Genomic DNA, 54,370 nt, shown 5'->3' with positions numbered 1-54,370 from the left:
GCCCAGCACATGCACCCCCTCGACCAACGCCGAGGCAAAGCTGCCGCCCTTGACGGGTGCCCAGCCGCTGGCATCTGTCACCCCCGCCTGCGCCGCAATCAGCCCCGCCTGCTGGGGCGGGATGACGTTCAGCACATCGGCGCGGTGGACGGTGCCGAAGGCGGTCTCGACCTCTTTCGCGCGCGCGTCGACACGCACCACCTGCCCGTCACCGGACAGGCCCACCCATTCGATCATCTCGCCGTAAAGCGCCTTCCAGCCCTGCTGGAACAGACCCTGTTTCGAGAACTGATCCTTGCCGTCCAACAACAGGATCTTGCTGGCGGGCTTATGCGTCTTGAAATAATGCGCGACCATCGCGGCGCGCTCATAGGGGCCGGGCGGGCAGCGATAGGCCCCCTCGGGGATGACCATGACGAAGGTGCCGCCGTCCGGCATCTCGGCCAGCTGGCGCTGCAGAAGCTGCGTCTGCGGCCCCGCCTTCCAGGCATGCGGGGTCAGCTCGGCCGCCGCCTCGTCATAGCCCTCCAGCGTGCCCCAGCGGATGTCGATGCCGGGCGACAGGATCAGCCGGTCCCAATTGATGCGCGTACCATCCGACAGCGCCGCCTGCCGCTTTTCTGCGTCGATGGCCTCGACCCGGTCATGCACCACCCGCACGCCCAGGGCGCGCAGATCGTCAAACCCATGCGCAAGGCTGTCCCAATCCCGCAGCCCGCCCAGATAGAGGTTCGAGAACGGGCAGGTCACATAGCTTTGCGACGGCTCGACCAGCGTGACCTCCAGCGAGGGGTCGCGCTTCAGCAGATAGCGCGCCGCCGTGGCCCCGCCGAACCCGCCTCCGACGACCAGAATCCGGTGCCGGGCAGGTTGCGCGCGCAATGCCGGGGCGGCCAGTGCTGCCCCATTCCCGCCAGCAGAAGGCGGCGCGTCAGTCCCTGCCCGGTCATGACTTCACCTCGGCGAACCATTTGGCCAGCATGTCGATCTGCGCCTCATCATAGCCCTTCATTAGCCGGGGCATCACCGTCGCCCCCTGCACCTCATCCGCGCGAAAAGCCCGCAACAGCGCCGCCGTCTCTGCCTCAGGCAGACCCGCGATCGAGGGGATCGCCCCCGCCGAATGCCCGTCCGGGCCGTGGCAATTCGCGCAAGGACCGGCCAGAACCGCAGGATCGACCGGCCCCTCGGCCAGCGCGCCAGAGCCCGTCATCAGAAATGCAATCAGAAGTCTGGTCACTGTCGGCATATCCGCCCCTCCCGCGGCCTGAACGGCACGCGCCTGATCCGGTGATTTCCTGAAAGGACCGCGCATCCGGGACCTGAGCGCCGCAAGGGCATCGTCTCGGCCCGCACCGGGCACGATCACGTCAGTCGCAACCTGTTCTCAACTTTCTGGGCCATTCGCCCTGATGCGTCAACCGGCCAGTGGCTGCGGCAGCACCGGCTCGCGCCCAGCATCCGTCAACTGGTGGATCCGGTCGCCCTCCAGCACGACGGCGGCCAGCGGCCCGCCATAGGCCGCACCGGTGTCGATGGCCAGCCGGTTGCCCAGATGGCTGACATGGTCGACCGTGGTGTGCCCATGCACAACCAGAACGCCGTGATCGGTCGCCTGATCCAGAAAGCCCGCGCGGATCCAGACCATGTCCTGCTCGGTCTGCCGGGACAGATCGACGCCCGCCCGGATGCCCGCATGCACGAAAAGGGCCTGCGGCGTCAGGTGGTAAAGCGGCAAAGCGGACAGCCAGCGCACATGGCTTTCAGGTACGGCACGCATCACGTCGCGGTGGATGTCGTCATGGCTCCGCCCCTCGGTCGCGATGCCGTAAGAGGCCAGCGTCTCGGGCGCGCCCAAAGCCGGATGGTCGATCCAGTGCCGCCCCGAGGTCAGCCCGGGGTCAATCCATGTCGGGTTCAGCGCGAATTTAGGCAGGAAGCGGTCGTGATTGCCCTTCAGGATCATCCAGGGTTGCCCCTCGGCCTGCCCCTGCATCAGATAATCGACCACCTGCCGCGACTTGGGCCCGCGATCCAGCAGATCGCCGACATGGACAACCAGCCCCTCGCCACCCTGACGGCGGCGGTCCTCTTCGATACGCGCATGGGCCTCTTGCAGCAGGTCAAGATGCCCATGAATGTCGCCAATCGCATAGATGCGCATGTCGGCCCCCTTAGATCGTCCCCCCGGACCCTAATCCGGGGGGAGCAAGGGTTAAACCTCGAATTGCAGCGGACGCACCTGCAGGAATTTGCCGGTGTCGCGCAAAATCCCCAGCGTCTTCGCAGTCAGCGCCTCGTCCAGATACAGGATCGCGATGGCGTCATCGCCGGATTTGGTCCGGCCCAGAGTGAAGTTTGCGATGTTCACCCCCAGATCGCCCAGCGTCATCCCCAGCGTGCCGATCACGCCCGGAACGTCCTTGTTGCGGGTGTAAAGCATATGCTCGCCGATCTCGGCATCGACGTTGATCCCGCGGATCTGGATGAATCGCGGCTTGCCATCGCTGAAGACCGTGCCCGCAATCGACCGCTCGCGGTCATCGGTCACCACCGTCACCTTGATATAGCCGTCAAAGACGCCGGTCTTGCTTTGATGCGTGGTGGCCAGCTGCACCCCGCGCTCCTGCGCCATGACCGGGGCCGAGACCATGTTCACATCCGGGTTCGTCGCCTTCATCACGCCCGCGATCACGGCCGCATTCAGCGCCTTCAGGTTCATCTCGGCCGCAACGCCGTCGTAAAGCACGTTGATCGCCTTGATCGGCTCATCGGTCATCTGGCCGATGAAGCTGCCCAGATGCTGCGCCAGCTTCAGCCAGGGGCCCATGATCGCGGCCTCTTCGGCAGTGACCGAGGGCATGTTCAACGCGTTCTGCACTGCGCCGGTCAGCAGGTAATCCGACATCTGCTCGGCCACCTGCAGCGCCACATTCTCCTGTGCCTCGGTGGTCGAGGCGCCCAGATGCGGCGTCACGACCACATTCGGCAGGTTGAAAAGCGGGCTCTCGGTCGCGGGCTCGACGGCAAAGACGTCCAGCGCCGCACCGGCCACATGGCCCGACTTCAACAGCTCGGCCAGCGCCTCCTCATCAATCAGCCCGCCCCGCGCGGCGTTGACGATGCGCACACCCTTCTTGGTCTTGGCCAGATTCTCGCGCGACAGGATGTTGCGGGTCTTGTCGGTCAGCGGCACATGCATGGTGATGAAATCGGCGCGCGCCAACAGCTCGTCCAGCTCGACCTTCTTCACGCCCAGTTCCTTCGCCCGCTCCTCCGACAGGAAGGGATCATAGGCGATGACCTTCATCCGCAGTCCCAGCGCCCGGTCGATCACGATCGAACCGATGTTGCCAGCCCCGATCACCCCCAGGATCTTGTTGAAGACCTCGACCCCCATGAAGCGGTTCTTCTCCCACTTCCCCTCATGGGTCGAGACCGAGGCCTCCGGCAGCTGCCGCGCCACGGCAAACATCAGGGCAATCGCATGCTCGGCTGTGGTGACCGAGTTGCCGAAAGGCGTGTTCATCACGATCACGCCCTTTTTCGAGGCGGCCGGAATGTCGACATTGTCGACCCCGATCCCGGCGCGGCCGATGACCTTCAGATTGGTCGCGCTTTCCAGCAGCTTGGCCGTGGCCTTGGTGGCCGAGCGGATCGCCAGACCGTCATATTGACCGATGATCTCGGCCAGTTTCTCCTTGTCCTTGCCGATTTCCGGCAGGTAGTCGACCTCGACGCCGCGATCGCGAAAGATCTGAACGGCGGTTTCCGAAAGCTTGTCCGAAACAAGAACCTTGGGCATCTGTCTATCCTCTTGGATATGCGGGGACAGGCGCAGGATCATCCCTGCGTCACGATTTCTTCGTTGGGAAAGTACCCCGGGGGGTGCGGGGGGCAGCGCCCCCCGTTCTCTTAGGCCTGCGCGGCAATCTCGGTCTCGAACGCATGTTCGATCCAGGGCATCAGCGCTGCGACATCCGATGTCTCGACCGTCGCGCCACACCAGATCCGCAGACCCGCAGGCGCATCGCGGTAAGCCCCGGCATCCAGCGCCACGCCCTCTTTCTCCAGCCGCTTGGCCACGGCCTTGGCGAAAGCTGCGCCATCCTTGATGCGCGGATCGGTGAACTTCAGACAGACCGAGGTGGTCGAGGCCGTCGCCGGGTCCTGCGCCAGATCGGCGATCCAGTCCTTGCCCGCGATGAAATCCCGCACGGCGGCAGCATTGGCGTCACAGCGCGCGATCAGGCCCTTCAGCCCGCCCAGACCCAGCGCCCATTTCAGCGCGACCAGATAATCCTCGACGCACAGCATCGAGGGCGTGTTGATCGTCTCGCCCTTGAAAATGCCTTCGATCAGCTTGCCGCCCTTGGTCATGCGGAAGATCTTCGGCATCGGCCAGGCGGGGGTATAGCTTTCCAGCCGCTCGACCGCGCGGGGCGACAGGATCAGGATGCCATGCGCACCCTCGCCGCCCAGCACCTTCTGCCAGCTGAAGGTGACCACATCCAGCTTGTCGAAGGGCAGGTCCATGGCGAAAGCGGCCGAGGTCGCGTCGCAGATGGTCAGCCCCTCGCGATCCGCCGGGATCACGTCGCCATTCGGCACCCGCACGCCCGAGGTCGTGCCGTTCCAGGTGAAGACCACGTCATTGTTGAAATCGACCTGGGTGAAATCGACGATCTGGCCATAATCGGCCTTGCGGACCACCGCATCCAGCTTCAGCTGCTTGACGACATCGGTGACCCAGCCCTCGCCGAAGCTTTCCCAGGCCAGCATCTCGACCTTGCGGGCACCCAGCAGCGACCAGAGCGCCATCTCGACGGCGCCGGTGTCCGAGGCGGGGACGATACCGATGCGGTAATCTGCCGGAACGCCCAAAACCTCACGCGTGAGGTCGATGGCCTCGGCCAGCTTGGCCTTGCCAATGGCGGCACGATGCGAGCGGCCCAGCGGCGCGTCAGCAAGCATGTCCAGCGAAAAATGGGGGATCTTGGCACATGGGCCAGATGAAAAACGCGGATTGACCGGCCGCGTAGCCGGAGCAGTCGTGCTCATGATGTTAGCCTTCCAGCTATAAGCGCCGCGTTGGGGCGGCGTGTCCCACCGACGGGAATATGCCCGGCCTCGATTCGGAGCAAGTGCAGAAATCACCTCCCAAGGCGATTTTTCGCCAGCGCGGAAAATCCGCGTGGCAACGCCTTCCGGGCCATGGCAGGCTTTCCGCTAAAGTTGCCTTTGATTTCAATGAGTAACAGGCAACCACCAGTTGTAATCAGTTCTCAAGCTTGCAGGTACAGCATGTCGATCGAACCGACAAAAAGACCCCGGACCGAAACCCCTCCTGCCCCTCCTCCAACCAAGCCTGTACCGCCTCCTGCACAGGACACCCCCACTCAGGGCCCCGGCGCACCGGCCCCGACGACGCCACCACCTGCGGGCGATCCGACCCCGGCACCCGGCGTTCCGACGGAAAAGCCCGCGCCCGATGTCACGCCCGAGCGCAAGGCCGAAATCGACAAATATGTCACCGAAAATGCCGGCAAGCGCGAATCAAGCTGGATCTTCTGGAAGGATGAAAAGGGCGGCGAGGCCATCGGCGATGCGCTGACCGGCAAATCTCCGCTGGGCAAGATGACCCCGGCCGAACAGGCCTATATGTCCCAGCAGGCGGTGAACGCCTGGGGTGCGCAGGACCCCGGCCAGATGCGGGAAAACATCAAGGAGGCGTCCGAGCGGGTCAAGAACGACCCGCAGGCCCGCGCCGCCCTTGCGACGGCCATGGCCGCACCCGCGCTCAGCGACGATGATGCGGTCCGCCGTGTAGGCGCGATCCTCACGACCAGTGAAATCTCGCAGAGGAATCACGAGCTGTTCCAGGCCGCCGCCAAGCTCGATCTGGGCGCAGTCATCAAATCCTATGAGGGCAATGAGACCGGGCTGGCCCAGCGCATCGCCTCGGCGGATGAGCCGACCCGCAAGGCCATGTGGGATGCTCTGGGCGACCCCGGCCGGATGCCGCAGGAACAGCAGCAGAAGATGACGGCCCTTCTGTTCTTCTCGGATCAGAAGGCCAAGGACGCGGGCCCGGAATACCGCCAGAGCATGGCCAATGCCATCGCGCTGGCGCGCAGGCCCGGCGGCACGCCTCAGGACAAGCTGGCCCGCCAGACCATTGCGTCGAACCTGACGGCGGTGATGAACACCGACAAAGGCCGTGACATGCTGCTGAACCCCGAAAATACGGCGGGTTCACGGCTTTGGGCGATGAATGAGATCGCCAATCAGACTGGCTGCATCAACGCCGCCAGCTTCGCAGGCTTTGATGCGGCGGCCCTGAAGGACCGCCCGGGCAACCCCGGCACGGGCAAGCCGCCCAGCGGCGACAAGCCCGATGAGGGCGAGGTCATGGCCGATATGGCGCAGATGGCGCTGGACCTGACCGGGCTGGTCGACCCGACGCCGATCTCGGACGGGGCGAACACGCTGGTGTCGCTGTTCCGGGGCGATGTTGGCGGCGCGCTGATCTCGGCCGCGGGGATGTTGCCCTATGCCGGCGATCTGGCCAAGGTCGGCAAGCTGGGGAAATGGGCCAAGACCATCGACAATGCCGTCGAACTGGCCGCGCGCGACTCGAAATTCCTGGAAAAAGCCAAGCCCGCGCTCGAGACCATTCGCGGCGCGATCAACAAGATCCCGGAAAGCGTCATGAATGCGCTGCCGGAAAGCGCGCAGAAAACCTTGCGCGGCATCGCAAAGAAGATCGACGACGCCCTTGGTGCAGCAGCCCGGCGCGCGCCCCTTGTCGTGGATGATGCTGTTGGCTCCAGCGCGCGGGTCAACGGCCGGGATGTCACCGTCGGTGAGTTGCCGACGGTCAACACCCGGCCCGACGGCAAGCTTGAGGTTACGACCGTTGATGGTAGGACTGTCAAAGTCAACGAACCGCAGAAATATGACACCCGAGTGGAAAACCCCGATGGCTCGGTTACCTATACCAAAAAGGGCCACACGATGACCTATGACAAGAACGGCTTCCCGCAATTCGATTCGAAGGCCGACATCTATCTGGACCCCAAGCACATCAATTCGAAAAACGAAGCGGAGCATTTCCGCGAGGCCAACGAACAGGTGGCAAAGGCGCTTGAAAATGACCCCTCACTCGCCGACAGAATGGGGCTTACCCCTGAACAGGTCCAGTTCTTCAAAGATGGCAAGAACTTCAACCAGTCCCCGCCCGACCTTACCTGGAACCACCATCAGGATGCGGGCAAGATGGAGCTTGTCGACCGCGAGATCCATAGCACTTTCCCTCATACTGGTGGCATGGCCATTTGGGGCGGCGGCCGAAGCTGAGCCACCCCAGCCCGCATCTACACCCGGCAGTTACGTCAAGACGGAGAACAGCATGGCCAGCATCACTTGGTCCCCTTACAAGTCCGGCCTTCCGGAAGTCACCGATGCCGATCTGAACGAGGTCGAGGCCGCGCGTGGCGTGAAGCTTCCCGCCGACTACCGCGAGACGGTGAAAGCCCATCGCGGCGACATTCCGACGCCCGGCGTTGCGAATGTGGGCGAGGCGCAGATCCCCGTGAACGCGCTGTTCTTCGTGAAAAAGGACGCGACGGAAAACAACAGCTACAACATGTGGTCCTATATCGAGGATATGGACGGAGAGCTGGGCGATCTGGCCGCGCGGCTGGTGCCCTTCACCTCGGACAGCAGCCACGGGATCTTTGTCTTCGACTATCGCAACGGCGACACGCCCTCGGTCTCGCTGGTCGATATGGACCTGACCGAAGAGGAAGATGGTCTCATCACCCCGGTCGCAGGCAGTTTCGCGGATTTCCTGAACGGGCTGCACGACTAGGCCTGTCGCACCACGGCACGAGATCCGAAGGCCCCGCCGCAACCGGCGGGGCCTTTTTGCTGCGCGCCATCACGATCGCGAAACCGCCGCAGATGCGGCGCGAAAAGGCGGCAATCCTCTGATCCCATGGGTAGAAAAAGGCGGGTTTTTGCCCTGTCCCGGCGCCCCCGTGGGCAAGGCATCTGCGCGATGCTAGCATGCTTTATAGACGCTTAAACAATGAGTTGAACATCAACCCGCGATTGTAACGAGTTCATTTTACAGGTGCCAATATGCCCGCACTTCGTCCTCTTTCCGGAAGACAAACCCGCCTTCAGAACAACCCCTATATGTCCGTTTCCGCCCAGCAAGCCCTGACCGGAAACAAGCCCGCCCCGCTGATTGTCGACGGGAACAAGGGCAAGACCACCATGGTCGGTAACAATATGATCACCATCGGTGACCCGCCGAAAACGTGGCGGCGTCAGAAGGACGACCAACCGCAGGCCCAAAGGGTCGACGGCACGACGGTGACGGTCAATCAGCCCAAAAGCAATGTGACCTGGGTGATGAACCCTGATGGCTCGAAGGTCGGCACCAGCTCGAACATCTCCGAGAAGGTGACCTACGACCCGAATGGTTTCCCGGTGTTTCAATCGAAGGCGGACGTTTATCTCGATCCCAAACACATCAACACCAAGGATTCAGTCGGGCATTTCAAAGCCGCGAATGAAGCCGTGCAAACTGCGCTAAAGGGTGATCCACGCCTTGCCGGACGCATGGGCCTGAGCCAACAACAGAGGGACGATTTCCTCCAGGGCAGAAACTTCAATAGCTCGCCCGCCGACCTGACCTGGCACCATCATCAGAATATGGGCCTGATGAAACTGGTCGACCGAGCCCCCCACGCCGCCTTCAAACACACCGGCGGTATGGCGACCTGGGGCGGCGGGCGCAGCTAGCCGCCCGTGACCGCATCCCAATTCTGTTCTAAGCGAGGACCGACATGGCCGAGATTGAATGGCACGACTACAAATCCGGCCTGCCCCCGGTGACTGACGCGGATCTGGACATTCTGGAAGAGGTGCGCGGCGTCGCCCTGCCCCCGGATTACCGCAGCACCGTCAAGGCGCATTTCGGGCAGATCCCCGAACCCTCGGTCGCGGATGTGGGCGAGGCGCGGATCCCCGTCAACGCGCTGTTCTTCGTCAAGCAGCATTTCGAGGGCGACGATTTCAGCTATAACACATGGCACTATATCGAGGCGCTGGAGGAAGATCTGCCACCGGATGTTGCGGGAAAACTGGTGCCCTTCACCTCGGACAGCAGTCAGGGCATTTTTGTCTTCGACTATCGCCTGGGCCCCGACCCCTCGGTCGCGCTGGTGGATCTGGACGTCACCGAAGACGAAGGCGCTGGTGCCATCACCCAGGTCGCGGGCAGCTTTGCCGCCTTCCTTGACGGTCTTCACGACTGATCCATGATCCGTGGCGCGGGTCTCTGACCACTCGCGCCGCGCGCTTCGCGATTGAAGCTGCGGTTCTTCTTGGCTAGTCCTGCGCCAAGCATCAGCCCGGAGGCTTCATGTTCACGCTTACGCTTCTTGCCGCACCCGACCGCGCCGACCTGCCCTCATCCCTGGTCGAGGAGTTGCGCAAGCGCTGGAACGGCGGCCCGGCCCGCTGGCTGGAACGCGAGGTCGCCGCCGAATTCCCGCTTGAGGACCAGCCCGCCGGTTTCTGGGACCGCTGGGAGATGCTGCAGGAACTGGGCTTCGACATGGCGCTGCAGCCCTCGCAGGACCGACGCAAATCCATCCTGCTGGCCGATATGGATTCGACCATGATCCAGCAGGAATGCATCGATGAGCTGGCCGATTTCGCCGGAGTAGGCGAACGCGTCGCCGCCATCACCGCCCGCGCCATGAACGGAGAGCTGAATTTCCACGAAGCTCTGGTCGAGCGTGTGGGCCTGCTGGCAGGGCTTCAGGAAAGCGTCATCGAGCAGGTACTGGACAGCCGCATCACCCTGATGCCCGGCGGTCGCACGCTGATCGCGACGATGAAGGCGCATGGCGCCTATACGGCGCTGGTCTCGGGCGGGTTCACCGTCTTCACCGAGCCGGTCGCCGCCGCCCTGGGCTTTGACGAACACCGCGCCAATACGCTGCTGTCCGAGGATGGCGTCCTGACCGGCCATGTCTCGCTGCCGGTGCTGGGCCGCGAAGCCAAGATCGAGGCGCTGGAACAGATCACCGCCCGCCACGGCCTGACCCCGGCCGCGGCCATCGCGGTCGGCGACGGCGCGAATGACCTTGGCATGCTGCACCTGGCCGGAACCGGCGTCGCGCTGCACGCCAAGCCCTCGGTCGCGGCGCAGGTCAGCGTCCGGGTCAACCACGGCGATCTGACCTCGCTTCTCTATCTGCAGGGCTATTCGCAGCCGGAATTCACGCTTTAAGCAGGCGGTCGGGCAGAAGCGCATCAGTCGCGTGCTCATGCGCGATAAGACTGCAAGCGAACTTGCGAAATTGACGAATTGGTGACAGAAGCGGGCGATGCAGCTTCGTTTCAAAGCCCTTTCCGTTCATCTGCTGACAGCAACCGGTGCCGTCCTGTCGATGCTGGCCCTTTTGGCCGCGGTCGAGGGGCAATGGCCGAACATGTTCTTCTGGCTGGTAATTGCGCTGATCGTCGACGGCGTTGATGGCCCGCTGGCCCGCCGGTACGAGGTCAAGTCCAACTGGCCGACCTATGACGGCGTGCTGATGGACCTGATCATCGACTACCTGACCTATGTGTTCATCCCGGCCTATGCGCTGTTCAAATCCGGCCTGCTGGAGGGCTGGACGGGCTGGATCGCGATCATCGCCATCGTCTATGGCAGCGTGATCTATTTCGCCGACACGCGGATGAAGACCAAGGACAATTCGTTCATGGGCTTCCCCGGCTGCTGGAACATGGTGGTGCTGGTGCTGTTCGCGCTGAAGCCGAACCACTGGATCATCCTGCTGATCGTGGTGGCGCTGACCGTCGGCATGTTCCTGAACGTCAAGTTCATCCACCCGGTGCGCACCGAGCGCTGGCGCTGGATCTCGCTTCCGATGACGGCGGGCTGGGTCTTCTTCGCCATCTGGGCGGTCGTGGTCAATTTCCACCCGCAAAGCTGGGCCAGCTGGGGTCTTGTCGTCACCTCGGCCTGGCTGATGTTCGCGGGCATCGCACAGCAACTGACCGAGCCTCGGACTTGATCACCGCCGAAATGCGCTGAATGATACCCCGACACCATGGGGGGATATCGGATGCTCAAGACACTCCTGCAGGCGGCCGCCATCTCGGCCCTGATCTCGATGCCGGCGCTGGCCCAGCAGGACCATATCACGCTCGGCATGGTGCTTGAGCCGCCGAACCTCGACCCCACCGGCGGGGCGGCAGCGGCCATCGACGAAATCGTCTACGCCAATATCTTCGAGGGGCTGACCCGCGCCGCCCCTGACGGCAGCACCATCCCCGGCCTCGCCGAAAGCTGGGATATCGAGGAGGGCGGCAAGACCTACGTCTTTCACCTCCACAAGGGCGTGAAATTCCACGACGGCAGCGATTTCGATGCGCAGGATGTGATCTTCTCGCTGGACCGCGCGCGCGCCGCCGACAGCACCAATGCGCAGAAATGGCTCTTCGAAGGCATCGAGAAAATCGAGGCCGTCGACCCCCAGACCGTCCGCATCACCCTGAAAGCGCCCGACGGCGCCTTCCCCTTCAAGATGGCCTGGGGCGATGCTGTCATGGTCGATGAGGCGAGCATCAAGGACATCGCCACCCATCCGGTCGGCACCGGCCCCTTCCAGTTCGGTGAATGGCGTCAGGGCGACCAGATCTCACTCACGGCCTTCGACGGCTATTGGGGGCCGAAACCAGCGCTGAAATCCGCAACCTTCCGCTTCATCGGCGATCCGACGGCGGCCTTCTCGGCGATGATGGCGGGCGATATCGACGCTTTCCCCATCTATCCCGCCGCCGAAACGCTGGCCCAGCTTCAGTCCGACCCGCGCTTCAAGGTCCTCGTCGGCACGACCGAGGGCGAAACCATCCTCGCGATGAACAACGCCAAGGCGCCCCTCGACGACAAACGCCTGCGCGAGGCGATCTCGCATGCGATCAACCGGCAGGACATCATCGACGGCGCAATGTTCGGCTATGGCACGCCCATCGGCACGCATTTCGCCCCGCACAACCCCGACTACACCGACCTCACGTCCAAGTCGCAATTCGACCCCGAGCTTGCGCAGAAGCTGATCGCGGAAACCGGCCTCAAGGACATCAACCTGCGCCTTGCACTGCCGCCCACCCCCTACGCCCGCCGCGGCGGAGAGATCATCGCAGCCGAGCTTCGCGCCGTCGGCATCCAGACTCAGACGATCAACATGGAATGGGCGCAATGGCTCGAACAGGTCTACAAGAACGCCGACTATGACCTGACGATCATCAGCCATGTCGAGCCCATGGACATCGGCAATTACGCCCGCGATGACTATTACTTCAACTACCACAATCAGGCCTTCAAGGACCTGATGACCAAGCTCGACGCGACCGTCGACCCGGCCGAACGCTCGATGCTCCTCAAGCAGGCGCAGGAAATCATCGCCGACGACTACGTCAACGCCTATCTCTTCCAGCTGCCAAAGACCGGCGTCGCCAAGGCCGAGATCGAGGGCCTGTGGGAAAACGCCCCCATGCCCGCCAACGACCTGACAAACGTCCGCTGGACCAACTGAAGCCCCAATTTCTTCGTTGCCCAAATACCCAAAAACCCGGCCGCGCCCCAAAGCGCGGCCGTTCCTAATTCTTCAGAACGATGCAGCGCCCGCCCAGACTTTTCAGCCGGTTGCAAAAGGCAAACGCCTCGGTCCGCGAACTGTAACCGATCTGCGCGGTATAGACCCGGCTGGCCGAGCCGGTCAGCGCGCGCCGGACATAGCTCACCCGCTTGCCGCCCAGGATCGGGCGCAGCTGCCGGTTCAGGCGCGAGACCTGCGTCGTCACCCCCGACTGGCTGCGATGCGAGGCCACGATGACGCCCCAGGGCCAGGGATGATCCTGCGTCTTGAACTCGCGCAGACGGCGGTTCCCGGCCAGTTCGATACAGGCGGCGCGGAACGGCTGCTCCTTGTCCAGACGGATGTCGACCTCACCCAGCTCCGGCGGATCGTCGCGCCAGGTCCAGGCGTTCCGCCCGGTGATCGCCTCGACGTAATCCTGCGTCTCCCAGGGCAGCGAACCGCCGCCCGAGACAAAGCGCGCCGCCCGGTTCTCGCCACCGTTATAGGCGATGGCCGCCAGCCCCATATTGCCGAAATTATCGGTCAGGCTGCGCAGATAGCGGGCCGAGGCGGCAATCGCCTTCGCCGGATTATAGGGATCGTCCAGCCCCACCATATCCGCCGTGCCCGGCATGAATTGCGCGATCCCCATGGCACCGACCGGGCTGATCGCGCCGGGCTCGAACAGGCTTTCCTTCCACAAAAGCCGGGCAAAGAAATGCGGGTCGATCCCCGAGATTTCGGCCGAGCGCTCGATGGCCGCACAAACATCCGGCACATAGGTCGCGACCGAGATGCAGATGCTCATATCACTGGTGCAGCGCATATTCTCGCTGTCGCGCGGCGCCGGGCGCGAACTGTGGGCCTCGGCGGCCTCATAGGCAGGCGCACTGATCGGGGTCGCCAGCACTGAAACCGCCGCCGCCAGCATCGGCAGCACCTTCACCATCCCCCGGCGCAGGCGGGGCAAACCAAGGCTCTTCCGCATCACGTCCCGTCTGTCCTAGCTGTCCACATCATCGCCGGTGCGTGCGGCGGCACGGGCAGCCTTGCGGCGTTCCTTCTCGGCCTCGCGCGCGGCCTTGGCGGCGGCCTGCTTTTCGGCCTTCTCGGCCTCGCGGACGCGCTTCTTCTCGGCCTTTTCGGCCTCGCGGCGGCGCTTGGCCTCGGCCTTCTCGGCCTTCTTGTCCTCGCCCTTGGGCTCGGTCGCGGCGGCAACTGCTTTCGCAGGCTTCGCCTCGGACTCCGCAGGCGCGGTGGCCTTGCGCTGCTGCTTTTCATCATTGGCGGCGCGGAAGGCGGCGGCAATGTCCTTGCGCTGCGCCTTGTCCTCGGCCGCATCGCGCGCCTCGCGCAGCTGCTTGACCAGTCGCGACAGCGCCGGGCGCTTCATCTCGGCCAACCGCTCGGGCGAGGTCAGCGCGACCAGCTCGGACAGTTCCATCCGCTCCACGTCACCGGGTTTGGGTGCCTGTTCTGCCATCACGACCTCATCAAAATGCCACAGATATCCTGCTGGAAAACTGCCACAACGCACCCGTTTGCGCCATTGAAAACGCCCCGGAAAAGACCGGGGCGTCAAGGCATTCGCGGTTTTCAACCTTAGCGCGCAGGAACCGCCGATTGCACCGGCGAGCCATTCGCCGTCTGGATCGTGGTCGAGGGCACGGGCGCGCCGGTCGCCTGCTGGTATTCATTCGCAGGAACCAGATAGCCGTCGCGGGTCTGAACCATCGGGCCTTCCATGGCGATGCTTTCTGCCTGGGTGCGGACCTTCACCTTGGTGCCGTTCGGGATCTCGTTGAAGAGGTCCATGACGTCCTGGTTGAACATGCGGATACAGCCAGCCGAGGTGGCCTTGCCGACCGAGGACGGGTCCATCGTGCCGTGGATGCGGTACATGGTGTCCTGGCCGCCCTGATAGAGGTAGAGCGCGCGCGACCCCAGCGGGTTGTCGACGCCGCCCTTCAGGCCGCCCTTGAGGTGACCGTAAAGCTCGGGCTGGGTGCGGACCATGTTGGCGGTCGGAACCCAGGACGGCCAGGCCGCCTTGCGGTTGATCGAGGCATTGCCCTGGAAGTTCAGGCCAGCCTTGCCCACGGCCACGCCAAAGCGCATCGCCTCGCCATTCGGCAGGACGTGGTACAGCAGGCGGGCATAGGGGTCGACGACGATGGTGCCGGGCGCCTCGCTGCCGTTATAGGCCACGCGCTGACGGGTGTTGCGGTCGTTCAGATAGGCGGCGCGGACGGCGTGGATTTCAATCGGCTCGCCATTCGGTCCGGTATCGGTTCGCGCGCCATAGACGGCGGGCGTGGCCGACTCGGTGGGCATCGTCGTCGGGGTGGTCGTCGGTGCACAGGCGGCAACACCAAGCCCCATCGCAAGCATGAGCGGCGCAAGACGCATCGTTAAGATCCTTCGTATGTGGTGCATCGCTAGGGATGCGACCCTGGCAGCAAAACAGATAAATCACAGCCGGGCAGGAGCAGCCTGCGGCCACGATTCGTATCGATCACTAGTGGCAAGGGTGCATGGATCAGGTCAAGCCTGCGACCGCCACGCTGGAGAAATCGTTACTAAACTGTTGCTAACAGGTTCGAAGCATCATGCATCACGGAACCAAGATGACGCCTGTGTGTTTTCTCTCGGACCGGCAAATTCCCGCCGATCAGTATCTGCAACCTAAGGAGAATACGCATGACCGCTACCGCTCTTCTTGTCACGCTGGTGATCGGTGCGATCGCTGGCTGGTTGGCCGGGCTTATCGTCAAGGGGCACGGCCAGGGGCTTGTGGTAAACATCGTCGTCGGGATCATCGGCGCCTTTATCGCCAGTTTCCTGCTACCCGCTGTCGGTCTGGTCATTGGTGCGGAAGGCTCCATCGTGGGCTCGATCATCTATGCGACGATTGGCGCCGTGATCCTTCTGGTCATCCTCAGTCTGGTCAGTCGCGCCTGACGATCCGGGCGCCCATTGCGATGCCCGCAAGATGAAGTCCCGCCCTGCCCGGTGCCACCGGACAGGGCTTATTCGTTCCGGGTCCCCGACCCGAGACGCAAAAAAGGGGCCCCTCGGGCCCCTTTCGCATCAGTTTCGGCAATCGCGATCAGGCGTGGGCGGGGGCCGCGCTGCGGGCGCCACGGGCTTTCGCAGCATTCCGCATATAGCGCGCATAGCCCAGATCGTCCGATTTGATCGCCGGGGTCTTGCCCGACATCAGATCGGCCAGCACCTGACCCGAGCCCGCCGACATCGTCCAGCCCAGCGTGCCGTGCCCGGTGTTCAGATACAGGTTCGGGATCGGCGTCGCGCCGACAATCGGCGTGCCATCGGGCGTCATCGGACGCAGGCCGCACCAGAATTGCGCCTTCGCCGTATCGCCCGCGCCACGGAACAGATCGTTCACCGACATGGCCAGCGTCGCGCGGCGGCGGTCGTTCAGGCTCAGGTCGAACCCGGCGATCTCGGCCAGACCACCCACGCGGATGCGGTCGCCCAGACGGGTGATCGCCACCTTGTAGGTCTCATCCATGACGGTCGAGACCGGCGCGCTTGCCTCATTCTCGATCGGAATGGTCAGCGAATAGCCCTTCAGCGGATAGATCGGCAGCTTCAGGCCCAGATGGCGGACCAGCTGCGGCGAGTGCGGACCCAGAGCCAGCACGTAATTGTCGGCGGTCATACGGCCCTGATTGGTGCGCACGGCCGAGATCTTGCCGCCCTCGGTCTCGATCCCGTCGATCGAGACGCCCCAGCGGAACTTGACACCCAGAGCCGTGGCCATCTCGGCCAGACGGTTGGTGAACATGAAGCAATCGCCCGTCTCATCGCCCGGCAGGCGCAGGCCACCGGCGATCAGACCGGCGGAATTCGCCAGCCCCGGCTCGGCTGCGATGCAGGCGGCGCGGTCCAGAACCTCGAAGGGGACGCCATCGGCGCGCAGCACCTCGATGTCCTTGCCCGCCGCCTCGACCTGCTCCTGCTTGCGGAACAGCTGCAGCGTGCCCTGCGTGCGTTCGTCGTATTTGATGCCGGTTTCGTCGCGCAGCTCGGAAAGGCAGTCGCGGCTGTATTCGGCGATCCGCACCATCCGGCTTTTGTTGACCGCATAGGCGGACGAGGTGCAGTTGCCCAGCATCTGCCCCATCCATTTGATGCGGGTCCAGTCAAGGCGCGGCTGCAGGACCAGCGGCGCATGGCGCTGGAACATCCATTTGATGGCCTTCATCGGAATGCCGGGCGCGGCCCAGGGCGAGGAATAGCCCGGCGAGATCTCTCCGGCGTTGGCGAAGCTGGTCTCAAGCGCGGGGCCGTCCTGGCGGTCGATCACGGTCACGTCATGGCCGGCCTTGGCCAGATACCATGCCGAGGTGACACCGATAACCCCTGCGCCCATAACGATAATCTTCATGCCTTGCGCCCTTCCCTAGAAGCTTGACCATAAAATAGCCGAAGTCAGGGAAATGAATTCCCGAAGTTGAGGCTGCGGCACTGTACTGACGCACGATTCAGCGATGACATGGCAGACATAAGATATATTCTTCGATCATACTGGAAAATATCGGGACGTATCTATGCTATCCGGGAGAGAACCGGGCACTTCCGGCATCCGGATCATGGCGATTGCCACTTTTGTCGCCCCCGCCTAAGCTTGCCCTGCCCGCCTTTCCAACCGCCGCGAAGCCGTGACAAAGCGCAAAAGCCCGTTCGCCCCCTTTCGCCACAAGGACTTCCGTCTTCTTTGGTCGGCCACGCTGATTTCGAACTTCGGCGGATTGGTGCAGGCGGTGGGCGCGGCGTGGATGATGACGCAGCTGACCGACTCACCCACGCTGATCGCTTTGGTGCAGGCCTCGAACACGCTGCCGATCATGCTGTTCGCGCTGCTTTCGGGGGCGCTGGCGGATCTGTTCGACCGGCGCAAGCTGCTGCTGGCGGCGCAGATCTTCATGGCGCTGGTCTCGGTCCTGCTGGCGGTGCTGACCTGGCAGGGGGCGATGACGCCGCTTCTGCTGCTGTCGCTGACCTTCCTGATCGGCGTCGGGCAGGCCATCTATAACCCGCCGTGGCAGGCCAGCATGGGCGATCTGGTCCCTCGCGAGGACCTGCCGGATGCGGTGACGCTGAACTCGGTCGGCTTCAACATGATGCGCAGCGTGGGCCCTGCGGTCGGCGGCATCATCACCGCCGCATGGGGCGCGGCTGCGGCCTTCGCGGTCAACGCCTTCAGCTATCTGCCGCTGCTGGCGGCGCTGACGCGCTGGCAGCCCGCGCCCGTGAAGCGCACCACCGCGCGCGAGCCGCTGCTGGCGGCCATCGGCGCCGGGCTACGCTATGTGGCGCTCTCGCCCAACCTGACGCGTGTGCTGGCACGGGGGGCGCTCTTCGGCTTTTCCGCCATCTCGATTCTGGCGCTGCTGCCGCTGGTCGCGAAATCCCATGCCGAGGGCGGGTCGCTGCTGTTTGGCCTGCTGCTGGGTTGTTACGGGCTGGGCGCGATCTCCGGCGCGATCATCAACCCGCGCATCCGCGACCGGATGGACAATGAAAACATCGTCCGGCTGGCCTTCGTGGGCTTCGCCGTCCCGGTCCTGATTCTGGCCTATACCGATGCGATCTGGCTGCATGCGCTGGCCATGCTGCCTGCCGGGGCCAGCTGGGTACTGGCGCTATCGCTGTTCAACGTAAGCATGCAGCTTTCGACACCCCGCTGGGTCGTGGCCCGGGCGCTGGCCATCTATCAGACGGCAACCTTTGGCGGGATGGCGCTTGGGTCCTGGGTCTGGGGCTCGGTCGCGTCGCATTTCGACACCGATACGGCGCTGGCCTGCGCCGCCGTCCCGCTGATTCTGGGCGCGATTCTGGGCCATTGGCTGCGCGTGCCGGAATTCGGCACGCTGGATCTGGACCCCGCAAACCGCTTCCGCGAGCCCTCGCTGAAACTGGCCGTGCGCGGGCGTTCCGGCCCCATCATGATCGTCATCGACTATCTGATCGACCAGAAGGACGTCCCCGAGTTCCTTGAACTGATGCTGGAGCGCCGCGCCAGCCGACGCCGCGACGGCGCACGCGGCTGGGCACTTCTGCGCGATCTCGAGCGGCCCGAGCGCTGGTCGGAAAGCTATCACATCGCCACATGGGACGAATATATCCGCCACAACCTTCGCCGGACCAAATCCGACACGCCGGTCACCGACGCCCTGCGCGCGCTGCACAAGGGCGAGGGCGACCCGCAGGTCCACCGCCTGATCGAGCGCCACTCGATCAGCGTCTCGGACGACCTGCCGCTGCTGGGCAAGCTGGAAGTGCCGTGACGCGAATGCCACGGCGACGCGGCGTCCTGCCCTGCGCGGGAAACGCGCCTCGGGAACAGGGGTTTACCGTGCCCCTTGCAGGATTTAGCGTCACCCCATGCTGCGCTATGCCCTTCGCCAGTTGATCTCGCTTGGCCTCAGCTTGCTGGTGGCCTCGCTTTTGATTTTTCTGGTGGTCGAGCTGGTGCCGGGCGATCCCGCAACCTTCATGCTGGGCACCGGCGCGCAGCCCGACACCATCGCCGCCCTGCGCCAGCAGCTTGGTCTGGATCTGCCCCTGCCGGTCCGCTACCTGCATTGGCTGGGGGGCATCCTGCAAGGTGATCTGGGGCACAGCTTCACCTACAAGACCCCGATTTCGCAGATCATGCTGGACCGGATGCAGGTCTCGCTACCTCTGGCGCTGATGTCGCTGATGCTGGCGATTCTGGTGGCCTTCCCCATCGGTATCCATGCCGCCGCGAACCGGGGCAAGGCCAGCGACACGGCGGTGATGGGCGTGACGCAGATCGGGATCTCGCTGCCGAACTTCTGGTTCGCGATGCTTCTGGTGCTGGTCTTCGCTGCGCGCCTGCGCTGGTTTCCGGCGGGCGGATTTCCGGGCTGGTCGCACCCTGCCGCCGCGCTGAAATCGCTGCTTCTGCCCGCCATCGCGCTCGCGCTGCCGCAGGCCGCGATTCTGGCGCGCGTCCTGCGCTCGGCCCTGATCGAGACGCTGGATCAGGACTATATCCGCACCGCCCGCGCCAAGGGCCTGACGCAGGGGCAGGCACTGCGCCGCCACGCGCTGCGCAATGCGATGATCCCGGTCCTGACCATCATGGGGATGCAGTTTTCCTTTCTGCTGGCCGGCGCGATCATCATCGAGAACGTGTTCTTCCTGCCAGGCATCGGCCGGCTGATCTTTCAGGCGATCACCCAACGCGATCTGATCGTCGTGCAATCGGCGGTGCTGGTGCTGGTCGCCGCCGTCATCCTGATCACCTTTCTGGTCGATCTGGCCTATGCGCTGGTCGACCCGAGGCTGCGGCGCAGATGAGGTGGTCGCTGATCCTTGGCGCGACGCTGGCAGGGCTGGCGCTGATCGCGGCGGCGCTGTCCTGGGTCTGGACCCCCTATGACGTGACGCAGATGGCGATTGCCGACAAGCTGAAGCCGCCCTCGGCTGCGCATTGGCTGGGCACGGACCATTTTGGCCGCGACATCCTGTCGATGATCATGGTGGGCGCGCGCACCTCGATCGCCGTGGCCGTGGTGGCCGTCGGCATCGGCATGGGCATCGGCGTGCCGCTGGGCCTGATCGCCGCCGCCAATCGCGGCAGCTGGCTGGATGAGATCATCATGCGCGGCAATGATCTGGTCTTTGCCTTCCCGAGCCTCGTCATCGCCATCCTGATCACCGCCGCACTTGGGCCTTCCGCCGTCAACGCGATCATCGCCATCGGCATCTTCAACATCCCGGTCTTCGCCCGCGTCACACGCGCAGGCGCGATGCCGCTTTGGACGCTGGACTATATCCGTGCGGCCGAGGTCGCCGGAAAGCGCGCGACCCGCATCAGCGTCGAACATATCCTGCCCAATATCGCGAACCTGCTGATCGTGCAGGGCACCATCCAGTTCTCGCTGGGGATTCTGGCGGAGGCGGGGCTCAGCTACGTGGGCCTTGGCGCGCAGCCCCCCACGCCCAGCTGGGGCCGCATGCTGGCCGAGGCGCAGACCATGGTCACGCTGGCCCCGCATGTGGCGATCATTCCGGGCCTTGCTATCATCATCACGGTGCTGGGGCTGAACCTTCTGGGCGACGGCTTGCGCGACGCGCTGGACCCGCGACTGCGCGAGGGGCGATGATCCGGATCAGTGACCTCTCTGTCAGCATTCACGGGCGCGCCGTGCTGCATGACGTCGATCTGGAACTGGCCCCCGGTCAGGTGACCGGGCTTGTCGGCGAAAGCGGCTCGGGCAAGTCGATGACGGCACTGGCGATCATGGGGCTTCTGCCGCGTGGGGCGGCGCTCTCGGGGCAGATCGAACTTGATGGCCACAACCTGACCGACCTGCCCGAAGTCGAGTATTGCGCCATTCGTGGCCAGCGCATCGGCATGATCTTTCAAGAGCCGATGAGCGCGCTGAACCCGCTGATGACCATTGGCGATCAGGTGGCCGAGGCGCTGATCCTGCGGCAGGACATGCCGCGCGAGAAGGCCTTGGAGGCCGCGCGCGACCGTCTTGACCGCGTCGGGCTGGCGGCGCCGCGCTTTCCGCTGACGCTTTACCCGCATGAGCTTTCGGGCGGGCAGCGTCAGCGCGTCGCCATTGCCATCGCCATTGCCCAACGCCCCGACCTGCTGATCGCGGATGAGCCGACGACGGCGCTGGACGTGACCACGCAGGCGCGCATTCTGGACCTGCTGGTGGGCCTTGTCCGGGATGAGGGCATGGCGCTGTTGCTGATCACCCATGATCTGGCGGTAGTCGCGGGCGTCGCCGATCAGGTCGCCGTCATGCAGGAGGGCCGCATTGTCGAGGCCGCCCCGGCGCGCACGCTGTTCCAGCGCCAAAGCCATCCCTATACGCGCCAGCTGTTCGCGGCCTCGCGCCACCAGCCGCCGCAGGTCGACCATCAGGCAACCGCACCGCTGCTGCAGGTGCAGGACGCGGTGCGGGAATACACCCTGCCCCGGCCCGCGCCCTTGCAACCGCATCCGGTGCTGCGCGCCGTCGATGGCGTCAGCCTGACCATCGCCGAGGGCGAATCCGTCGGACTGATCGGCGAATCCGGTTGCGGGAAATCGACGCTGACCCGCGCCGTTCTGGGCCTCGAACCCCTGCAGCAGGGCCGCGTCCTTCTGGACGGGGCCGAGGTGCGGGCGGGCCGCGCCATGCCTGCCGAAATGCGGGCGCGGATGCAGGTCGTCTTTCAGGACCCGTTCGGCAGCTTCGATCCGCGCTGGCGGGTCGAGCGGCTGGTGGCCGAGCCCTTCCACCTGACCGGCCGCCCCCGCAACTGGCGCGAGCGCGTGGCCGAGGCGCTGGCCGAGGTCGGCATCGATCCGCACGCCATGCGGCGCTACATCCACGAATTCTCGGGCGGGCAGCGCCAGCGCATCGCCATCGCCCGCGCGCTGATCATCCGCCCCCGCCTGATCGTGCTGGATGAGGCCGTCAGCGCGCTGGACGTGCGGGTGCGCGCACAGGTGCTGGACCTGCTGGCGCGGCTACGCAAGGATCACGGGCTGGCCTATCTGTTCATCAGCCATGACCTGTCGGTCGTGCGCCAGATCACCGACCGCGTGCTGATCATGGACAAGGGAAAAGTCGTCGAAAGCGGCCTCACCTCGGTCGTGATGGCCACGCCCCGCCACCCGACCACGCGCCGCCTGATCGAGGCCACTCCGCAGATCCCCGCCGATTGGTTGCCCGATCAGATCACGGACAGTTCATCGCCCCTTGGGATCGGGCCCGCCACTTCCTAGTTCGGTGTTTGAAACAAAACGAAAAGGATCAGGCATGCAGTGCCCTGTGGACGGCGAGACCCTTGTGATGAGCGATCGAAACGGGATCGAAATCGACTATTGCCCCAAATGTCGCGGCGTATGGCTGGACCGGGGCGAGCTTGACAAGATCGTCGAGCGCTCGACCCCAGCCGCCCAGCCGGTGCCGCTGCAACAGCCCGCCCCCGCACAGCAGCAATATGCCCAGCCGCAGCAGCGCCCCGAGCGTCGCGACGACCGCGAAGAGCGTTACGATCGCCGTGACCGCCGCGATTACCGCGATGATGACTATGACGACGACCGCCGTGACGGGCGTCGCCCGCGCAAGCGCGAATCGTTCCTGTCGGATCTGTTCGATTTCTAAAGTCGCGGACCGCGCCTGAAGGATGGCGCTTCCCGCAATAGAACAGGCCCTGCGCGGGCGCAGGGCCTGTCGCTCCTCCCTCTGATGGCGGCCAGGCCTCCCCGCGAGGCCGCCGAGGTATTCGTTAGCTGCCTAGGCTTTGATCAAATCAGCCTGACGCACAATCACTTGTGCCTGACGAATGGATGCGATGTCAACCAGTCTACCTTTGTATACCGTCGCTCCGGCACCTGTTTGCTGAGCCTGCTCCATCGCAGCCAGAATTTCCTTGGCCTCGCTGACCGCTTTTTCGCTGGGTGAGAAGACCTCATTGGCCAGCGCCACCTGCGAAGGGTGGATCGCCCATTTCCCGACCATGCCCAGCGTCGCCGAGCGCAGCGCCTGCGCGCGGAAGCCCTCGATATCGCTGAAATCGCCGAACGGCCCGTCGACCGGCAGGACGCCATGCGTGCGACAGGCCGCGACAATGGCCGCCTGCGCCCAATGCCAGGGGTCGGACCAGTGCTTCTGCCCCTCATGGGCCATGTAGTAATTTTCCTGCGTGCCGCCGATGCCGGTCGTCGCCATGCCCATGCTGGCGGCGAAATCGGCCGCGCCCAGGCTCATCGCTTGCAGGCGGGGCGAGGAGGCCGCGATCTCTTCGACATGGGCGATGCCGGCGGCGGTCTCGATGATGACCTCAAGGCTGATGCGCTTGTTGCGGCCCTTGGCGGCCTCGACCGCGCTGACCAGCGCATCGACGGCATAGACGTCCGAGGCATTGCCCACCTTCGGGATCATGATCTGGTCCAGCCGTTCCCCCGCCTGTTCCAGCAGGTCGACGACATCGCGGTACCAGAACGGCGTGTCGAGACCGTTGATCCTGACCGACAGCGTCTTGTTGCCCCAGTCGATATCGCCGATCGCCTGAATGATGTTGGCGCGCGCCTGCGGCTTGTCGTCGGGCGCGACCGAATCCTCCAGATCAAGGTTGATCACATCAGCCGCCGACTTGGCCATCTTCTCGAACAAAGCCGGGCGCGAGCCGGGGCCGAACAACTGGCAGCGGTTCAGCCGGGCAGGAGCGGATGGTTGCAAACGGAACGACATGGCAAACCTCGGTGGAATGATGTTTCAATCTGGACTGCCTGACAGATAGATTATTGCTGCACCTGCAGCAACCCCGTTCCGCAGCTGCGGCATCGCCCGGGGGCCGCGGGCTGGGCCAAAGGGCGCAGACGGGCATCTATGCGATTGGCGGCACAGGTGAATGCTTTATCCTTGACGCCCCGAACCTTCTGGCGCAGGACGCCCCATGTGGCACGGCACGACGCCGCTTTGACCTCCGGCGACGCCCCCGCGCTTAGCGAACAGGAGAACGCATGACCCGCACCGTCTATCTGAATGGCAATTACCTGCCCGAGACCGAGGCCCGCGTCTCGATCTTTGACCGTGGCTTCCTGATGGCCGACGGGGTCTATGAGGTCGTCAGCGTTCTGGACGGCAAGTTGCTGGATTTCGACGGGCATATGGCCCGGCTGAAGCGCTCGCTGAACGAGCTGTCGATGAAGAATCCGCTGAGCGATGAGGAATATCTGGACGCGCACCGCCGCCTTGTGCGCGACAACGACATCACCGACGGTCTGCTGTACCTGCAGGTGACGCGCGGCAACCCCGGCGACCGCGATTTCGCCTTCCCGCCCGAAGACACCCAGCCGACCGTGGTGATGTTCACCCAGTCGAAGCCGGGCCTTGCCGACAATGCGGGTGCGGCCAAGGGCATCCGCGTCGTCACGGTCGAGGATCAGCGCTGGCGCCGCCGCGACATCAAGACGGTGCAGCTGCTGTTCCCCTCGCTCGCCAAGATGGAGGCCAAGGCCCGTGGCGTCGACGACGCCTGGCTGGTCGAGGATGGTTTCGTGACCGAGGGCACCTCGAACAACGTCTATATCATCAAGGACGGCAAGATCATCACGCGCGAGCTTAGCTCGGACATCCTGCACGGCATCACCCGCGCGGCGGTCCTGCGCTATGCGCGCGAGGCGCAGATGGCGGTCGAGGAACGCAGCTTCACCGTCGCCGAGGCACAGGCCGCGGACGAGGCCTTCTATACCTCGGCCTCGGGCTTCGTGACCCCGGTGGTCGAGGTCGACGGCGCGCGCCTGGGTGGCGGCACGCCCGGCCCCATCGCAACCCGCCTGCGCGAGATCTATCTGGAAGAGGCGCGCAAGGCCGCGATCTGACCTTCTCCGCTGGAATGCAAAAGGCGCGCCGGGAACTCCCGACGCGCCTTCTTCATGTCTGACGTCCGGCGATCAGATCAGGGCTCGGCCCGGACTAGGCTGATCTCGCGCACTTCGCGCACCAGCGTTTCGCGCAGAATGGCGATGTCATGGCCGTCCAGCACGACGCGCACGTCATCACCGTCCTGAACCAACTCATAATTCTCGGGGCCGTCGTAATCCTGCGACAGGGTGACCTGCAGGCTGTCGGCTTCGCCATAGGCGATATCCGCCGGACCGCTGGAATCGCTGCGCAGGATCAGCAGATCGGCACCTTTGCCCGCATCGACGATGTCATAGCCCCCGGCATAGATCGTATCGGCACCATCGCCGCCCAGCAGAGTGTCCGGGCGATCGGGGTCGGAATCATCGGGCGACCAGATGACGTCATCGCCCTCGCCCGCGTCGACCATGACGATGCCGCCGTGATCCTCGATCCGGTCGTTGTCGCCGTTGTCGTCGTCGTCATCTTCGTCCATGCGGTCGCCATAGATCGTATGTTCGCCGCCATTGGTGATGATCGTGTCGCGGCCCGTGCCGCCGACGATGGTGTCATTGCCCTCGTCAATGCCGGAATCGGCCTGACCATAGACGTCATTGTGCATGCCCAGATAGATCAGGTCGTCGCCTTCAGAGGCCGCGACCGTATCCGCGCCCCGGCCACCCCAGACCAGATCGTCGCCCGCGCCGTCGTTGATGGCGTCATCGCCGTCAAAGCCGTGGATGGCGTCATTGCCAGCCGTGCCCGCGATGGTGTCATTCTCATTCGTACCCTCGATGACCGGGCGGCCGCCATAGGGATCGGGATCGGGCGTCTCCGGTGGTTGCGCGTCGTCATTGTCCGACACCAGCGCCCCGATTCCGGCGATGCCCAGCACACCCAGAAGCAAGAATATCGTTTCGTTCATCGCGGTCCCTCCGAATGTGGTTGCGCGCAAGATAGACTGGCAGAGCGGTCGCGGGCAACTGCGAGATCAATGCCCGAGGATCTGACTGAGGAACAATTTGGTGCGCTCGGACCTGGGGTTGTTGAAGAACTCGCTGGGCGTGTTCTGTTCGACGATCTGACCCTGATCCATGAAGATGACGCGATGCGCGACGGCCTGGGCAAAGCCCATCTCATGCGTGACGCAAAGCATGGTCATGCCCTCTTCGGCCAGCTGGATCATCGTATCCAGCACCTCCTTGATCATTTCGGGATCAAGGGCCGAGGTCGGCTCGTCAAACAGCATCACGCGCGGCTGCATGCACAAGGACCGCGCAATCGCCACGCGCTGCTGCTGGCCGCCCGAAAGCTGGCCCGGGTATTTATGCGCCTGTTCGGGAATGCGCACCTTTTCAAGGAAATGCATCGCCGTTTCCTCGGCCTGGCGCTTGGGCACCTTGCGCACCCAGATGGGGGCCAGCGTGCAGTTCTCCAGCACGGTGAGATGCGGAAACAGGTTGAAGTGCTGGAACACCATGCCAACCTCGGAGCGCACCTTGTCGATGTTCTTCAGGTCATTCGTCAGCTCGATCCCGTCGACGAAGATCTGGCCGGTCTGATGCTCCTCCAGCCGGTTGATGCAGCGGATCAGCGTCGATTTTCCCGATCCCGAGGGGCCGGCGATCACGATTCTTTCGCCCTTGTGGACTGTCAGGTCGATGTCGCGCAGGACGTGGAAGGTCCCGTACCACTTGTTCATCTTCACGATGTCGATGGCGACCTGATCGCTGAGGCCCTTCTTGGGCACGACCGGTGCGGCGGCGGTGATTTCACTCATGTGGGTCTCCTCAGCGGTTTTCGCGCTTCAGCCGACGCTCGAGATACATCGAGTAGCGCGACATGCCGAAGCAGAGGATGAAGAAGATCGAGCCGACGAAGATATACGGCTCCCAATAGGCGCCCTTCCAGGCGAAGGTCGCCCGGACGGTGTCGGACATGGCCTTCAGCGGGTCGTAAAGCCCGACGAAGGTGACCAGCGTGGTGTCCTTGAACATGCCGATGAAGGTCGAGACGATTCCGGGGATCGAGATCTTCAGCGCCTGCGGCAGCACGATCAGCCGCTGCGCCTTCCAGTAGTCAAGGCCAAGCGCATCGGCGGCCTCGTACTGGCCGCGCGGCAGGGCGGCAAGCCCGCCCCGGATCACCTCGGCCATATAGGCCGATGCGAACAGGGTGACCATGATGACGACCCGCAGGATGATGTCGAATTCGACCTTGGGCGGCAGGAAGTAGTTCAGCAGCAGCGAGGCCACGAACAACAGCGCAATCAGCGGAACGCCGCGGATGAACTCGATGAAGATCACCGCCAGCATCTTGATGATCGGCAGGTCCGAGCGGCGCGCCAGCGCCAGCAGGATGCCCAGTGGCAGCGACATGGCAATGCCCGCGACGCCGATGGTGATCGACAAGACGAAACCGCCGAATTGCGACGACGGCACCTTGCCAAGGCCAAGGGGGATCACCTGCTCCAGCGCATTCGCCGCCGGATCGGCCAGGAAATACCACCACACCCCGATGACCGCTGCGGCCACCGCCAGCGCGATCAGCCCCAGCATCGGCTGGGTCAGGCGGAAGGCCAGAAAGGCCAGCGCAAAGCCCGCAAGGATCATGATCTCGACCCAGAGCGACCCGCCCCACAGCAGCCACATGCCAATGAAGGGATAGGCAAGGCTCAAGAGCAAGGCCTTGCTGCGGCCGTATTCGATCACCAGGATCCACAGCACGATGGCGACGGTGATGACGATCAGCGTCTGCCCGTCCGCGCCCAGAAGTTGCGCGCAGAGGAACCCCAGAACCGAGGCCAGCGCCAGCACCGTCCAGCGCGCCTTGCGGCTGTCCATGAACAGGATCGGCGCGAGGGCGAAGAACAGAAGCGTGAAGGCCATCACCGGCCGCCAGTAAAGCGCGGGCGGGTAGAAGCCGAAAACGAACTGGTTCCAGCGTTCCCGGATCAGCGCGAAACAGGCGCCGCTGGCATCGGGGCCATAGCGCTCGGCGATGATCTGGCGACATTCGGCCATGCCATTGGCATTCCAGACGGAATGCATGAGCCACGGCCCGATGGTGCTGACCACCAGCCAGACGATGGAAAGCCCCAGCAGGGTCAGCAGAATGTTCAGCGGACCCGAGAACATGTTCTCGCGCAGCCACAGCAGCGGACCCGAAACCTTGTCGGGGGCCGGTTGCGGCGGCAGCATCGTGTCGCGCACGAACAGGGTGGTTTGGGCGTCGGTCTCGCTCATCCTACCTCTCCTTCAGCTTGACGCGATTGTTGAAGACATTCATGCCGCCGGAGATGATCAGGCTGAGCAGCAGATAGATGCCCATCATCAGGATCATGCACTCCATCTCTCGGCCGGTCTGGTTCAGCGTCGTGCCGCCCAGCGTGCCGCGCAGGTCCATGAAGCCCACCGCAATCGCCAGCGAGCTGTTCTTCATCAGGTTCAGATATTGCGAGATCAGCGGCGGCACGATCACCCGCAGCGCCTGCGGCAGGACGACCAGCGACATGGTGCGGCCCGGACGCAGGCCAAGGGCGAAGGCAGCCTCGCTTTGGCCTTTGCTGACCGACAGGATGCCGCCCCGCACGATCTCGGCGATGAAGGCCCCGGTATAGAGCGTCAGCGCGATCCACAGGACCACAAAGGCGTTGTCGAGCTTCGCGCCGCCGGTGAAGTTGAAGCCCTTCAGGACCGGCCGGTCCAGATGCAGGCCGAAGTACCAGGACAGCAGCAGCGGCGGCGCAATGAACATCAGCGCCGTGATCCACCAGGTCGTCGGACGGCGGCCGGTCTGGTCCTGCACCCGCTGCGCCCAGTTCTTCAGGAAGCGATGTGCGATCCAGGCCAGCACCAGCCCGCCTGCAAACCAGACAACCGCCCAGTTCAGCCCCTCGCGCCCCAGCGGGATCACGCCCGGGTCGTTCGACATCAGGATCGAGGGCACGGCGGTATAGCGGTTCGTCGGCGCGATGGTGTCGAACAGCAGCATATGCGCCTGCGGGTTCTCTCCGCGATAGGCGTTGGGCTGCGGCATGACCTCGGTAAAGATCGCCAGCACGACAAGGATCCACAAAAGCAGCGGGATGTTGCGGAAAACCTCGACATAGACGGTCATCAGCCGCGAAATCAGCCAGTTCGGGGACAGCCGCAGCACCCCGACCATGACACCCACGATTGTCGCCGTGATGCAGCCGAAGATCGTCACCTGCAGCGTGTTCAGCAGCCCGACGATGGCCGCGCGCAGGTTGGTGTCATCCGAAGTGTAGGGGATAAGCTGCTGCGGAATGTCGTATCCGGCGCGCCGGAACAGGAACTCGAAGCTGAAGGTCTTGCCCAGCCGGGCCAGGTTTTCGATGGTGTTGTTGATCAGCCAGGCGGCGACCAGCATGACCAGAATGAAGACAACGGCCTGGATGGTCAGCGATCGGTAGCGCCGATCGTAAATGAGCATAGAAAGCTTGAACGGCGGGCTGTTCGCCCCCGGGTACTGAACCATGATAATCCCCTGTTGACCGGCGGTGGTGGCGTTAAGCTCTGTTCTTGCCGGTTTTTGGATTGCGCGGGTCGCGCGGGCGGACCTGCCCGCGCGCCGTTCTCACGCCTCTGGGATCAGCGGAAGGGCATGGCGTACATCAGCCCGCCCTGCGTCCACTGTGCATTCAGCCCGCGGGCCAGACCGATGGGGGTCTGCTCACCGATGGTTGCGGCGAAGATCTCGCCATAGTTGCCATTCGCGGCGATGGCGCGCTTGGCCCAGTCGGCATCAAGCCCGATCATGCCGCCCAGATTGTCGGTCGTGCCCAGAAGGCGCTGGACCTCGGGGTTCTGCGAGGATTTCGCCAGTTCCTCGATATTGGCCGAGGTCACGCCGTATTCTTCCGCCGCGATCAGCGCGTAAAGCACCCAGCGGTTGATGTCGCCCCAGTTATTGTCGCCGTGGCGCACCGCCGGCCCCAGAGGCTCTTTCGAGATGATCTCGGGCAGGATGATGTGGTTTTCGGGGTCGGCAAAGGCCGCGCGGGTGGCCGCAAGGCCCGAGGCGTCGGTGGTATAGGCGTCACAGGCGCCCGCCATATATTGCTGCTCGCCCTCGGCATTGCTGTCGATGTTGACCGGCTGATAGGTCATGTTGTTGGCCTTGAAGTAATCAGCCAGGTTCAGCTCGGTCGTGGTGCCGGTCTGGATACAGATGGTCGCGCCTTCCAGCTCTTTGGCCGAGCTGACGCCCAGATCCTTGCGCACCATGAAGCCCTGACCGTCGTAATAGTTCACGCCGATGAAATCGAGCTTCAGATCCGTGTCGCGCTGGAAGGTCCAGGTCGAGTTGCGGGCCAGCAGGTCCACTTCGCCCGAGCTGAGCGCGGTGAAACGGGTCTGGCCGGTGGTCGGAACGAATTTCACTTTCGTCTGGTCGCCCAGCACGGCGGCCGCGACAGCTTTACAGAAGGCGACGTCGAAGCCGCTCCAGTTGCCGTTTGCATCGGGTGCGGCAAAGCCCACGAGGCCGGTGTTCACACCGCAGTTCAGCACACCCCGGGCCTTGACCTCCTTGAGCGTGTCGCCTTCGGCAGCCATTGCGCCCGAGGCCATCAGTGCGGCCGCAGTCACCGTGCCGAAGAATACCGATTTCTTCATGAAAGTCCTCTCTGTTGCTTTTCGGCCCGACAGTCGGCCAGGCGCTATGTAAGGGCGTTATGACAGCCCATTCGCCATGAAAGGTCGCCCTCTCATGGATTCATTGTGCCGAAACAGAGCAATGCGTCAAGAATTAAGCCGGGACGTCCGCGCCCGGCCGGGTCAGCTTCCAGAAGCGTTCGGCGTTGCGCATCGCGGTCAGCCGATTGGCGGCGGCCTCATCGGCTTCCTCATCCGCGCCCCACCGCTCGGCTTGATATTGTTCATCAATCCGGCTGAGCTCATGCGCCGTTTCCGCGTCAAGGCGGCCGGTGATCACCGCAAGCCCCAGCAGAAGCGAACCGGGCAGCGTCACCAGATCATGCAGCGCCGTCAGCCCGAAATCGTCCAGAGTGTCCAGCCGTGCCCGCAGTTTCGCCAATGCTGCCTCATCCTGCGCCACGGGGATGACGCCATGCGTAATCTTCAGCGGAGCCTGCAATTCCCGGGCGCTCCAGTCGATCAGCGGGTCCCAGCCCTTGGCCTGACGGGCGATCAATTCCTCGGGTTCATCGGCGCGATAGCTCAGCAGATCGGTGCCGCCATACTCGGCCAGCATTGACGCAACGTCATTGAATTGCGGCCGCACCTTTTCGATGGCCGAGTTCGCCGCGCGCGTCATCGGCATGCTGCCGGGGTCGATCACATCGGTCTGCGCATCCCATTCCTGCGCAATCGCCTCGGCCAGCGCGCGCGTGGGCAGGATCAGGGGATGCTTGCCGGGCGTGCGGATGGGCCGGTCGTCCAGCACCACTTCCCAGCCGCCATCGGCCTTGCGCACATCCGCCTTCTTCCAGAACCGTTTTGCCTGCCAACCACCGGTCATGCCGCCCACTCCTCGATCATTCGCGTCAACTCGTTGAAATCCGCGGCGATGGCCGCCGCGCCCGAACGGCCCAGCACCTCGACCGGATGATAGCCCCAGCCGACGCCCAGGGCATGCGTCCGGGCCGCCCGCGCCATCTCCATGTCAAAGCTGGTGTCGCCGATCATCACCGCGCGCGCGGCACCGACGCCCGCCTCGGACATCGCGGCCTCCAGCATCGCCGGATGCGGCTTCGAGGGATGGTCGTCGGCGGTCTGCAGGCTGACGAAGCGGCCCTGCAACCCCTCGGCCTCCAGCAGCGCCGAAAGGCCGCGGCGGCTTTTGCCGGTGGCAATCGCCAGCAGCATGTCGTCGCGGACAGACAGCCGCTCGATGCAGTCCATCGCGCCGGGATAAAGCGGCGCACGCGCCCCGGCCAGCCGCGCCTGCTGATAGGCCTGACGGTAGCCGTCGACCACCGCCTCTTGCTGCTGGGGCGAGGCTTCGGGGATCAGCCGGGCGACCGCCAGCGGCAGGGACAGCCCGACGATGGACAGCACTTCGGCCCGCGAAAGCACCGGCAGATCGGCAGAGGTCAGCGCCGCGCTCATGGCGGAAACGATCTCGTGCTGGCTGTCGACCAGCGTGCCGTCGACGTCAAAGATGACCAGACGCATCAGATCTCCTCGAAAGGATCGGCGGGCACGTCGTTTTCGTTCCAGCCCAGCGTCTGCCAGGTGCGCTGCATATGCTCGGGCAGCGGCGCGGTGACGGTGACCATCTTCTTGGTGATCGGATGCTCAAAACTGATCGAGCGCGCGTGCAGGTGCAGCTTGCGGCTGATCTCTCCGCCCAGCTGCGCGCCCCAGCCGTCGCCCAGGTTCTCCTGACCCGAGCCGCCGTATTTGCCGTCGCCGATGATCGGGTGCCCGGTCTCGGCGATATGGGCACGCAGCTGATGCGTCCGGCCCGTCACCGGCACCAGCGCCACCCACGAGACCCGCGTTCCCAAGGCCTCAAGCACGGCGTAATCGCTGTGCGCGCGCTTGGCGCCCTCGGTCTCGGCCACCTCCGAGGGATGGATGCAGATCATCTTTTCGCCCTCGCCCATGCGCCCGCGACCCGGCGCCTTGACCAGACCGTATTTGATCGAGCCCATGCGCGGATGCGGCACGCCCGCGACCGCCGCCCAATAGATCTTGCGGGTGTTGCGGTGCCGGAAACCTTCGGACAGCGCGCGGGCCACCCGGTCGGTCCGGGCCAAAAGCAGCACCCCCGAAGTGTCCTTGTCCAGCCGGTGCACCAGCTTCGGCCGGTCCTTATAGCCGAACATCAGGGCCTCGGTCAGCCCGTCCACGTGGCGATCCCCCTGCCCCGAGCCGCCCTGCGAGGGCAGCCCCGGCGGCTTGTTCAGCGCGATGATATGCTCATCCCGCCAGATGACGGCCTGCTGGATCATCTCGACGTCGGATTGCTTCACCTTGCTGCTGCGGGTGCGCGTGGCGGGACGCTCTTCGCCCGAGGTCTCGGGCAAAGGCGGGACGCGGACCTCCTGCCCGGCCTCGATCCTGGCGTTGGCCTTCACCCGGCCGCCATCAACGCGCAGCTGGCCGGTGCGGCACATCTTTTCGACCGCCCCCTGCGTCAGTTGCGGGAAACGCTTCTTCAGCCAGCGGTCCAGGCGCTGATCGCCCTCGTCCCCGGTGATGCGAATGGTCTGGACGCCGCTCATGCGAATGCTCCGCGCGCAAGGGCCAGCCCGGCAAAGACCGCAGCCAGCGAAAGAAAAATCGAGACCAGCACATAGCCGGTCGCCAGAACGCCCTCGCCCCGTTGCCACAGGGTCAGCGCGTCCAGAGAAAAGGCCGAGAAGGTGGTGAACCCGCCCAGAAGCCCGGTCATCAGCAGCGGTGCCAGATGATGGCCGCCCCGATGTGCAAAGATCCCGGCCATCAGCCCCATGATCAAGCTGCCCAGCACATTGACCGCCAGCGTGCCCAGCGGATAGCCGGGCACCATCCGACCGGCCAGCACATTGACACCGTAACGCGCCACCGAGCCCAAAGCGCCCCCGATGGCCACCTGCAGGACAGCATGGTTCATCCGCGCTCGTCTCCGCGCCGCTTCTGGCGCAGTCCGGCGAACCATTCAACGCGCTTTTTCAGATCGCGTTCAAAGCCGCGCTCGACCGGGGCGTAAAGCACCGGACGCTTGATGCCGTCGGGGAAGTAGTTCTGCCCCGAGAAGGCATCTTCGGCGTCATGGTCATATTGATAGCCCGAACCATAGCCCTGATCCTTCATCAGCTCGGTCGGGGCATTCAGGATATGCGCCGGAGGCATCAGGCTGCCCGTCTGCCGCGCCAGCGCGCGCGCGCCGCGATAGGCCGCATAGCCCGCATTCGATTTCGGCGCGAGCGCCAGATAGATCACCGATTGCGCCAGCGCCAGCTCCCCCTCGGGGCTGCCCAGCCGCTCATAGGTTTCCCAGGCGTGCAGTGCCTGCGTCTGTGCCTGAGGATCGGCCAGACCGATATCCTCGACCGCCATGCGCAGCAGGCGACGCGCCAGATAGCGCGGGTCCTCGCCGCCTTCCAGCATGCGGCCGAACCAGTAAAGCGCGGCGTCCGGGTCGCTGCCGCGCACCGATTTGTGCAGGGCCGAAATCAGGTTGTAATGCTCATCCCCGGCTTTGTCATATTTGGCCGCGCGCCGCATCAGGCGCTGCGCCAAGGCCTGCGTGTCAAGCTTACCCTGCACCTTCCAGGCGGCCACCTGCTCAATGAGGTTCAGCGCCGCCCGGCCATCGCCATCCGCCATCTCCAACAGCCGCTCGCGCGCCTCTCCGGTCAGCGGCAGGGCGCGGCCCAGCTCACGCTCGGCGCGCTGCGCCAAGCGCTCCAGATCGGCCAGCGACAGGCGTTCGAGGACGATCACCTGCGCGCGGGACAGAACAGCGGCGTTCAGTTCGAAGCTGGGGTTCTCGGTGGTGGCCCCGACAAGGACGATGGTGCCGTCCTCCATATGCGGCAGGAAGCTGTCCTGCTGCGCCTTGTTGAAGCGGTGGATCTCATCCACGAACAACAGCGTGCCGCGCCCCTGCTGGAAGCGCAGCTTGGCGGCCTCGAAGACCTTGCGAAGCTCGGGTACGCCCGAGAAAATGGCCGAAATCTGCACGAAAGCCCGGTCGGATTCCTGCGCCAGAAGCCGGGCGATGGTCGTCTTGCCGACCCCCGGCGGCCCCCAGAGGATCAGCGACGACAGGCTGTCTGCGGCCAGCATGGCGCCCAGCGGACCGTCGGGGCCAAGGATCTTCTCCTGCCCGACGACATCAGACAACACAGCTGGCCGAATACGATCGGCCAGCGGTCGCGGCGCATTGCGCTGCGGCTCGCCCGTGGAAGGCGCGTTGTCAAACAGATCCGCCATACGGCCGGCATGTTACGCCGCCCGTACGTCGCGCGAAAGCCCCTCCCTGCCAATGCATGCTAGTGCATCTTGGCCGAGAGGTTGATCGAGACACACTGGAAATATCCGTCGTCGATCCAGACCACCGGACCCATGGCCTGTGCATCCAGCCCGCAGGGCGAGAGCCAGCGCGGCCAGGTCGAGGCAACCAGACAGACCAGCCGCGACGCCCCCAGGGCACGCGCGGAATTGGTCATCTCGGCGACCAGATTCATGTGCACGCGGCGGCGTTCCCGCTGCGGGATCGTGTGATCCACGAACAGACGGCTGGCTTCCCAGGTCCCGGCATCGACGGGCGCCTCCTGATCCAGCAGGTTCTGCGGGATCGAGCCGCCCAGAAGGTCCAGCTGCGCATCCCGGATCATGTAGGAATACATGCCGCAACGCGCCGTGGTCGGTGTCAGGCGGACGCCAGCCAGCACGCGTCCGCGTTCATGAATGGCAACCCAGCGGCTGAGCGGAGTATCGTACTGGTCAAACTCCATGTCATCCGTCTGGGGCAGGTCCCAGTTTTTCTGGATGATGAAGCTTTGTTTTCTCGCGCGGAAAATGTTCGCGAACAGCTCGCCATAGACGTGGATATTAGCGAACGAGAGAGTGGTGGTCTGCATTGTCTTACTCCTGGGGTTGTGGTGGCGGCCCCAGGGTGTAACCGCACAGCAGGCGGACCATTTCTACAGCAAGCGGTAGTCCTTGGCCCTCTGCAGCGCTTCTGCAGTTGTCCGCGCCATTAATCGTTCGCGCGCAGAGATGAGGCGAGCCTTGAAAGCGCTCTCCGTGATACCAAGCTTTGCAGCCGCCGCCGCATGCCGATCCCCCTCTGCGATACACCGAAGGGCCTCTTGCTGAGCCTTCGTCAGGCTCTCCGGCGGCTCGGTCACTTCATGGAGCCGTCGTAGCGTTGTCGAGATCGTCTCGATCTCGTCATCCGTAAATTCCCGTTGGTCATGCGCGAAAGCGGCGATGGTGCGCGACTTGATCGGTCCGTAAGCCACAACCAGTCCATAGCGCAGGCCGTGATCAGCAGCGTCTTGCAGAATCGAGAATGGATCGGGAATCGGAAGCACGCTCCAGCGGCAAGCGCCGGTTGTCGAAAACCCCCAGGCAATACTTGGATCGCGCAGAGCATAAGCCCGCTCGGAATAGCGGTTGGCCCATTCCTTGCTGTAGGTCTGAAACTGCATCAGCGGAGCCGCAAAACGGATGTGCAGGCCGATGAAGTACCCGGCCGGGCTCAGCTTCTTGAGTTTCGCCAGTGCGGCGTTGATTTCTGCGCGGGAAGACATGACTTTTTATACAAATTGCTCTTGCATAGTTCACTGCTCAAAATGGCATGACTTGGCATGTATTCAAGCAGATATCGAATTTCCCTGACGTTTTCTGCGCCTCCCCTGCGATCACGCGGATCTATCCGCGTTTGCGCTTCAAGGCTGAACAGTTCAGTTTTTCGCCCCTGAGGCGCGATTCTTGAGGGGAATCAACGCCCGGGGTCAATTTCATCGCATCAAACCATCGTTCAGGTCGCTGCGATGCGGCGGCGATAGCGCTGCCCCTTGTTGCATAAAGCCCGCATCCAAACTTTGGACGCGGGCTTAAACTTTAGCTTAACTCTCAGAAAATAAGTATTTTCTTACGATTCGTCAGCGGCCGATTCGGCTTCCACGCGGGCGCGATCAGCGGCACCTTTGGCGCTGGCGTCACGCTCGACGAACTCGATGATGGCCATCGGAGCCATGTCGCCATAACGGAAACCGGCTTTCAGGATGCGGACGTAGCCGCCCTGACGGTCCTTGTAGCGCGCGCCCAGGACGTCGAACAGTTTCGCAACATATTCGTCCTGTTTCAGCTGCGAGGCAGCCTGACGACGGGCATGCAGGTCGCCACGCTTCGCGAGCGTGATAAGCTTTTCGATGATCGGGCGCAGTTCTTTGGCCTTGGGCAGGGTCGTCTTGATCTGCTCGTGCTCGATCAGCGAGCCTGCCATGTTGGCGAAGAGCGCCTTGCGGTGCTCATGGGTACGGTTGAGGCGGCGGTATCCGCGGGCGTGACGCATGTTGATCTCCTATGACGTCTTTTTGCTTTGTCCGGGCGGTTCTGCGTAGGAACCGCTCTCCTTGGGGTCTTGCGACCCGGTCGTGCGGGGGCGTTGCCGCCCCCGTAGTCTTTAGAACTGGTCGTCGAAACGCTTGGCCAGATCTTCGATGTTTTCCGGCGGCCAATCCACCACGTCCATCCCGAGATGCAGACCCATGCCCGAAAGCACTTCCTTGATCTCGTTCAGCGACTTGCGGCCGAAGTTCGGGGTGCGCAGCATCTCGGCTTCGGTTTTCTGGATCAGATCGCCGATATAGACGATGTTGTCGTTCTTCAGGCAGTTTGCCGAACGGACCGACAGCTCCAGCTCGTCGACCTTCTTCAGCAGGCGCGGATCGAATTCCAGGCCGTCCTCGGCGTCCGAGCGGTTGGCGGTCTCGGGCTCGTCGAAGTTGACGAAGACCGAAAGCTGGTCCTGAACGATGCGGGCGGCATAGGCCACCGCGTCTTCCGGCGTCAGCGAACCGTCGGTTTCCACCTTCATCGTCAGCTTGTCATAGTCGAGCACCTGACCTTCGCGGGTCGGGGCGACTTCATAGCTGACGCGCTTCACCGGCGAGAAGATCGCGTCGATCGGGATCAGACCGATGGGCGCATCTTCGGGGCGGTTCTTGTCGGCGGCGACATAGCCCTTGCCGTTGGCAACGGTCAGTTCCATGTGCAGCTCGGCACCATCGTCGAGGTGACAGATGATGTGGTCGCGGTTCAGGATGGTGATGCCAGCGGTTTCCTGGATGTCACCGGCGCGAACCTCGCCCGGGCCTTTGGCTGCCAGGGTCAGGCGCTTGGGCGCATCGACTTCCATCTTCAGCGTCACGCCCTTGAGGTTCAGGACGATGTCCGTCACGTCTTCGCGCACGCCGGGAACCGACGAGAATTCATGCAGGACGTTGTCGATCTGCACCGAAGTGATCGCCGCACCCTGCAGCGAGGACAGAAGGACGCGACGCAGGGCGTTGCCCAGCGTCAGACCGAAGCCACGCTCCAGCGGCTCGGCAACCACCGTGGCGACGCGCGACGCGTCCGCACCCGGTTTGATTTCCAGCTGGGTCGGCTTGATCAACTCTGCCCAGTTCTTGTGGATCATGCGTTTGCCTCCATTCTTGTTTCCGGCCTCATGTCCAGCCGCCGGAAACGCCCGAGGTTAAATGCGAAATGCGTCCCGCGCCGAAAACGGCGCGAAACGCGGCAAGATGACAAGAATCAGACGCGGCGACGCTTGGGCGGGCGGCAACCGTTGTGTGCGATCGGGGTCACGTCACGGATCGCCGTGATGTTGAAACCGACAGCAGCCAGCGCGCGCAGCGCCGACTCACGGCCCGAACCGGGACCCTGCACTTCGACTTCCAGCGTGCGAACGCCGTGTTCCTGCGCTTTTTTGCCCGCGTCTTCAGCGGCCATCTGCGCGGCATAGGGGGTCGATTTGCGCGAGCCCTTGAAGCCCATGGTGCCAGCCGACGACCACGAGATCGCGTTGCCCTGCACGTCCGAGATCAGGATCTTGGTGTTGTTGAACGACGAGTTCACATGCGCCACGCCAGTGGCGATGTTCTTGCGCTCTTTGCGCTTAATACGAGTCTTATCGCGTGCCATTGTTCAGTGCCCCCTTACTTCTTCTTGCCGGCGATCGGTTTCGCCGGGCCCTTGCGGGTGCGAGCGTTGGTGTGGGTGCGCTGACCGCGAACCGGCAGACCACGACGGTGACGCAGACCACGATACGAGCCCAGGTCCATCATGCGTTTGATGTTCATCTGGGTTTCGCGACGCAGGTCGCCTTCGACGGTCAGGTTGGCGTCGATGTATTCACGGATCTGCAGGACTTCGGCATCCGACAGTTCGTTGACGCGGCGGGTCGGCTCGATGCCAACTGCCTCGACGATCTGGCTTGCGAACATCGGTCCGATGCCATGGATATAGGTCAGTGCGATCGGGACACGTTTCCCGGTCGGAATGTTGACGCCAGCAATACGAGCCACGCGTTTTCCTTTTCTTCGTTGCGGTTCCGTAGCACCGGAACCTTTTTTCACAACCAAAGACCCGAAAGCTACGCCTCCGGGCCTATGACGGCCACCTGAGAGTCAGGTGATTCTCATTCGAGATGCTGCGAATTAAAGGATTCGCAACTTAAGGTCAACCCTGCGAGGGAATCCGGTTCACGATCTTGGCGATCGCGGCCGAAACCTTGTCGATGTCCTGCAGGCCGTCGACCGTCGTCAGGCTGCCCTTGGCATAGTAGTACCCGATCAGCGGCGAGGTCTTCTTGTAATACTCCAGCAGCCGGGTCTTGAGGCTGTCGGCATTGTCATCGGCCCGGCGGCGCAGATCGGTCGAGCCGCAGACGTCGCAGACGCCCGGCTTCGCGGTCGGACGAGTCTCGTCGTGGTAGACCTCACCGCAATTGCCGCAGGTGAAGCGGCCCGAGATCCGGCTGACCAGCGCATTGTCGTCAACGCGCATCTCGATCACGGCGTCGATCTTCTGATCCATTTCGGCGACCAGACGCTGCAGCGCATCGGCCTGAGCCAGCGTGCGCGGGAAGCCGTCGAAGATGAAGCCCTTGCCGCCCTCGCCCAGCTTTTCCCGAATCAGGCCGATGACGATTTCATCGGTGACCAACTCACCCCGGTCCATGACATCGGCCACGATCTTGCCCATGGCGCTGTCCGAGTTGCGCGCTTCGCGCAGCATGTCGCCGGTCGACAGCTGGGTCATGCCCCGCTCTTCCACCAGCTGACGCGCCTGAGTGCCTTTGCCCGCGCCGGGCGGACCCAGCAGGATAATATTGATCGCCATAAATCCGTCCCTCTTAATCTTTTGGCATCACACTCAGCGGCGTGCCGGGGCCTTGCGCGGGCGCTTGGCCCCCTCTTTGCCACGTTTGCCACGAAGCTGCGATTTTTCAATCAAACCTTCGTACTGGTGCGCAAGCAAGTGGCTTTGCACCTGATTGATGGTGTCCATGACCACGCTGACGACGATCAGCACCGAGGTCCCGCCGAAGTAGAAGGGGATCGACAGCTGGTGGCGGATCACCTCGGGCAGCAGACAGACCGCCGCCAGATAGGCCGAGCCGATCACCAGCACGCGGTTGACCACATAGGTCAGGTAATCTTCCGTCCGCTTGCCCGGCCGGATGCCCGGGATGAAGCCGCCCTGATTCTTCAGGTTCTCGGCCACGTCATCGACTTTGAAGCTGACGTTGAACGTATAGAAATACGCAAAGAAGACGATCATGCCCGCGAAGAAGATCAGGTAAAGCGGCTGGCCGGGGCCAAAATACGCCAGGATCGTCGACATCACCGGACCCGTCTGGTTGCCCGAGAAGGTCGAGATCGTGACCGGCAGCAGCAGCAGCGACGAGGCGAAGATCGCCGGGATGACTCCTGCCGGGTTCACCTTGATCGGCAGGTGCGAGGACTGGCCGTCGTAGATCTTCATCCCGACCTGACGCCGCGGATACTGGATGTGAATCTTTCGAAGCGCGCGCTCCATGAAGACCACGAAGGCGATGACCGCGATGACCATGACCACCACGCCCAGAATCACCGGGGTCGAGATCGCGCCCGAGCGGCCCTGCGCCAGGAACTGCGCCAGATGCGCCGGGATCTCGGCGACGATGCCGACGAAGATGATCAGCGAGATGCCGTTGCCGATGCCGCGCGCGGTGATCTGCTCGCCCAGCCACATCAGGAACATGGTGCCGCCGACCAGCGTGATGACGACCGAGGCGCGGAAGAACATCCCCGGCTCATGCGCAAGGTTGCCATGCTCAAGGCTGACGGCCAGACCCCAGGCCTGGAACAGCGCCAGCAGCACCGTGCCATAGCGGGTGTATTGGTTGATTTTCTTACGGCCGGTTTCACCCTCTTTCTTGAGCTGCTCAAGCGAGGGGACCATCGAGGCCATCAGCTGCACGATGATCGAGGCCGAGATATAGGGCATGATGCCCAGGGCAAAGACCCCCATCCGGCCAAGCGCGCCGCCGGTGAACATCGACAGGATGCCGCCGATCCCGGCCTGGGCCTGATCCATGAAGTTGCGCAGCGCAATGCCGTCGATCCCGGGCACCGGAATATAGGTGCCAAGGCGATAGATGATGAGAAGTCCGATCGTGAACCAGATCCGCTGGCGAAGCTCGGTCGCCTTGCCAAGCGCACCCCAGGAAAGGTTCGCGGCCATCTGTTCTGCGGCTGACGCCATTTCTTGCCCCTTCATGGCAGCGCCGCCGGACGGTTTCCCGATCCCGCGGCGCCTGGAAAACTTGGATAGCTATGTATTGGGCGCGGGCGCGCCCTTCAACAGCTTATTCAGCCGCAGCGGCTTCTTTCGCGGGACGGGTCACGGTGACCTTGCCGCCAGCCTTCTCGACCGCATCCACAGCCGCTTTCGAAGCGCCAGCGATGGTGAGGTTCAGTTTCGCCTTCAGTTCACCCTTTGCCAGCAGGCGGACACCGTCCAGCTTGCGGCGGATGACACCGGCTGCGACCAGCGCGTCCTCGGTGACGTCGGCTTTCGCGTCCAGCTTGCCCGCGTCGACGAAGACTTGCAGTTGGCCCAGGTTGACGACTGCGAACTCAAGCCGATTCGGCTTCGAGAAGCCGCGCTTCGGCAGGCGGCGGTACAGCGGCATCTGGCCGCCTTCGTAGCCGTTCAGTGCGACGCCCGAACGCGAGGTCTGACCCTTGATACCACGGCCAGCGGTTTTACCCTTGCCCGAGCCCGGACCACGAGCAACGCGCTTTTTCTTACGGTTGGCGCCTTCGTTGTCGCGAATTTCATGCAGTTTCATATCGCTTCTCCTTGCCGGAAGCGTCCCATGAAGCGGAAGGGGACGGACACGGCTTTTCTTGTTGGTTGAGTCGGATGTGCTGAAAGCACCGTGGCCCTATAGCGGGCGGATCAAGGAGAATCAAGTGGAAGAGCCGTTCGTCCCTGATGCCTATGACAAGCTCAAGCCAGTCCACCTCAAGTATGCCCACTTGTTTCTACGGGCTGCAATCGCTCTAGATGAGAGCAGCCCTGCTAGCGCTGGCGGCTTAGATATGGACCCGCCCGTCTATTTCCTTAGCGCTCTCGGTAGTGAATTGACTTTCAAAGCTTGCTTGGCCTACGCACGGGTTCCATCCGCCAAGATTGAGAAATTCAGACACAATCTTGAGGCATTGCTGAGCTCAGTCCGCGCAAATGCCACTTGCACGACAATTGTGCACGCAGCTGAAACCGAAGCCTGCGCGAAATGGCGGGACTTTTTACGTTCTTCACGAGACGAGCAGCTCGCAAAAGTCCGAGATCCCATTGCTCGAATCGTGCTCACTGACGAAGTCCCTTCGAACGCAGATATCTCAGCCGCAATTCCCCGCTTTGTTGACGCAATCAAGTGGCTATCCGACCGATACAAAGACAAAGGTGGGACACTCCGCTATGTTAGAACCGGCTCCGGCCATCGTCTTCAAATTGACGGATTCGGACTGGAAGTCCGCGCTATTCCACGAACGGTCTGTTGGGTTTGTGAGCATATACTCCAACGGCTAGAGAATGACCTGCGGCGCATGGGGACTGCAGAAACGGTTGAGGAATAGGTGCAGTAGCCCACGCTTTCAAAACTCCAACCAAGTCCCGATCCTGAGCGCGGCCTCACCCGGCCCGCGCAAGGGGGTCACCAGCCCGACCTCAATCTTGGCTGGCCCTCCGATCTCATAGACCACCGAGGTCGCGAGCTTCGCCGAGAAGCCCTCGCCCTTCCGGTCCTCCATCCGCAGTTGGTTGATGACCATGGTCCTGTCCCACGGCTTGAAGCCCAGCGTCACGTCCAGCTTCGCGGTGGTTTCTGGCGTCAGATAGCCGAACTCGACAAGGTTCATGCCCTCGCGATAGGCGATCCGCTCGGTCTTTCCGGCCACCTTGATCCGCGCGTCGACCGCCAGCCAGCCGCCGCCCGGCAACCGCTCGATCCCCCTGCCCCATGAGGCCCCGATGATCCCGAGCGGCAGGTATTCGCCATCCCGCTCGATCACGCCGATCCCCGAGGATATGGTGTAGCGGTTCGGCCCCTCGCCACGGCCCAATGCCTGCTGCAGCCAGATCAGCGCGCTGGTCTCGCCGACATTGGTGTGTCCAAGCTCGATCCCCAGCGTCCGCCGCGCGGTCCAGCCGTATTCGCCATAGAGGCTGGTGTAGCTGTTCCCCTCGCGGTCGCGCTCGACCGCGAAGGACAGGAACACGCCACCATCTGAGCGGGGCCATGGACCGGCGCAGGACAGTCCCGGCAGCAGGACCATCGCCAGCAATAGCATCAGCAGGCGCATCGGGCATCCTTGGCGAAGCAATCCCCCTAGCGATACCGCCAGATCCCTTACAAAGCGTTAATGGCCCCGCAAATGCGAAAACGCCCCGGGCAATCCGGGGCGTTTCCAAAGTCCTGAGGGGCTGAGATCAGCCGCGCTCTTCGATGATGACGGCCAGATGCGGGATCTTGGCGACCATGCCGCGGATCGCGGGCGTGTCTTCCAGCTCGCGCGTGCGGTTCATCTTGTTCAGGCCCAGACCTTTCAGCGTCTCACGCTGGATGGCGGGGCGGCGGATCGGCGAGCCGATCTGCTTGACGACGATGGTTTTAGCCATTCTTGCCTCTCCTTACGCTTCGGCAGCGGCTTCGGCCGGCTTGTCGTGGCTGGGAAGGATGTCAGCAACCTTCTTGCCGCGACGCTGGGCGACGCTGCGCGGGCTGGCTTCGGCCTTCAGGCCGTCCAGGGTGGCGCGGATCATGTTGTAGGGGTTCTGCGAGCCCAGCGATTTTGCCACGACGTCCTGAACGCCCAGCATCTCGAAGACGGCGCGCATCGGACCACCGGCGATGATCCCGGTACCGGCCGGAGCGGTGCGCATCACGACCTTGCCAGCGCCGTGGCGGCCCTCGACGTCGTGGTGCAGCGTGCGGCCATCGCGCAGCGGAACGCGCATCAGGTTGCGTTTCGCCTGCTCGGTCGCCTTGCGGATCGCCTCGGGCACTTCTTTCGCTTTACCCTTGCCGAAGCCGACGCGGCCACGCTGATCGCCGACAACGACCAGAGCGGCGAAGCCGAAGCGCTTACCACCCTTGACGGTTTTCGACACACGGTTGATCGCGACAAGGCGATCCTGGAATTCCGGGGTTTCCTCGCGCTCTTCGCGGCGGGGCCGACGGTTCTCACGTTCTGCCATAAGGCATTCCTTGTATTTTGACGCGCACCACGCGCCGTTGAACTCAATCCAGGTGGGCCGCGCGCCTAGGCGAACGGCCCCCGGATCATCGGGACGGCGCGGCCCTTCCGGAACGCGCCGACCACAGATATCAGAACTTCAGGCCACCCTCGCGGGCTGCATCGGCCAGAGCCTTGATTTTGCCGTGGAAAAGGAAGCCGCCACGATCGAAGACGACGTCCTCGACACCGGCTTTCTTCGCACGCTCGGCGATCGCTGCGCCAACCTTGGCGGCAGCTTCGACGTTGTTCTTGCCCACAACGCCGAGATCCTTCTCGAGCGTCGAGGCCGCAGCCAACGTCACGCCTTTTGCGTCGTCGATCAGCTGAACGCTGATGTTCTTCGACGAGCGGTGAACGGACAAGCGCGGACGGCCGTCCGAGGTTGCCCGAAGTTTGTTCCGAACGCGCAAGCGACGCTTCAGGAACAGCTCTCGTTTGTTCAGTGCCATTTTCGCGCCCCTTACTTCTTCTTGCCTTCCTTGCGGAAGACTTGCTCACCCTTGTAGCGGATGCCTTTGCCCTTGTAGGGCTCGGGCTTGCGCCATTCACGGATGTTCGCAGCCACCTGACCAACAACCTGCTGGTCGATGCCTTCGATGATGATTTCGGTCTGCTTCGGAGCCGTGATGGTCACGCCTTCCGGAGCCACGAAATCAACGTCATGCGAATAGCCAAGCTGCAGCTTCAAGGTTTTGCCCTGCATCGAGGCGCGGTAACCCACACCCTGAATTTCAAGCTCTTTCTTGAAGCCTTCGCTGACGCCGGTTGCCAGGTTCTCGACCATCGAGCGGGTCATGCCCCACTGCTGGCGAGCACGCTTGGAAAGGCCACGCGGGGTGACTTTCACGGCGCCGTCTTCAAGCGACAGGGTCACATCGTCAGTCGCGGTGAAGTTGCGGGTGCCTTTCGGACCTTTGACTTCGATCGACTGACCTTTGATTTCTGCGGTCACGCCTTTCGGGAGGGCGACCGGTTTCTTACCAATCCGAGACATCTCTGCCCTCCTTAGAACACGGTGCAGAGGACTTCGCCGCCAACATTGGCGTTGCGAGCCGCTGCATCCGTCATCACGCCTTTGGGCGTCGAAACAATCGACACGCCAAGGCCGTTGCGGACCATCGGGATTTCCTTGACCGAAGCGTAAACGCGGCGGCCAGGCTTCGAGACACGCGCGAGTTCGCGAATGACCGGAGTCCCTTCGAAGTACTTCAGGCTGATTTCCAGTTCGGCATGGCCGGCGTCCGAGGTCGCCTGCTCATAGCCACGGATGTAGCCTTCTGCTTTCAGCACATCCAGCACCCAGGCGCGAAGCTTGGAAGCGGGCGTGCGGACGGTCGATTTGCCTCGCATCTGCGCGTTGCGGATACGGGTCAGCATATCGCCGAGAGGATCGTTCATCGACATATTGCCCCCTTACCAGCTCGATTTGACCATGCCAGGGATCTGGCCGAACGAGCCGAGCTCGCGCAGCATGATCCGCGACAGTTTCAGTTTACGGTAATACGCGTGCGGACGACCGGTCAGTTGGCACCGGTTGTGGATACGCGTCGCCGAAGAGTTGCGCGGCAGTTCAGCCAGTTTCAGGCTGGCCTTGAAGCGCTCTTCCATCGGCAGGGACTGGTCGTGGATGATCTCGTTCAGGGCCGCACGCTTTTCAGCGTAACGGGCGACCAGACGTTCGCGCTTCTTCTCGCGCTCGATCATGGATTTTTTAGCCATATCTTCTTCCCTCCGCGATCAGCTGTTGAACGGCATGTTGAAATGCTTCAACAGCGCTTTCGCTTCCGCGTCGGTCTTCGCGGTGGTGCAGATGATGATGTCCATCCCCAGAACTTCGTCGACCTTGTCGAAGTTGATTTCCGGGAAAACGATCTGTTCCTTCAGACCCATGGCATAGTTGCCACGACCATCGAACGAGGTGCCCTTCACGCCGCGGAAGTCGCGGACGCGCGGCAGCGCGATGTTGATCAGACGGTCCAGAAATTCGTACATGCGGTCGCCACGCAGGGTCACCTTGGCGCCCAGCGGCATCTCTTCACGCACGCGGAAGCCGGCGATCGACTTCTTGGCGTGGGTGATAACAGCCTTCTGACCAGCGATCAGCGAGAGCTCTTCAGCACCCTGCTTGACCTTCTTGGTGTCCTTGACGGCTTCACCGATGCCCATGTTCAGGACGATCTTGTCCAGACGCGGGATCTGCATGTCGTTCTTGTAGCCGAATTCTTCTTTCAGCGCAGCGCGGATCGAATCCTTGAACTGCTGCTTCAGACGCGGCGTGTACTTGGCTTGGTCCAGCATCAGATCGCATCCCCAGTGGTCTTGGCGAAACGGACCTTCTTGTCGCCTTCCATGCGGAAGCCAACGCGGGTCGCTTTGCCGTTCTTGTCCATCAGAGCCAGGTTCGACAGGTCGATCGGCATCGCTTTCGGGATGCGGCCGCCCTGGCTGTTCTGGGTCTGGCGCTGGTGACGGATCGCGATGTTCACGCCATCGACGACGGCCTTGTTCTCTTGCGGGAACACGGCAGTGATCTCACCCTGCTTGCCCTTGTCCTTACCGGCAAGGACGACGACCTTGTCGCCTTTTTTCAGCTTGGCAGCCATCACAGCACCTCCGGCGCAAGCGAGATGATCTTCATGAAGTTCTTGGCGCGCAGCTCGCGAACGACCGGCCCGAAAATACGGGTTCCGACCGGCTCGCCCTGGTTGTTCAGGATGACGGCGGCGTTGCGGTCAAAACGGATCGAGGTGCCGTCTTCACGCTTCACTTCTTTGGCGGTGCGCACGATGACGGCCTTGCGGACGTCACCTTTCTTCACGCGACCACGCGGGATGGCTTCCTTGACGGAGACGACGATAATGTCGCCCACCGACGCATAGCGACGGTGCGAACCACCCAGAACCTTGATGCACTGCACCCGGCGAGCGCCGGAGTTGTCAGCAACATCCAGATTGGTCTGCATCTGGATCATGGGGTTACTCCCGACCTTTGGGGACCAGCAGCAGAACCGGCCCCAGGGTTTCGATTAATTGGACTGGATTCAGGCCGATGCTTGCGCGTCGGTCAGAACGGTCCAGCGCTTCGTCTTCGAGATCGGGGCACATTCGATGATCCGAACGGTGTCGCCGACCTTGAACTGGTTTTCCGCGTCATGGGCGCGGTATTTCTTGGTGCTGCGGACAATCTTTTCCATCAGCGGGTGCTTGAAGCGACGCTCGACCAGAACGGTGACGGTCTGTTCGTTCTTGTCGCTGACGACCTTGCCTTGCAGAATGCGTTTGGGCATGGACCGGGCTCCTTAATTCGACGCCGCGGCTTCCGCCGCTTTCTGGTTCAGAATGGTTTTCACACGAGCAACGTCGCGACGGACGGTGCGCATGCGGGCGGTCGATTCGAGTTGGCCGGTCGCCTGCTGAAAGCGCAGGTTGAACTGCTCTTTCTTCAGCGCAAGCAGCTGATCTTTCAGCTGATCGGGCGTCTTGTCTTTCAATTCCTGCGCTTTCATGCGCCTTTTCCTTTCAACATCACCGGAGAGCCCCTGCCCTGCAGGGCCACCCTGATCCCGGTGGAGTTTCATGATGAAGCCGTGCCTATAGACGCGATTCCCAGCAAACACAAGGGAAATGTTCCGCCGCCCCCTGCGTGCGCAAGGGTCCGGCCTTGCGCGGCCTCACGGGGTCGTTACCATCTGAATGGTTTTCGCACGAAAGGGCTTGCGATGGAACCCATGGGATTGATGGTCGGCGGCGTCCTGGCGCTTCTTTTGGGAAAGGCGATCTTCGACGACGATGATGATGACGATGACGATGACGATGACGATGACGATGACGATGACGATGACGATGACGATGACGATGACGTCGCTGAGCCGGAACCCGAGCCAGAGCCAGAGCCTTCATTCGACCCCGAAGGTCGGCTGATCGGAACCGAGGGTGACGACGACATCACCTTTTCCCGGGACGAAGACCCTTATCCCCGCGCGGTCTGGGCGCGCACCGGAGACGACACCATCCGCCTGGTCGATGGCGTTGATGTTTATGGCGGCGAGGGGAACGACGACATTCTGATCGAGGACTCCTACGGCAATACCATTGACGGCGGAGCGGGTGATGACCTGCTGACCGTAAACAGCGCCATCAGAACCTACATTTTCGGCGGCGAGGGCAATGACACCATCAACGTCCGTGACCGGGCGAACGACGAGCCGAACCGGATCGATGCCGGAGCGGGCGACGATATTGTGCAGGTCGGCATGCAACCCTCCCTCGCAGTAGCTGGCGGAAACAGCACCGCGCAAATCGTTCTGGGTGAGGGCGCCGACAATCTGCAGATCGATTATGATATCGCCTTCACCAATCCCGGTGGGTACGCGTCAGGCGTGAGCGCAGCTGTGGCGGACTTCGTGCCCGGTGAGGACTTCCTGACTATCACTGTCGCCGAGGATGAACAGAACTTCCTCGGCTATGACGTCGTTAAGGTGGGCGAGGATACCGAGATCCAGATGTCCTATCGCGGCTTCGATCACGACGGGCTGCCGGTCGAGTACACCGCCGCCGTTCGCTTGGCCGGGGTGCAGGGCCTGACCGCATCGGATTTCCGGATCGTGACCGGCTGACCAGTCTGAGCCGCAACAGAAAAGGCCCCGCCATTCGCACGGCGGGGCCTTCTTCATTTCACCAGACCGGAACTTACCAGTCTTCGCGCTTCACGATGCGGGTCAGCACCGGCAGCTTCTGCGCGCCAAGGCGCAGGGCTTCACGGGCGATCTCGTCGTTGACGCCGTCGATCTCGAACATGATCCGGCCGGGGTGGACGCGGGCGGCCCAGAAATCGACCGAGCCTTTACCTTTACCCATCCGGACTTCGGTCGGCTTCGACGAAACCGGGACGTCCGGGAAGATACGGATCCAGACGCGACCCTGACGCTTCATGTGGCGGGTGATCGCACGACGGGCAGCCTCGATCTGGCGCGCGGTGACGCGCTCCGGCTCGGTGGCTTTCAGTGCAAAGGAGCCGAAGTTCAGGTTGAAGCCGCCTTTGGCTTCACCGTGGATGCGGCCCTTGTGCTGTTTGCGGAACTTCGTCCGTTTCGGTTGCAGCATTGCTTCTTCTCCTTAGCGCGCGTCGCGATCGCGGTCACGACGCGGACCGCGAGGTGCCGGACCATCCTGCGCTTCATTCGCGCGGCGGTCATGCGCCTGCGGATCATGCTCCATGATCTCGCCTTTGAAGATCCAGACCTTCACACCGATGATCCCGTAGGGGGTCGTTGCTTCCGACAGCGCATAGTCGATGTCGGCGCGCAGGGTGTGCAGGGGAACGCGGCCTTCGCGGTACCATTCGGTACGTGCGATTTCAGCGCCACCCAGACGGCCAGCGACGTTCACGCGGATGCCCAGGGCGCCCATGCGCATCGCGTTCTGCACGGCGCGCTTCATGGCGCGACGGAAGGACACGCGGCGCTCAAGCTGCTGAGCGATCGACTCGGCCACCAGCTGGGCGTCGAGTTCCGGCTTGCGGACTTCAACGATGTTGAGGTGCAGTTCGGAATCGGTGAAGTTCGCCAGCTTCTTGCGCAGGGTCTCGATATCAGCGCCCTTGCGGCCGATGATGACGCCCGGACGCGCAGCGTGAATGGTCACGCGGCACTTCTTGTGGGGGCGCTCGATAATGACGCGGCTGACGCCGGCCTGCTTGGCTTCATTGTGGATGAAGTCGCGGATCTTCAGGTCTTCCAGCAGCAGATTGCCGTAATCCTTGTCGTCCGCATACCAGCGGCTGTCCCAGGTACGGTTGACCTGGAGACGCATCCCGATGGGGTTTACCTTCTGACCCATTACGCGCGCTCCCCGGCTTCGATGGCCTCGACCTGACGGACCTTGATGGTGATTTCCGAAAACGGCTTCATGATCTTGCCATACCGGCCACGAGCCCGCGGACGACCGCGCTTCATGACCAGGTTCTTGCCGACCCAAGCCTCGGCGACGATCAGACCGTCGACATCAAGGTTGTGGTTGTTTTCCGCGTTGGCGATGGCCGACTGAAGGCATTTCTTCACATCGACGGCGATCCGCTTCTTCGAGAAGGTCAGATCGGCCAGAGCCTTCTCGACCTTCTTGCCGCGGATCAGCGCAGCAACGAGGTTCAGCTTCTGAGGCGAGGTGCGAAGCATCTTGATCTTCGCGAAAGCCTCATTGTCCGCCACGCGGCGCGGATTCTGTTCCTTACCCATGACGATTACTTCCTTTTCGCTTTCTTGTCGGCCGCGTGACCGTAATAGGTCCGGGTCGGCGAATATTCACCGAATTTCTGGCCGATCATCTCTTCCGAGACGGTGACCGGAATGTGCTTCTGGCCATTGTAGACACCGAAGGTCAGGCCGACAAACTGCGGCAGAATGGTCGAACGACGCGACCAGATCTTGATGACATCCGATTTGCCCGAATCGCGTGCCTTCTCTGCTTTCTTGAGCAGGTAGGCATCGACAAAGGGGCCCTTCCAAACTGAACGTGCCATGGATTAACGCCCCTTCTTCGCATTACGCGACCGCAGGATGTACTTGTCGGTCGTCTTGTTCGTGCGGGTCTTGTTGCCCTTCGTCCCCTTACCCCACGGGGTAACCGGGTGACGACCGCCCGAGGTCCGACCTTCACCACCACCATGCGGGTGATCGATCGGGTTCATGGCGACACCGCGAACGCTCGGGCGGATGCCCTTGTGGCGGTTGCGGCCGGCTTTACCGAAGTTCTGGTTCGAGTGGTCGGCGTTCGACACTGCACCGATGGTGGCCAGGCATTCCTGACGGACCAGACGCAGCTCGCCCGAGCTGAGGCGGATCTGGGCATAGCCACCGTCACGGCCGACGAACTGGGCATAGGTGCCAGCCGAGCGGGCGATCTGGCCGCCTTTGCCGGGCTTCAACTCGACGTTGTGGACGATGGTACCGATCGGCATGCCACTGAAGGGCATGCAGTTGCCGGGTTTCACGTCGACCTTGGCGCCGGCGATGACCTTGTCACCGACAGCAAGACGCTGCGGAGCAAGGATATAGGCCTGCTCGCCGTCTTCGTATTTGATCAGCGCGATGAAGGCGGTGCGGTTGGGATCGTATTCGATCCGCTCGACCGTCGCGGCGACGTCAAACTTGGTACGTTTGAAGTCGACGATGCGGTAAAGACGCTTCGCTCCGCCGCCTTGGCGGCGCATGGTGATCCGTCCGGTGTTGTTCCGGCCGCCGTGCTTGGTCAGACCCTCAGTGAGGCTCTTGACCGGGCGACCTTTCCAAAGCTCCGAACGGTCGATCAGAACCAGCCCGCGCTGGCCAGGCGTAGTCGGTTTATACGACTTGAGTGCCATCTTTCTGTCTTCCGTTGCTTTGGACCTGGGTGGTCCGTTTCGTCAAAAGATGAACGGCCCCGCTGCCGGGGCCGTCGATTCGTGGCTCTATATCAGAGGCCGGTCGACACGTCGATGGTGTTGCCGGGCTCAAGAGTGACATAGGCTTTCTTCACGTCCGAGCGAACGCCGGGGCGGCCGCGGAAACGCTTGACCTTGCCTTTGGTGATGGTGGTGTTGACCGCCTTCACCTTGACGCCGAACAGAGCCTCGACCGCTTCTTTGATCTGCGGCTTGTTGGCATCTTTCTTCACCTGGAAAACCACGCCATTGGCCTCGGAGGTCATGCTGGCTTTCTCGGTGATGATCGGCTTCACGATCACGTCGTAATGTTCGGGTTTCGCGCTCATTTCAGGCGAGCCTCCAGAGCTTCGACACCGGCGCGGGTGATCACGAGCGTGTCACGACGCAGGATGTCATAGACGTTGGCGCCCATCGAGGGCAGCACATCGATGCCTTCGAGGTTACGGGCGGCGCGGGCGAAGTTTTCGTTCACTTCGGCACCGTCGATCACCAGAACGCGCTTCCAGCCGTTTTCCTTGACCGCTTTTGCAACGGCCGAGGTCTTGGCATCGGTCAGGTTCAGATCGTCCACGATGACCAGCTCACCCGCGGCGACTTTCGCCGACAGGGCATGCTTCAGGCCAAGCGCGCGGACTTTCTTCGGCAGATCGAAGGCGTGCGAACGCGGGGTCGGGCCCTTGTACACACCACCCGAACGGAAGATCGGCGCTTTGCGCGAACCGTGACGGGCGCCACCGGTGCCCTTCTGGCGATAGATCTTCTTGGTCGAGTAGCTGACATCGGACTTGCCGAGCACCGAGTGGGTGCCCTGCTGAGCCTTCGCACGCTGCCAGCGCACGACGCGGTGCAGAAGGTCTGCGCGCGGCTCGAGACCGAAGATGTCATCGCTCAGTTCGATGTTGCCAGCCTTGCCGGCATCGAGCTTGATCACATCAAGTTTCATTTGTTCTCTCCTTCGGGCGCAGCGTTGTCGCCTTCAGCAGCCTTGTCGGCCTCGATCGAAGCGTTGGCTTCGGCAAGGGCGGCTTCCTGAGCAGCGGCTTCGGCTTCAGCAGCGGCCTTGCGGGCGGCTTCTTCCTCGGCTGCAGCAGCAGCGGCGGCTTCTTCAGCCAGACGGTGAGCTTCTTTGGCCTTCGAGCGGGTCGCAGCCGGATAGATCGTGGTTTCAGCCAGCGGCTTCTTCACGGCATCCTTGATGGTGACCCAGCCGCCTTTCGAACCGGGAACCGAACCTTTGACCATGATCAGGCCACGCTCGGAATCGGTACGGACGACCTGCAGGTTCTGCGTGGTGACGCGAACCGCACCCAGGTGACCGGCCATCTTCTTGCCTTTGAACACCTTGCCCGGGTCCTGACACTGGCCAGTCGAACCGTGCGAGCGGTGCGAGATCGACACGCCGTGCGAGGCGCGCAGGCCACCGAAGTTGTGACGCTTCATCGCACCGGCAAAGCCTTTACCGATCGAGGTCCCGGCGATGTCGACATACTGACCTGCGAAATAGTGGTCGGCGATGATCTCCTCGCCCACTTCCACCAGGTTCTCTTCGGCAACGCGGAATTCCGCGATCTTGCGCTTCGGCGCGACGTTGGCCTTCGCGAAATGACCGCGCATGGCGCCGGTCACGCGCTTGGCTTTCGCCTCGCCCGCGCCCAGCTGCAGCGCGACATAGCCGTCGGTGTCGACGGTACGCTGAGCAATGACCTGCACGTTATCGACGTGCAGAACAGTGACGGGCACTTGACGCCCGTCTTCCAGAAACAGCCGGGTCATGCCCAGCTTCTTGGCGATTACACCAGTCCGCAGCATGGAGGCCTCCTTACACCTTGATTTCGACATCGACGCCAGCGGCGAGGTCGAGCTTCATCAGGGCGTCAACGGTCTGGGGGGTCGGATCGACGATGTCGAGCAGACGCTTGTGGGTACGGATTTCCCACTGGTCACGCGACTTCTTGTCGATGTGCGGGCCGCGCAGAACGGTGAATTTCTCGATTTTGTTCGGCAGCGGGATCGGACCACGAACCTGAGCGCCGGTGCGCTTGGCGGTGTTCACGATTTCCTGCGTGCTGGCATCCAGGACGCGATAGTCGAACGCCTTGAGCCGGATGCGAATATTCTGGCTTTGCATTGTCTTCCCTCTTGCGGGGAGTTCCAGTTGAGAGGCTGACAGCGCACCACGCACCGCCAGCGTCGAACCGTAAAAATAAGTGCAGGCCGCCCCTGTACATGGCGACCCGGCAGAGTGCAACCGATTCTTTCAAAAGAGCAAGCTGACGGCGGCAATGCGCGCTTTTGGCCGATCCCACCCGCTATGTCAACACGCTTGTCCTTGTTCCGCCCGGGGATCACGGGCCCCGCCCTCCCCTCATTCTCCGTTGGGCCAATACCCATTCGACCGCGCCGCTGGCTCCACCTGGCCCCATCACCCGCCAAAGGAAAAGCCCGCCCCTTTCGGGACGGGCCTTGTCATCTTGATATCCGGGGTGGCCCCGGATCACTCGATGAATCTCTCGCCTCAGGCGATGATCTTCGAGACGACGCCAGCACCAACCGTGCGGCCGCCTTCACGGATGGCGAAG

General features: G+C 63.1%; 66 protein-coding genes (1 of these 66 cut by a window edge). 16 read left to right on the top strand and 50 right to left on the bottom strand.

Annotated elements, in window-relative coordinates:
- From IQ24_RS05200 to IQ24_RS05180, 5 genes are all read right to left on the bottom strand, one after another.
- Positions 1-882, bottom strand: partial view of an NAD(P)/FAD-dependent oxidoreductase gene (locus tag IQ24_RS05200; protein ID WP_242007926.1) — the 5' portion only. 327 nt of this gene lie to the left of the window's left edge; the window shows 882 of its 1,209 coding nt (coding positions 1-882); its start codon is at positions 880-882; the stop codon falls past the left edge of the window.
- Between the two features lie 64 nt (positions 883-946).
- A complete protein-coding gene (locus tag IQ24_RS05195; protein ID WP_199756490.1) occupies positions 947-1,240 on the bottom strand; it encodes a c-type cytochrome in 294 nt (97 codons plus the stop codon).
- Positions 1,241-1,417: 177 nt separating this feature from the next.
- Positions 1,418-2,164: a metallophosphoesterase gene (locus IQ24_RS05190; RefSeq protein ID WP_145396751.1), complete on the bottom strand. Its 747-nt coding sequence runs from the start codon at positions 2,162-2,164 to the stop codon at positions 1,418-1,420.
- A 51-nt stretch (positions 2,165-2,215) separates the two neighbouring features.
- Positions 2,216-3,805, bottom strand: a complete 1,590-nt coding sequence (gene serA, locus IQ24_RS05185) for a phosphoglycerate dehydrogenase (protein ID WP_145396750.1) — start codon at positions 3,803-3,805, stop codon at positions 2,216-2,218.
- A 110-nt stretch (positions 3,806-3,915) separates the two neighbouring features.
- Positions 3,916-5,061, bottom strand: a complete 1,146-nt coding sequence (locus IQ24_RS05180; RefSeq protein WP_145396749.1) for a phosphoserine transaminase — start codon at positions 5,059-5,061, stop codon at positions 3,916-3,918.
- A gap of 243 nt (positions 5,062-5,304) precedes the next feature.
- On the opposite strand from IQ24_RS05180, the gene IQ24_RS05175 reads away from it, so the two are divergent.
- The 7 genes from IQ24_RS05175 (at position 5,305) to IQ24_RS05145 (ending at position 12,626) form a co-directional block, all read left to right on the top strand.
- Positions 5,305-7,359 carry an HNH endonuclease gene (locus tag IQ24_RS05175; protein ID WP_158637478.1) on the top strand — a complete coding sequence of 685 codons (2,055 nt, stop codon included), beginning with the start codon at positions 5,305-5,307 and terminating at the stop codon, positions 7,357-7,359.
- A gap of 52 nt (positions 7,360-7,411) precedes the next feature.
- The gene (locus IQ24_RS05170; protein WP_158637477.1) at positions 7,412-7,873 is read left to right on the top strand and encodes an SMI1/KNR4 family protein; all 462 of its coding nucleotides are present in this window, start codon (positions 7,412-7,414) and stop codon (positions 7,871-7,873) included.
- A 272-nt stretch (positions 7,874-8,145) separates the two neighbouring features.
- The gene (locus IQ24_RS05165) at positions 8,146-8,814 is read left to right on the top strand and encodes an HNH endonuclease (RefSeq protein WP_145396746.1); all 669 of its coding nucleotides are present in this window, start codon (positions 8,146-8,148) and stop codon (positions 8,812-8,814) included.
- Positions 8,815-8,858: 44 nt separating this feature from the next.
- Entirely contained in the window at positions 8,859-9,329 is a 471-nt protein-coding gene (locus IQ24_RS05160; protein WP_145396745.1) for an SMI1/KNR4 family protein, read from the top strand.
- Between the two features lie 107 nt (positions 9,330-9,436).
- Positions 9,437-10,312, top strand: coding sequence for a phosphoserine phosphatase SerB (serB, locus tag IQ24_RS05155; protein WP_145396744.1), 876 nt, complete (start codon positions 9,437-9,439; stop codon positions 10,310-10,312).
- Positions 10,313-10,409: 97 nt separating this feature from the next.
- Entirely contained in the window at positions 10,410-11,102 is a 693-nt protein-coding gene (locus IQ24_RS05150; protein ID WP_145396743.1) for a CDP-alcohol phosphatidyltransferase family protein, read from the top strand.
- Between the two features lie 51 nt (positions 11,103-11,153).
- Positions 11,154-12,626, top strand: coding sequence for an ABC transporter substrate-binding protein (locus IQ24_RS05145; RefSeq protein ID WP_145396742.1), 1,473 nt, complete (start codon positions 11,154-11,156; stop codon positions 12,624-12,626).
- Between the two features lie 64 nt (positions 12,627-12,690).
- Here IQ24_RS05145 and IQ24_RS05140 read toward each other — a convergent pair whose 3' ends face one another.
- From IQ24_RS05140 to IQ24_RS05130, 3 genes are all read right to left on the bottom strand, one after another.
- Positions 12,691-13,659: a lytic transglycosylase domain-containing protein gene (locus tag IQ24_RS05140; RefSeq protein ID WP_242007923.1), complete on the bottom strand. Its 969-nt coding sequence runs from the start codon at positions 13,657-13,659 to the stop codon at positions 12,691-12,693.
- A gap of 15 nt (positions 13,660-13,674) precedes the next feature.
- The gene (locus tag IQ24_RS05135) at positions 13,675-14,154 is read right to left on the bottom strand and encodes a hypothetical protein (protein WP_145396741.1); all 480 of its coding nucleotides are present in this window, start codon (positions 14,152-14,154) and stop codon (positions 13,675-13,677) included.
- A gap of 119 nt (positions 14,155-14,273) precedes the next feature.
- Complete coding sequence (locus IQ24_RS05130; RefSeq protein ID WP_145396740.1) at positions 14,274-15,080, bottom strand: L,D-transpeptidase; 807 nt, start codon at positions 15,078-15,080, stop codon at positions 14,274-14,276.
- 291 nt (positions 15,081-15,371) lie between these two features.
- Here IQ24_RS05130 and IQ24_RS05125 point away from each other — a divergent pair, with 291 nt between their 5' ends.
- Positions 15,372-15,632, top strand: coding sequence for a GlsB/YeaQ/YmgE family stress response membrane protein (locus IQ24_RS05125; RefSeq protein WP_145396739.1), 261 nt, complete (start codon positions 15,372-15,374; stop codon positions 15,630-15,632).
- 148 nt (positions 15,633-15,780) lie between these two features.
- On the opposite strand, the gene IQ24_RS05120 is transcribed toward IQ24_RS05125, so the two are convergent.
- On the bottom strand, positions 15,781-17,085 hold the full coding sequence (locus IQ24_RS05120; protein ID WP_145396738.1) for a D-amino acid dehydrogenase: 1,305 nt from the start codon (positions 17,083-17,085) through the stop codon (positions 15,781-15,783).
- 274 nt (positions 17,086-17,359) lie between these two features.
- On the opposite strand from IQ24_RS05120, the gene IQ24_RS05115 reads away from it, so the two are divergent.
- The 5 genes from IQ24_RS05115 (at position 17,360) to IQ24_RS05095 (ending at position 22,843) form a co-directional block, all read left to right on the top strand.
- A complete protein-coding gene (locus IQ24_RS05115) occupies positions 17,360-18,988 on the top strand; it encodes an MFS transporter (RefSeq protein ID WP_145396737.1) in 1,629 nt (542 codons plus the stop codon).
- Between the two features lie 97 nt (positions 18,989-19,085).
- Positions 19,086-20,027, top strand: a complete 942-nt coding sequence (locus IQ24_RS05110; protein WP_145396736.1) for an ABC transporter permease — start codon at positions 19,086-19,088, stop codon at positions 20,025-20,027.
- The gene (locus IQ24_RS05105) at positions 20,024-20,836 is read left to right on the top strand and encodes an ABC transporter permease (protein ID WP_145396735.1); all 813 of its coding nucleotides are present in this window, start codon (positions 20,024-20,026) and stop codon (positions 20,834-20,836) included. Before IQ24_RS05110 ends, IQ24_RS05105 begins: the two co-directional genes overlap by 4 nt.
- Complete coding sequence (locus IQ24_RS05100; RefSeq protein ID WP_145396734.1) at positions 20,833-22,461, top strand: ABC transporter ATP-binding protein; 1,629 nt, start codon at positions 20,833-20,835, stop codon at positions 22,459-22,461. The genes IQ24_RS05105 and IQ24_RS05100 overlap by 4 nt, the downstream gene beginning before the upstream one ends.
- 34 nt (positions 22,462-22,495) lie before the next feature.
- Complete coding sequence (locus IQ24_RS05095) at positions 22,496-22,843, top strand: TFIIB-type zinc ribbon-containing protein (RefSeq protein WP_145396733.1); 348 nt, start codon at positions 22,496-22,498, stop codon at positions 22,841-22,843.
- A 132-nt stretch (positions 22,844-22,975) separates the two neighbouring features.
- Here IQ24_RS05095 and IQ24_RS05090 read toward each other — a convergent pair whose 3' ends face one another.
- On the bottom strand, positions 22,976-23,932 hold the full coding sequence (locus IQ24_RS05090) for an L-malyl-CoA/beta-methylmalyl-CoA lyase (protein ID WP_145396732.1): 957 nt from the start codon (positions 23,930-23,932) through the stop codon (positions 22,976-22,978).
- 272 nt (positions 23,933-24,204) lie between these two features.
- Between IQ24_RS05090 and IQ24_RS05085 the strand changes: the two genes are divergently transcribed.
- The gene (locus tag IQ24_RS05085) at positions 24,205-25,065 is read left to right on the top strand and encodes a D-amino-acid transaminase (protein WP_145396731.1); all 861 of its coding nucleotides are present in this window, start codon (positions 24,205-24,207) and stop codon (positions 25,063-25,065) included.
- Between the two features lie 77 nt (positions 25,066-25,142).
- On the opposite strand, the gene IQ24_RS05080 is transcribed toward IQ24_RS05085, so the two are convergent.
- From IQ24_RS05080 to rplO, 19 genes are all read right to left on the bottom strand, one after another.
- Positions 25,143-26,012: a calcium-binding protein gene (locus IQ24_RS05080; protein WP_145396730.1), complete on the bottom strand. Its 870-nt coding sequence runs from the start codon at positions 26,010-26,012 to the stop codon at positions 25,143-25,145.
- 66 nt (positions 26,013-26,078) lie between these two features.
- On the bottom strand, positions 26,079-26,867 hold the full coding sequence (locus tag IQ24_RS05075) for an amino acid ABC transporter ATP-binding protein (RefSeq protein ID WP_145396729.1): 789 nt from the start codon (positions 26,865-26,867) through the stop codon (positions 26,079-26,081).
- Positions 26,868-26,877: 10 nt separating this feature from the next.
- Positions 26,878-28,332: an amino acid ABC transporter permease gene (locus IQ24_RS05070; protein WP_145396728.1), complete on the bottom strand. Its 1,455-nt coding sequence runs from the start codon at positions 28,330-28,332 to the stop codon at positions 26,878-26,880.
- 1 nt (position 28,333) lies between these two features.
- Positions 28,334-29,587 (bottom strand): amino acid ABC transporter permease, encoded by a 1,254-nt coding sequence (locus IQ24_RS05065; protein ID WP_145396727.1) that lies wholly within the window; start codon positions 29,585-29,587, stop codon positions 28,334-28,336.
- Between the two features lie 113 nt (positions 29,588-29,700).
- Positions 29,701-30,726 (bottom strand): amino acid ABC transporter substrate-binding protein, encoded by a 1,026-nt coding sequence (locus IQ24_RS05060; RefSeq protein ID WP_145396726.1) that lies wholly within the window; start codon positions 30,724-30,726, stop codon positions 29,701-29,703.
- 133 nt (positions 30,727-30,859) lie between these two features.
- The gene (locus IQ24_RS05055) at positions 30,860-31,591 is read right to left on the bottom strand and encodes an ATP12 family chaperone protein (RefSeq protein ID WP_145396725.1); all 732 of its coding nucleotides are present in this window, start codon (positions 31,589-31,591) and stop codon (positions 30,860-30,862) included.
- Positions 31,588-32,247: an HAD-IA family hydrolase gene (locus IQ24_RS05050; protein WP_145396724.1), complete on the bottom strand. Its 660-nt coding sequence runs from the start codon at positions 32,245-32,247 to the stop codon at positions 31,588-31,590. The genes IQ24_RS05055 and IQ24_RS05050 overlap by 4 nt, the downstream gene beginning before the upstream one ends.
- Positions 32,247-33,302, bottom strand: a complete 1,056-nt coding sequence (locus tag IQ24_RS05045; protein WP_145396723.1) for an RluA family pseudouridine synthase — start codon at positions 33,300-33,302, stop codon at positions 32,247-32,249. The genes IQ24_RS05050 and IQ24_RS05045 overlap by 1 nt, the downstream gene beginning before the upstream one ends.
- The gene (crcB, locus tag IQ24_RS05040; protein WP_145396722.1) at positions 33,299-33,673 is read right to left on the bottom strand and encodes a fluoride efflux transporter CrcB; all 375 of its coding nucleotides are present in this window, start codon (positions 33,671-33,673) and stop codon (positions 33,299-33,301) included. Before crcB ends, IQ24_RS05045 begins: the two co-directional genes overlap by 4 nt.
- Positions 33,670-34,998 carry a replication-associated recombination protein A gene (locus IQ24_RS05035; protein WP_145396721.1) on the bottom strand — a complete coding sequence of 443 codons (1,329 nt, stop codon included), beginning with the start codon at positions 34,996-34,998 and terminating at the stop codon, positions 33,670-33,672. Before IQ24_RS05035 ends, crcB begins: the two co-directional genes overlap by 4 nt.
- Positions 34,999-35,057: 59 nt before the next feature.
- On the bottom strand, positions 35,058-35,648 hold the full coding sequence (locus IQ24_RS05030) for an acyl-homoserine-lactone synthase (protein ID WP_145396720.1): 591 nt from the start codon (positions 35,646-35,648) through the stop codon (positions 35,058-35,060).
- Positions 35,649-35,711: 63 nt separating this feature from the next.
- Complete coding sequence (locus IQ24_RS05025) at positions 35,712-36,323, bottom strand: autoinducer binding domain-containing protein (RefSeq protein ID WP_145396719.1); 612 nt, start codon at positions 36,321-36,323, stop codon at positions 35,712-35,714.
- A gap of 344 nt (positions 36,324-36,667) precedes the next feature.
- Positions 36,668-37,090 carry a 50S ribosomal protein L17 gene (rplQ, locus tag IQ24_RS05020; RefSeq protein ID WP_145396718.1) on the bottom strand — a complete coding sequence of 141 codons (423 nt, stop codon included), beginning with the start codon at positions 37,088-37,090 and terminating at the stop codon, positions 36,668-36,670.
- A gap of 111 nt (positions 37,091-37,201) precedes the next feature.
- The gene (locus IQ24_RS05015; RefSeq protein ID WP_145396717.1) at positions 37,202-38,218 is read right to left on the bottom strand and encodes a DNA-directed RNA polymerase subunit alpha; all 1,017 of its coding nucleotides are present in this window, start codon (positions 38,216-38,218) and stop codon (positions 37,202-37,204) included.
- Between the two features lie 116 nt (positions 38,219-38,334).
- Complete coding sequence (gene rpsK / locus IQ24_RS05010; RefSeq protein WP_011747123.1) at positions 38,335-38,724, bottom strand: 30S ribosomal protein S11; 390 nt, start codon at positions 38,722-38,724, stop codon at positions 38,335-38,337.
- 14 nt (positions 38,725-38,738) lie between these two features.
- A complete protein-coding gene (gene rpsM / locus IQ24_RS05005) occupies positions 38,739-39,107 on the bottom strand; it encodes a 30S ribosomal protein S13 (protein WP_145396716.1) in 369 nt (122 codons plus the stop codon).
- 154 nt (positions 39,108-39,261) lie between these two features.
- Positions 39,262-39,924 carry an adenylate kinase gene (locus IQ24_RS05000; RefSeq protein ID WP_145396715.1) on the bottom strand — a complete coding sequence of 221 codons (663 nt, stop codon included), beginning with the start codon at positions 39,922-39,924 and terminating at the stop codon, positions 39,262-39,264.
- A 33-nt stretch (positions 39,925-39,957) separates the two neighbouring features.
- Positions 39,958-41,331 (bottom strand): preprotein translocase subunit SecY, encoded by a 1,374-nt coding sequence (gene secY, locus IQ24_RS04995; protein WP_145396714.1) that lies wholly within the window; start codon positions 41,329-41,331, stop codon positions 39,958-39,960.
- A 103-nt stretch (positions 41,332-41,434) separates the two neighbouring features.
- Positions 41,435-41,920 (bottom strand): 50S ribosomal protein L15, encoded by a 486-nt coding sequence (gene rplO / locus IQ24_RS04990; protein ID WP_145396713.1) that lies wholly within the window; start codon positions 41,918-41,920, stop codon positions 41,435-41,437.
- Between the two features lie 124 nt (positions 41,921-42,044).
- Here rplO and IQ24_RS04985 point away from each other — a divergent pair, with 124 nt between their 5' ends.
- The gene (locus tag IQ24_RS04985) at positions 42,045-42,710 is read left to right on the top strand and encodes a hypothetical protein (protein WP_145396712.1); all 666 of its coding nucleotides are present in this window, start codon (positions 42,045-42,047) and stop codon (positions 42,708-42,710) included.
- 18 nt (positions 42,711-42,728) lie between these two features.
- On the opposite strand, the gene IQ24_RS04980 is transcribed toward IQ24_RS04985, so the two are convergent.
- The 12 genes from IQ24_RS04980 to rpmC form a co-directional block, all read right to left on the bottom strand.
- Positions 42,729-43,436, bottom strand: coding sequence for a hypothetical protein (locus IQ24_RS04980; protein ID WP_145396711.1), 708 nt, complete (start codon positions 43,434-43,436; stop codon positions 42,729-42,731).
- A 127-nt stretch (positions 43,437-43,563) separates the two neighbouring features.
- On the bottom strand, positions 43,564-43,752 hold the full coding sequence (rpmD, locus tag IQ24_RS04975) for a 50S ribosomal protein L30 (RefSeq protein ID WP_145396710.1): 189 nt from the start codon (positions 43,750-43,752) through the stop codon (positions 43,564-43,566).
- 12 nt (positions 43,753-43,764) lie between these two features.
- Positions 43,765-44,331, bottom strand: coding sequence for a 30S ribosomal protein S5 (gene rpsE / locus IQ24_RS04970; RefSeq protein ID WP_145396709.1), 567 nt, complete (start codon positions 44,329-44,331; stop codon positions 43,765-43,767).
- A gap of 130 nt (positions 44,332-44,461) precedes the next feature.
- Positions 44,462-44,821: a 50S ribosomal protein L18 gene (gene rplR, locus IQ24_RS04965; protein WP_145396708.1), complete on the bottom strand. Its 360-nt coding sequence runs from the start codon at positions 44,819-44,821 to the stop codon at positions 44,462-44,464.
- 11 nt (positions 44,822-44,832) lie between these two features.
- The gene (rplF, locus tag IQ24_RS04960) at positions 44,833-45,366 is read right to left on the bottom strand and encodes a 50S ribosomal protein L6 (RefSeq protein WP_145396707.1); all 534 of its coding nucleotides are present in this window, start codon (positions 45,364-45,366) and stop codon (positions 44,833-44,835) included.
- An 11-nt stretch (positions 45,367-45,377) separates the two neighbouring features.
- Complete coding sequence (gene rpsH / locus IQ24_RS04955; protein ID WP_145396706.1) at positions 45,378-45,776, bottom strand: 30S ribosomal protein S8; 399 nt, start codon at positions 45,774-45,776, stop codon at positions 45,378-45,380.
- A 9-nt stretch (positions 45,777-45,785) separates the two neighbouring features.
- Positions 45,786-46,091, bottom strand: coding sequence for a 30S ribosomal protein S14 (rpsN, locus tag IQ24_RS04950; RefSeq protein ID WP_145396705.1), 306 nt, complete (start codon positions 46,089-46,091; stop codon positions 45,786-45,788).
- A gap of 18 nt (positions 46,092-46,109) precedes the next feature.
- Entirely contained in the window at positions 46,110-46,670 is a 561-nt protein-coding gene (gene rplE / locus IQ24_RS04945; protein WP_145396704.1) for a 50S ribosomal protein L5, read from the bottom strand.
- A complete protein-coding gene (gene rplX / locus IQ24_RS04940) occupies positions 46,670-46,975 on the bottom strand; it encodes a 50S ribosomal protein L24 (RefSeq protein WP_145396703.1) in 306 nt (101 codons plus the stop codon). The genes rplE and rplX overlap by 1 nt, the downstream gene beginning before the upstream one ends.
- Positions 46,975-47,343, bottom strand: a complete 369-nt coding sequence (gene rplN / locus IQ24_RS04935; protein WP_145396702.1) for a 50S ribosomal protein L14 — start codon at positions 47,341-47,343, stop codon at positions 46,975-46,977. The genes rplX and rplN overlap by 1 nt, the downstream gene beginning before the upstream one ends.
- A 69-nt stretch (positions 47,344-47,412) precedes the next feature.
- Entirely contained in the window at positions 47,413-47,658 is a 246-nt protein-coding gene (gene rpsQ, locus IQ24_RS04930; protein ID WP_145396701.1) for a 30S ribosomal protein S17, read from the bottom strand.
- Positions 47,659-47,670: 12 nt separating this feature from the next.
- Positions 47,671-47,877, bottom strand: coding sequence for a 50S ribosomal protein L29 (gene rpmC / locus IQ24_RS04925; RefSeq protein WP_145396700.1), 207 nt, complete (start codon positions 47,875-47,877; stop codon positions 47,671-47,673).
- Positions 47,878-48,090: 213 nt separating this feature from the next.
- Between rpmC and IQ24_RS20195 the strand changes: the two genes are divergently transcribed.
- A complete protein-coding gene (locus IQ24_RS20195) occupies positions 48,091-48,987 on the top strand; it encodes a hypothetical protein (protein WP_199756488.1) in 897 nt (298 codons plus the stop codon).
- A 73-nt stretch (positions 48,988-49,060) separates the two neighbouring features.
- On the opposite strand, the gene rplP is transcribed toward IQ24_RS20195, so the two are convergent.
- From rplP to rpsJ, 9 genes are all read right to left on the bottom strand, one after another.
- Positions 49,061-49,474, bottom strand: a complete 414-nt coding sequence (gene rplP / locus IQ24_RS04905; protein WP_145396697.1) for a 50S ribosomal protein L16 — start codon at positions 49,472-49,474, stop codon at positions 49,061-49,063.
- Between the two features lie 12 nt (positions 49,475-49,486).
- Positions 49,487-50,209, bottom strand: a complete 723-nt coding sequence (rpsC, locus tag IQ24_RS04900; RefSeq protein WP_145396696.1) for a 30S ribosomal protein S3 — start codon at positions 50,207-50,209, stop codon at positions 49,487-49,489.
- The gene (gene rplV, locus IQ24_RS04895) at positions 50,209-50,604 is read right to left on the bottom strand and encodes a 50S ribosomal protein L22 (RefSeq protein WP_145396695.1); all 396 of its coding nucleotides are present in this window, start codon (positions 50,602-50,604) and stop codon (positions 50,209-50,211) included. The genes rpsC and rplV overlap by 1 nt, the downstream gene beginning before the upstream one ends.
- A 5-nt stretch (positions 50,605-50,609) precedes the next feature.
- Positions 50,610-50,888 (bottom strand): 30S ribosomal protein S19, encoded by a 279-nt coding sequence (rpsS, locus tag IQ24_RS04890; RefSeq protein WP_145396694.1) that lies wholly within the window; start codon positions 50,886-50,888, stop codon positions 50,610-50,612.
- A 3-nt stretch (positions 50,889-50,891) separates the two neighbouring features.
- A complete protein-coding gene (gene rplB / locus IQ24_RS04885; RefSeq protein WP_145396693.1) occupies positions 50,892-51,728 on the bottom strand; it encodes a 50S ribosomal protein L2 in 837 nt (278 codons plus the stop codon).
- 92 nt (positions 51,729-51,820) lie between these two features.
- Positions 51,821-52,117, bottom strand: a complete 297-nt coding sequence (locus IQ24_RS04880; protein WP_145396692.1) for a 50S ribosomal protein L23 — start codon at positions 52,115-52,117, stop codon at positions 51,821-51,823.
- Complete coding sequence (rplD, locus tag IQ24_RS04875; RefSeq protein ID WP_145396691.1) at positions 52,114-52,734, bottom strand: 50S ribosomal protein L4; 621 nt, start codon at positions 52,732-52,734, stop codon at positions 52,114-52,116. Before rplD ends, IQ24_RS04880 begins: the two co-directional genes overlap by 4 nt.
- Positions 52,731-53,600: a 50S ribosomal protein L3 gene (gene rplC, locus IQ24_RS04870; protein WP_145396690.1), complete on the bottom strand. Its 870-nt coding sequence runs from the start codon at positions 53,598-53,600 to the stop codon at positions 52,731-52,733. Before rplC ends, rplD begins: the two co-directional genes overlap by 4 nt.
- Positions 53,601-53,610: 10 nt before the next feature.
- On the bottom strand, positions 53,611-53,919 hold the full coding sequence (rpsJ, locus tag IQ24_RS04865) for a 30S ribosomal protein S10 (RefSeq protein WP_010400227.1): 309 nt from the start codon (positions 53,917-53,919) through the stop codon (positions 53,611-53,613).
- Between the last annotated feature and the right edge of the window lie 451 nt (positions 53,920-54,370).

This window comes from Paracoccus sulfuroxidans, assembly GCF_007830335.1.
GTDB lineage: Bacteria > Pseudomonadota > Alphaproteobacteria > Rhodobacterales > Rhodobacteraceae > Paracoccus > Paracoccus sulfuroxidans.
This window is presented reverse-complemented; position numbering and strand designations above follow the sequence as displayed.

Coding starts and splice junctions, on each gene's coding strand:
- IQ24_RS05190 (WP_145396751.1), bottom strand. CDS start 2,164: ATGCGCATCTATGCGATTGGCGACATTCATGGGCATCTTGACCTGCTG.
- serA (WP_145396750.1), bottom strand. CDS start 3,805: ATGCCCAAGGTTCTTGTTTCGGACAAGCTTTCGGAAACCGCCGTTCAG.
- IQ24_RS05180 (WP_145396749.1), bottom strand. CDS start 5,061: ATGAGCACGACTGCTCCGGCTACGCGGCCGGTCAATCCGCGTTTTTCA.
- IQ24_RS05175 (WP_158637478.1), top strand. CDS start 5,305: ATGTCGATCGAACCGACAAAAAGACCCCGGACCGAAACCCCTCCTGCC.
- IQ24_RS05170 (WP_158637477.1), top strand. CDS start 7,412: ATGGCCAGCATCACTTGGTCCCCTTACAAGTCCGGCCTTCCGGAAGTC.
- IQ24_RS05165 (WP_145396746.1), top strand. CDS start 8,146: ATGCCCGCACTTCGTCCTCTTTCCGGAAGACAAACCCGCCTTCAGAAC.
- IQ24_RS05160 (WP_145396745.1), top strand. CDS start 8,859: ATGGCCGAGATTGAATGGCACGACTACAAATCCGGCCTGCCCCCGGTG.
- serB (WP_145396744.1), top strand. CDS start 9,437: ATGTTCACGCTTACGCTTCTTGCCGCACCCGACCGCGCCGACCTGCCC.
- IQ24_RS05150 (WP_145396743.1), top strand. CDS start 10,410: ATGCAGCTTCGTTTCAAAGCCCTTTCCGTTCATCTGCTGACAGCAACC.
- IQ24_RS05145 (WP_145396742.1), top strand. CDS start 11,154: ATGCTCAAGACACTCCTGCAGGCGGCCGCCATCTCGGCCCTGATCTCG.
- IQ24_RS05140 (WP_242007923.1), bottom strand. CDS start 13,659: ATGCGGAAGAGCCTTGGTTTGCCCCGCCTGCGCCGGGGGATGGTGAAG.
- IQ24_RS05135 (WP_145396741.1), bottom strand. CDS start 14,154: ATGGCAGAACAGGCACCCAAACCCGGTGACGTGGAGCGGATGGAACTG.
- IQ24_RS05130 (WP_145396740.1), bottom strand. CDS start 15,080: ATGCGTCTTGCGCCGCTCATGCTTGCGATGGGGCTTGGTGTTGCCGCC.
- IQ24_RS05125 (WP_145396739.1), top strand. CDS start 15,372: ATGACCGCTACCGCTCTTCTTGTCACGCTGGTGATCGGTGCGATCGCT.
- IQ24_RS05120 (WP_145396738.1), bottom strand. CDS start 17,085: ATGAAGATTATCGTTATGGGCGCAGGGGTTATCGGTGTCACCTCGGCA.
- IQ24_RS05110 (WP_145396736.1), top strand. CDS start 19,086: ATGCTGCGCTATGCCCTTCGCCAGTTGATCTCGCTTGGCCTCAGCTTG.
- IQ24_RS05105 (WP_145396735.1), top strand. CDS start 20,024: ATGAGGTGGTCGCTGATCCTTGGCGCGACGCTGGCAGGGCTGGCGCTG.
- IQ24_RS05100 (WP_145396734.1), top strand. CDS start 20,833: ATGATCCGGATCAGTGACCTCTCTGTCAGCATTCACGGGCGCGCCGTG.
- IQ24_RS05095 (WP_145396733.1), top strand. CDS start 22,496: ATGCAGTGCCCTGTGGACGGCGAGACCCTTGTGATGAGCGATCGAAAC.
- IQ24_RS05090 (WP_145396732.1), bottom strand. CDS start 23,932: ATGTCGTTCCGTTTGCAACCATCCGCTCCTGCCCGGCTGAACCGCTGC.
- IQ24_RS05085 (WP_145396731.1), top strand. CDS start 24,205: ATGACCCGCACCGTCTATCTGAATGGCAATTACCTGCCCGAGACCGAG.
- IQ24_RS05080 (WP_145396730.1), bottom strand. CDS start 26,012: ATGAACGAAACGATATTCTTGCTTCTGGGTGTGCTGGGCATCGCCGGA.
- IQ24_RS05075 (WP_145396729.1), bottom strand. CDS start 26,867: ATGAGTGAAATCACCGCCGCCGCACCGGTCGTGCCCAAGAAGGGCCTC.
- IQ24_RS05070 (WP_145396728.1), bottom strand. CDS start 28,332: ATGAGCGAGACCGACGCCCAAACCACCCTGTTCGTGCGCGACACGATG.
- IQ24_RS05065 (WP_145396727.1), bottom strand. CDS start 29,587: ATGGTTCAGTACCCGGGGGCGAACAGCCCGCCGTTCAAGCTTTCTATG.
- IQ24_RS05060 (WP_145396726.1), bottom strand. CDS start 30,726: ATGAAGAAATCGGTATTCTTCGGCACGGTGACTGCGGCCGCACTGATG.
- IQ24_RS05055 (WP_145396725.1), bottom strand. CDS start 31,591: ATGACCGGTGGTTGGCAGGCAAAACGGTTCTGGAAGAAGGCGGATGTG.
- IQ24_RS05050 (WP_145396724.1), bottom strand. CDS start 32,247: ATGCGTCTGGTCATCTTTGACGTCGACGGCACGCTGGTCGACAGCCAG.
- IQ24_RS05045 (WP_145396723.1), bottom strand. CDS start 33,302: ATGAGCGGCGTCCAGACCATTCGCATCACCGGGGACGAGGGCGATCAG.
- crcB (WP_145396722.1), bottom strand. CDS start 33,673: ATGAACCATGCTGTCCTGCAGGTGGCCATCGGGGGCGCTTTGGGCTCG.
- IQ24_RS05035 (WP_145396721.1), bottom strand. CDS start 34,998: ATGGCGGATCTGTTTGACAACGCGCCTTCCACGGGCGAGCCGCAGCGC.
- IQ24_RS05030 (WP_145396720.1), bottom strand. CDS start 35,648: ATGCAGACCACCACTCTCTCGTTCGCTAATATCCACGTCTATGGCGAG.
- IQ24_RS05025 (WP_145396719.1), bottom strand. CDS start 36,323: ATGTCTTCCCGCGCAGAAATCAACGCCGCACTGGCGAAACTCAAGAAG.
- rplQ (WP_145396718.1), bottom strand. CDS start 37,090: ATGCGTCACGCCCGCGGATACCGCCGCCTCAACCGTACCCATGAGCAC.
- IQ24_RS05015 (WP_145396717.1), bottom strand. CDS start 38,218: ATGATCCACAAGAACTGGGCAGAGTTGATCAAGCCGACCCAGCTGGAA.
- rpsK (WP_011747123.1), bottom strand. CDS start 38,724: ATGGCACGCGATAAGACTCGTATTAAGCGCAAAGAGCGCAAGAACATC.
- IQ24_RS05000 (WP_145396715.1), bottom strand. CDS start 39,924: ATGGCGATCAATATTATCCTGCTGGGTCCGCCCGGCGCGGGCAAAGGC.
- secY (WP_145396714.1), bottom strand. CDS start 41,331: ATGGCGTCAGCCGCAGAACAGATGGCCGCGAACCTTTCCTGGGGTGCG.
- rplO (WP_145396713.1), bottom strand. CDS start 41,920: ATGAAACTGCATGAAATTCGCGACAACGAAGGCGCCAACCGTAAGAAA.
- IQ24_RS04980 (WP_145396711.1), bottom strand. CDS start 43,436: ATGCGCCTGCTGATGCTATTGCTGGCGATGGTCCTGCTGCCGGGACTG.
- rpmD (WP_145396710.1), bottom strand. CDS start 43,752: ATGGCTAAAACCATCGTCGTCAAGCAGATCGGCTCGCCGATCCGCCGC.
- rpsE (WP_145396709.1), bottom strand. CDS start 44,331: ATGGCAGAACGTGAGAACCGTCGGCCCCGCCGCGAAGAGCGCGAGGAA.
- rplR (WP_145396708.1), bottom strand. CDS start 44,821: ATGGCACTGAACAAACGAGAGCTGTTCCTGAAGCGTCGCTTGCGCGTT.
- rplF (WP_145396707.1), bottom strand. CDS start 45,366: ATGTCTCGGATTGGTAAGAAACCGGTCGCCCTCCCGAAAGGCGTGACC.
- rpsH (WP_145396706.1), bottom strand. CDS start 45,776: ATGTCGATGAACGATCCTCTCGGCGATATGCTGACCCGTATCCGCAAC.
- rpsN (WP_145396705.1), bottom strand. CDS start 46,091: ATGGCTAAAAAATCCATGATCGAGCGCGAGAAGAAGCGCGAACGTCTG.
- rplE (WP_145396704.1), bottom strand. CDS start 46,670: ATGCTGGACCAAGCCAAGTACACGCCGCGTCTGAAGCAGCAGTTCAAG.
- rplX (WP_145396703.1), bottom strand. CDS start 46,975: ATGGCTGCCAAGCTGAAAAAAGGCGACAAGGTCGTCGTCCTTGCCGGT.
- rplN (WP_145396702.1), bottom strand. CDS start 47,343: ATGATCCAGATGCAGACCAATCTGGATGTTGCTGACAACTCCGGCGCT.
- rpsQ (WP_145396701.1), bottom strand. CDS start 47,658: ATGCCCAAACGCATTCTGCAAGGCAAGGTCGTCAGCGACAAGAACGAA.
- rpmC (WP_145396700.1), bottom strand. CDS start 47,877: ATGAAAGCGCAGGAATTGAAAGACAAGACGCCCGATCAGCTGAAAGAT.
- IQ24_RS20195 (WP_199756488.1), top strand. CDS start 48,091: ATGGAACCCATGGGATTGATGGTCGGCGGCGTCCTGGCGCTTCTTTTG.
- rplP (WP_145396697.1), bottom strand. CDS start 49,474: ATGCTGCAACCGAAACGGACGAAGTTCCGCAAACAGCACAAGGGCCGC.
- rpsC (WP_145396696.1), bottom strand. CDS start 50,209: ATGGGTCAGAAGGTAAACCCCATCGGGATGCGTCTCCAGGTCAACCGT.
- rplV (WP_145396695.1), bottom strand. CDS start 50,604: ATGGGTAAGGAACAGAATCCGCGCCGCGTGGCGGACAATGAGGCTTTC.
- rpsS (WP_145396694.1), bottom strand. CDS start 50,888: ATGGCACGTTCAGTTTGGAAGGGCCCCTTTGTCGATGCCTACCTGCTC.
- rplB (WP_145396693.1), bottom strand. CDS start 51,728: ATGGCACTCAAGTCGTATAAACCGACTACGCCTGGCCAGCGCGGGCTG.
- IQ24_RS04880 (WP_145396692.1), bottom strand. CDS start 52,117: ATGAGCGCGAAACCCGAACATTACGACGTGATCGTGAAGCCGATCATC.
- rplD (WP_145396691.1), bottom strand. CDS start 52,734: ATGAAACTTGATGTGATCAAGCTCGATGCCGGCAAGGCTGGCAACATC.
- rplC (WP_145396690.1), bottom strand. CDS start 53,600: ATGCTGCGGACTGGTGTAATCGCCAAGAAGCTGGGCATGACCCGGCTG.
- rpsJ (WP_010400227.1), bottom strand. CDS start 53,919: ATGCAAAGCCAGAATATTCGCATCCGGCTCAAGGCGTTCGACTATCGC.